The sequence below is a fragment of the Chloroflexota bacterium genome (assembly GCA_014360905.1).
GTDB lineage: Bacteria > Chloroflexota > Anaerolineae > UBA2200 > UBA2200 > JACIWX01.
Genome location: JACIWW010000013.1, coordinates 1 through 57671, shown reverse-complemented (window position 1 = coordinate 57671; position 57671 = coordinate 1). Strand labels below are relative to the sequence as shown.

Here is a 57671-nt window from a genome sequence, read left to right as displayed (position 1 = left end):
GCACATATTCCTCAGACATCCAAATTTCAGCCAGCGATTGTCCATTGACATTGCCTAGCACGTAGCGACTGACCTCTTTCTTTCTGCCGTCAATGGCAATATAACTGTAGTTGTGCGAGAGGGCATAGCAGGGAGAGACGCCGCCATCCCATCCCACCACCAGCGCACGGTCTCCAACGAAGCGGCAGCGCCGTTCTGCACCCCAGTACATGCGGGGCAATGCAATGGTCCCCCACATCAACCAGTCCCCAGCGCGGAGCAACCAACCCCCGCTGTCAAGCGGCGGTTGCGGTTCATAGCCATACAGCATCTGATCACGCATTTCTTCAGTGTAAGGCAGGACATTGGTGACTAGGACACGGGCTGCATGGAGCCGCGATGCCAGCCCTGCCAGGTCAGGCAATTCTGCCACATTGCTCTTCAGGACAACAAATTCAATGCCCAAGGTTGGCATCAACGAGCCAAGCCGCGTCTTTTCTTCGTTCAGAGCGCGGATATTTTCCAAGACCTGGGAAAGCATTGCCCCGCGCACGTCAGCATAAGTCTCTGGCTTCACGCCATCCACCGATACCACCAGGCGATCCACACCCAGGCGCACTAGTTCACGGGACATCGCCTTGTCGAGAAGAAGACCATTGGAACCAATCGTCACTGCTACGTTGCGTTCGCGCACAACTTGGATCATTTCCAGGATATGGGGATGGATGAGCGGCTCGCCAAAGCCGGTGAACACAACACGGGTCAAGTTAGGCAGTTCTGTCATGCTTTTAAGGATGCACCTGAACGTGTCCATGCTCATATCTGCTTCTGGGTCTCCCCAGACGTTGCGGATGCAGGTGCGGCAATGGAGATTGCATCCTGTAGTGGGTTCGATATAGAGCTTGCGCACGTCTGGCAAGCAAGCATGAAGAATCAGGTCGCCTTCGCGTTCGTCCAGCCAGTATTCCATATCAGCAGGGAAGTGGCGCTGCTTCAGGAATTCGTCGGGCAGGACGAGGCAACCCTTGCTATCTGCTTTTACCTTGGGCATGTCACGTCCTTTGAGAAAGACCTTTGGGGTCTCTACAGACCCCAAAGGTCTGACCAGAGATTACATTTCGCCGAAGACAGAATCGAGAGCGCTGTCGGGCACATCAAAGACTTGGTTGTGCGGCGGCAGCGGTTCGTACTTCATGAACTCAGGCATGCGGTCTGCTTCTTTGCCGATGCCTGCCGCTTCGTTGAAGGCGCGCTCCTTCTTCAGGATCTCCGCGCCGAGTTTGGCCGCATCCTCCGACTTCCAGTTGGTGCCCAGCACGCCGTTGCACTCCTCCATCATGCCCTCGAAGCCGCTGGCGATGTCCAAGATGGCAAAGGCGATGAACAGGCAGTGCCCGGTGGAGTCAATGAAGGCGGTGGTGGCCTGGAAGGCGCGGCTCAGCGCTGCCTTGCCCTCTGGGCTGAGCGGGTCTGCCTTGCCGCCGACGCTCAGGATCTCGGGGGCGATGGTATAGCCGGAGGTATGGTCAGCGCCCATGGTGCTGGTGGCGTAGGTGATGCCAATGCCCTTGACGGCGCGCGGCTCGTAAGCGGGCATGTTCTGTCCCTTGACCGCGGGCACACGCGTTACACCGAACACCTTGCCCGTCGTTACGGCGCCGTTGCCCAGCACGCGTCCCAGAGGCGTGCCCTTGCCGATCTCATGCATCAGTTCAATAGCGCGTTTCCCATCGCCAAACTCTGCCAATCCTGCCTCCATGGCCACGGCAATGGTTCCGCCCATCTCGATGGTGTCCAAGCCATAGTCGTTGCAGAGGCGGATCAGTTCGCCGGTATCGTCCAGGCTGTCAATACCGCAGTTGGCACCAAAGGCCCAGATGGATTCATACTCCTGGCAGGAAACGTGCTCTGTGCCATCTGGCTTGTGCCAGGTGTTGGAGCACTGGATGATGCAGCCAGGGCTGCAGGCATGGTTGTAGAGTTCCTTGCCCAGGCGCTGCTTGTTCCCCTCGAAGAGCGCTTCGCCCGCGATCTTGGCAGCACCCTCAAAGCGCCCGCTGGAGAAGTTGCGCGTGGGCAAGCCGCCAGCTTCGTTCAGAATGTTGATCAGGATGGCAGTGCCATAGGTGTTCAGTCCACCCTTGGGCTTGGTGATGGCATGCTCGCGCAGCGCATCGGTCAGCTTGGCGCGACCCTGATCGAACAATGCCTTGTCCACAATATTCACGCCAGGAGCGCCTGTATCATCAGCGACGATGAACTTGAGCCCCTTGCTGCCCATCACCGCGCCCAGGCCACCGCGTCCCGCATAGCGGCTAGGACGCTTCGCCAGGTCATTGAAGACGACGCCAGCGCCAGCACAGCCATACTCGCCCGCCACGCCGCAGCCGGCAATGGACGCCTTCGGACCAAAGCGCTCGTACAACTGCGGGAAGACCTCGTAGAGCCCTTTGCCTGTGTACTCATCGGCGGGCAGGAACTCTACCTTGGGCTTGCCCGCGTCGGCATCCCAGGTCAGATGGGCCATCCAGTACTTGCCCTTCTCCTTAGGCTGTCCTTCCACCACCAGCGCTTTGATGCCCATGCGCGCCAAGGCTGGTGCCCATGAGGAGCCGGCATTGGTCTCCTTGATGCCGCCGGTGAGCGGCGATTTGCCACCGGCAGAGATGCGTGCCGAGGTTGGAGCGGCGGTACCGGTTACAATACCAGGAGCAAAAACGAGTTTGTTGTTGGGGCCTAGAGGGTGACACAATGGAGGGACTTCGTCGTGTACGATGGTAGAAGTCATGCCGCGGCCACCAAGGTGTTGGTAAGCCTGCGGGACTTCGTCCAGACGATAGGTGCGGTCATTCATGTTCAACCTTAGAATCCACATGCTCTTTCCTCCTCTTTGAGATTTTTGAGGCAGAAACATCTGCCTATTTTAAGACAAAAGGCAACAGTCGCCGCAAGTGGCTACTGTTGCCTCCTTTGCAAACACGGCAGGCGCCGGGATTGCTCCCCACACCCTATCGCCCATCCCTCCCAGGGGGAGAAAATGGGTCGGAGGACTTTGATACAATTATCATAGCCAATTCTATACAAAAGTCAAAACAGAGGGTGAGGGTGTTGAAAAAGTCCCCTTGGTCATGCTCAACGACGTGAAGGATCTTGGAAAACGCTGCATCGCCCCAAGAACATGCTGGATACGGTGTTGCCCCAGTTGCTGATCGGCTAGGTTCAGAATAGCGCAGACGGGAGCAATGTTTGTGCATATCGTAACCTATGATATACTTATCCATGCTGCACCTCTTCATTCTGCTTGGCGTATGGTATCTCCATTCAGAGCACCGAGGCGCTGCGCTTTCATCAATAATCTTGCTACGGGGATAGCAATTCAACATGAGCAAAAGGCACTGTGGCATGAAGAACAATTACAAGGGGACAAGCGTTTTGGAGTTGCCGCGGGGGCAATTGCAGTTGCCTGTCTTCCTGCCAGATGCCACGCATGGTGTAGTCCGTTCATTGGATGCTAACGACTTGCTGCAATGTGGGGTGCAAGCGCTCCAAATGAATGTCTTCCACCTGATGCAAAGGCCGGGCTCCTCCACGATCAAAGCACTGGGCGGATTGCACAACATGTTCGGCTGGCCAAAGCCCATCGTCACAGATTCGGGTGGTTTTCAGGTTTATTCGCTCATCCACCAAAACCCCAAGTATGGCAGCCTAACCGAACGCGGCATGCTCTTCCGTCCAGAGGGAGCCTCGCGCCGCTTTTACCTCACGCCCGAGAAGAGCATCCAACTACAGGTAGACTATGGTGCTGACCTCGTCATCTGCCTCGACGATTGCACGGATGTGAATCAGCCCTTGTCCATACAGCAAGCATCGGTGGAAAGAACAATCAAGTGGGCCAAACGGTGCAAAGCGGAGTTCGAGCGCCAGATGGAACTACGAGGCTTGGAGAAGGGAGCGCGTCCGCTCCTTTTTGCCGTCGTCCAAGGCGGTGGCTACCGCGATCTGCGCAAGCGCTGCGCCGAAGAGTTGCTCGCAATAGGATTCGACGGATTCGGGCTGGGTGGATGGCCACTGGACAGCGCAGGCAACTTGCTGGAAGAAATCATCGCATATACCCGCGAACTGATCCCAGCCAACTTCCCGATGCACGCCCTGGGCGTGGGCCAGCCAGCCAACATCGTAACCTGCGCCAGGATAGGCTATAACCTGTTTGACAGCACCATGCCCACTAAGGATGCGCGACATGGCCGGCTATATCTGTTCACCAGCGAGCCAAAATCCAGCACGCTAGCAGACGATTGGTACACGCATCTGTATATCCAGGACGCGAAGAACATGAAGGCTAACCAGCCCATTTCCCCCTACTGCGATTGCCTCTGCTGCTCCCACTACTCCCGTGCTTATTTGCACCATTTGTTCAAAGTGAATGACAGTTTGTTCCATAGATTGGCCACGATGCACAACCTGCGCTTTGTGATGCAGCTCATGGCACGCCTGAGAGAGATGAACATGGGATGAGACACGATGCGAATGCGCTGGACAGCGTTGTGCAGGCTGTCCTGCTCAGTCCCAAATACCGCAATGTGTGCCCAGACGTGATTCGCAACATCGCCTCACGAGAACTGGTGATGCGGCGAAACTGGAAGGAAGCATTGAAAGCCACCAAGAACAAGCTGCATCAGGTTGGTGGAGCGTACTTTGACGCCGGCACTCGCTATGTACGCTGGCTGGATGAACTGAAAGAGGCAGCGGAAAGGGCGGACGGCGCCGCTTTGCGCCGCGTATGCACGAACATCATGGGGCATCACTCCTCCACCAGAGAGCGCCTGAGCATCCTCGATGAGTTCTATGCGCGTACTCTCTCTGGCCTCCCTCCTATCCGTGTTGTGCTCGATATTGCCTGTGGGCTCAATCCACTGGCAATACCATGGATGGACTTTAGCGAGGACATCCAATACTATGCCTATGACATGTACACGGACCTCGCGGCTTTTCTGAACGAGTTCCTGGTGATTATAGGAGTGCGGGGTCAAGCATATGCCTGCGACATCGCCCATTCTCCCCCTGTGGAGCAAGCTGATCTCGCCCTCATCTTAAAAAGCCTGCCTTGTCTGGAACAACTGGACAAATCGGCCAGTGTGAGGCTTCTGGATGCAGTACAGTCCAATTACCTGCTGATCTCATTCCCAGTGCGCAGCCTTGGCGGAAGGGAAAAGGGAATGGTGCAGAATTATGAGGAAAGGTTCTGGGAATTAATAGCAGGCAGACCTTGGTCAGTGCAGAGATTTGCATTCGCCACGGAATTGGCCTTCTTGGTGCACAAGCGTTAAAAAGTTGTCTGGACAAAAACACCTGAGGCACTACGAAAAGGAGGGGACACATGCAAACAACTATATTGCCTGGCATGGAGGAGATGCTGAGGGGGTTTGTGCAGCCCTGGTATCAGGCTCTGGCTGATCCTGGCGCCGCGCAACAAGCGGTATTGCAGCGCCTGCTGCAAGGCTATGCACGCACGGGCTATGGCCAACAGCACCAGGCCAGCATGGTCACCACCCTTGAGGAATACCGCAAAGCCTTCCCCATTGTCACCTATGAGGATATCAAGCCTTTGATTGAGCGTACCATGGCCGGCGAAACTGACCTATTGCTCTACGAGCCTCCAGTCGGCTGGGCCATCACGCGCGGGACAACAAAGGGCGAATCCAAGTTCATCCCCATGACTCGCACTGATTTGAAGATGCGCGTTAGTGCTGGCCGCGCTCTCATCAACTATGTGTTGCTCACGAAGCAACTGGACATCTTTCGAGGTGTAAACCTCAACCTCAATTTTCCCTCCGTGGTCGGAAAGGTGCGCATGGGGGATCGCGAAGTCGAATATGGTTATAGTTCAGGAATTTATGTCAAGCATGTTTCCCAGAGCACGCCGCTGCGCTCCCTCCCCACTCAGGACGAGATTGATGCACTGGGAGGTGGGAAAACCATTCGCGATTGGGAGCGGCGCTTCGAGTTGGCTTATGAGCGTTGTAAGGATGAAAACGTAACCGTCGTGGGTGGTGTAGCACCGACGGCGATCACCTTTGGACGCTATCTACGCAAAGCGCACAAGGTCTATCCGAAGGATTTGTGGCGCGTACAAGTCATGACTCTAGGCAGCGTGCCAGGCATCAACACCCGCTACGCGCCTGCACTGCGGGCAATGTATGGCCCAGCAGCCATTCTGGAGATCTATGGAGCGACAGAGGGCATGTTTGGGCAACAACGCGACGAACGCCGCGCATGGGTCCCCAATTACGATCTGTTCCTCTTTGAGGTCGAGACCAAGCGCGGGCTGATCATGCTCCACGAGATGCATCCCGGCGAAACGGGCAGCCTCGTAGTCTCCACGCCCATCCTGCCGCGCTATAGGATTGGCGATCTCATTCTCGCTTTCGATGCACCGTACTTCCGCTGCATTGGCCGCGACGAGCCACTCACCCGGTTGCGCTACTTCTGGAATCAGATCATGAGCCTGGACCTGGGTCCACCATGAGCAAGGGCTTTTCGCCAGGTGCAGACGACCGCCAATCCACACCTGCACTGTGCGGCGTTTCGTCTCTACGAACTGAACAAGCCCCTGGATTACCAGCGACCTCTCAACAAACCACCAAGGAGGATAGCCAGTCCGATTCCAATCAGGATAATCGGCAAAGTCAGGTTAAAACCGGTTATGCCCCCTAACCCAATTGCGGTCAAGACAATACCGCCTATCAGCGTGCCCAAGACCGGACGGCGATAAGCAGGAATCAATAGCCGAACGACCGCTTTTAGCAGGAGCATCAACCCCGCGACAAGGAAAACGAGATTCCACACCCCGCCAAACTGCTCCCAGGTGATGAATCCCTGCGATTCAGCCAGGAGGATCACTCCAACAACGATCAAGAACAAAGCCCAGAGAACGCCACTAATTGGGTCTCGCCCCCATCCCTGTCCCTTCTCTTCCTTTTCTTCGCGCTTCTCTTCCTCTTTTTCTTCCTTCTCATCGTACCTGCGTTCACGGCGGCCCTCCCACTGCGGTCCGCCTTCCATTTCCTCGTAGGACATGGCTCACCTCCTCTGGGATTGTGTCTATGGACAGATTCTTGACTGCTATTATACAGTACACGAGTGAACGATGCAAATGGTGGATACGCACTCCCATGCAGTATAATATCGCTCAAGGAAACAGGAGGTTAGAGAATATGCGCCTGTCACAATTATTTGGGCGAACGCTGCGCGAGGTTCCTGCCGAGGCGGAATGCATCAGCCACCAACTCTCGTTGCGAGCAGGGCTGATCCGCCCCTTGGCAGCCGGCATCTACAGTTACCTGCCACTTGGCTGGCGTGTGCTGCGCAAGATCGAACGCATCATGCGCGAAGAGATGGATGCCATTGGCGGGCAAGAAGTGCACATGCCCGTGGTCAACCCGGCCGAAATCTGGCGCGCCACAGGGCGCTATGATGCGCCAGCACCAGGGCCCGCTCTGGTACGCTTCCGCGACCGCGCCAACCACGATCTGGTGCTGGCCATGACTCACGAGGAAGTTGTGGCAGACTTGCTGCGGCGGGAAATCGTTTCCTACCGCCAGCTTCCCTTCATAATTTACCACATTCAGACCAAATTCCGCGACGAGCCGCGGGCACGTGGAGGTCTGATCCGCGCTCGAGAGTTCACCATGAAGGACGCATACAGTTGCCATCCGGACCGGAACAGCCTGGATGAGTTCTACCCACGGATGTATCAGGCTTATGTCAACATATTCCGCCGCTGCGGAGTGCGAGCCATCCCTATTGTTGCAGATACGGGAGTGATGGGCGGCCCCGAATCCCATGAATTCATGGTGCCCTGTGCCTCAGGCGAAGATACCCTGATCCGTTGTGCCCATTGTGGGTATGCCGCCAACGTAGAGAAAGCAACTTTTGCCAAGCCCGTTGGTATCTCAGAAGTGGAACGCCCTATCGAGGAAATCGCCACACCGGGTTGCAAGACAATTGCCGATGTGGCAGCCTTTGTTGGTGTGCCCACTCAGCAGACGCTCAAGGCACTGTTCTACACTACAGAGCGCGGCGAAATCGTGCTTGCCCTTATCCGTGGCGACCTGCAAGTGAACGTAGTCAAGCTCGCCAATGCCTTAGCGGGCGCCGAGTTGCATCCTTCCACTGAAGCGGAATTGCAGGCCGCTGGACTTGTTCCAGGTTACGCCTCGCCTGTCGGACTGGCGGGGTTTCGCGTCATTGCTGATGATTCGATTACCCTAGGCAACAATTTTGTCGCCGGTGCGAATAAGGAAGGGTATCATCTGAAGAATGTGAACTACCCGCGCGACTTTGCTGTTAGCACCATCACGGACATCGCCATGGCCCAGGCAGGAGACCAATGCCCACAGTGCGGCAGCGCCTTGCAAGCGATGCAGGGAATCGAGTTAGGACACCTTTTCAAGCTGGGCACTCGCTACAGCGAAGCACTAGGTGCAACCTACCTGGCCAAAGATGGACAACAACGTCCTATCGTCATGGGCTCGTACGGGATTGGTACGGGGAGATTGATGGCTGCAATTATTGAGGAAAACCACGATGACCACGGCATCATTTGGCCCGCTTCCGTCGCCCCTTATCTGTTCCACTTGTTATCTCTAGGTGCGACCCAGCCAGAGGTCCATTCTGCTGCAGAACAACTGTACCGTCATCTGCTAGAAGCCGGCTACGAGGTGCTCTACGATGACCGAGACGAGAGCGCCGGGGTCAAGTTCAACGACGCTGACCTGATTGGCATCCCCTGGCGTATTACTGTGAGTCGTAAAACACTGGCTCAAGAGAGCGTAGAACTCAAGGCACGTAGCGAAAGCGCCTCCCGCCTAGTGCCCTTGGCTGAATTGGATGCCCTGCTGGCTAGCCTGACCTCAGGGATTGATGCGCTCCCTCTGCGTTAGTGGCAGGCTTTGATTGGTGGGTTGCGTCAATCAGGAAACGCTTACCATGATGCGCAGGAAAGATTCTTCGCGCAAAGACCTATTGCACTACCCTGTATTTGCACAAAATGAATATTATTGTTATAATGTAAGACTGTAAAAAGCACCGCTGAAAAGTGGGTTGTCCCCACTTTTCTTCTTACATGCTGTCTGTTAAGCGGACTAGTTCGAGTTTTCGGGCATTGCTCGCGGGAGGTTTTTGGTTTTGAAGAACGATTTTCTCATTGCAATAACTCAAGTATGTGCAGAGCGGCACCTGCCCAAAGAGGTGGTCCTAGAAGCCATTGAGCAGGCGCTTGTCCTTGCCTACAAACGCAACTTTGGGCCTGCACAAAACATTGATGTCAAGATCGATCCGAATACAGGGAAAGCACGCGTCTTCGCCGCGAAGGAAATCGTGGAAAAGGTGAAGGACCCACGCACTCAAATCACACTGCAGGAGGCACGGCAGATTGATGCTATGGCCAAACTGGGCAGTACCATACAGATTGAGATGACGCCCAAGAATTTTGGGCGCATCGCTGCCCAAACGGCCAAACAGGTTATTCTGCAGCGCATTCGCGAAGCGGAGCGGGAAACCTTGTACGCGGATTGGTCAGACCGTCTGGGCGAGGATGTGCTCGGCACAGTGCGCAATATTGATGCTGCTGGGAATGTCATCCTGTCTCTGGGCAGAACAGAAGCAATTCTGCCCAAAAGCGAGCAGATCCCAACCGAGCAATATACACCAAACCAGAGGCTACGCGCCTATGTCTATGAAGTAGAGAAGACAAACCGTGGGCCGCGCATCAAAGTTTCACGCACCCATCAGAAATTGCTGCGACGCTTGCTCGAGAACGAAGTTCCGGAGATCTATCAGGGCACTGTCGAGATCAAAGGCATCGCTCGAGAACCCGGTTCGCGCTCAAAAGTAGCGGTAGCGGCCACCCAGCCAGGCATTGACCCGGTTGGCTCCTGCGTTGGCATGCGGGGCGTACGCATTCAGAACATTGTGAACGAACTAAATGGAGAGAAAATCGACGTCGTGGCCTGGTCTCCAGAGGAGACGGAATTCATCGCCAATGCGCTCAGCCCAGCCAAGGTGGAGCATGTGTGGTTGGATCGCGAGACCAAGACCGCCACAGTGGTTGTACCCGATAGCCAGCTTTCGCTTGCCATCGGCAAAGAGGGGCAAAATGCCCGCCTGGCAGCCAAGTTGACCAACTGGCGCATTGACATCAAGAGTTCTTCGGAAGCAGCGGAGGAGATCGAACGACGCGCTAAGGAGGCAGCAGAGGCTGCGGCCAGAGAACGAGAATTGGCAGCAAAACGCGAGGCTGCCGCAGCGCTTCTGGCACAGGCAGAGTTAAGCCTGGCCCAAGAAGAACAAGGCATTGCCGAGGTGATTGGCGAGGCGGAAGGAGCCCTATTTGCTACAGAGCCAAGTGTAGATCAGGGGGCCTTGGCTACCGAACCAGCCCCCAGTGAAGAAATGGCCACGATTCCTGCTCAGGCGACTTTGGTACAGGAAGCAACCCCTCCAGCAGAGGCTACTGTCGAGGCAGAAGAAGCGGCCACTGGGCAGGAGGTTGAGTCTGAAGCCGAAGAATCACCTGCCATCAAATGGGAAGCCGAAAGCGAGTATGAAGAAGAGGAGTATGAGCCGAAAGAGGGAAAACGGCACAAGGGCAAAGCCAAGAAGAAGGGACGTCTACAACAACGCAGGGTCAGCCGCCGTGTTGACTGGCAAGATGAAATAGAGGAGTGGTAAGGCGAGTTTGCTCTTCACTGTCGCGAGCACTAGGAAAACGGCTTGGTAGAAACAGAAAAGCATGGCACCCAAACATATTCCTTTGCGAACCTGTGTGCAATGTCAACAGGTGCGCCCAAAACGAGAACTGATCCGTATTGTCCGTACCCCTCAGGGAACCATCGAGATAGATGAGAGGGGAAAAGCTGCTGGTCGCGGGGCATATCTGTGCCGCAACAAGGCTTGCTGGGAAGGTGCTATCTCGCGTCAGCGATTGGATTATGCACTGAAGACAACGCTGAGCCCTGCAGACAAAGAGCGGCTTCTGGCCTATAGCCAGAATTTGCCTAGTAGCGACACAGAATAGCGAGTTCTAGGAAGGGAGAACGGGACAGCCGGCACGGTTGATATGGTAGGAACGTACAGATGCATATGAAGACTGCATTTGGCAGGAAATCCATGCAGGGGCGAAACGGTACCCTGGGTGAGATAAAGGACGAGGGAGTACTCATGGCCGATTGATCTTTATGCGCCATTTCCTCTAGTCTTCCCTCGCTTATTCTCCCCACTTTCCCCCAGCAGGGATGGTACGTTTTCACCCTGCAGGTCATATTTTGCCTGATAAAAAGCAACCGAGGCTGAACTCCTTTCCCGCAGACTAGAAAGGCCTGCGCATTGCCATGCACGCCCGAACGACAATAGTACAAGAGGAAAGGGGGTAGGTTATGCCCAAACAGAAAACCACCCATACCAGTTCAATAGATGCAGAAACCAAAGAGCCTGCATCCGACGTTAATCCGCCAGCGGACAAGACCGCTCGGGAAAAGCCCGCCCAACTTCCCAAAGCCAAGGGCGCGGCGGAATCGGATGCCAGCAAAGCCAAAACGGCTGAAGCCGGACCTCGCCAGGCTCAAAAAGGAGCGAAGATTGCGAGAGATGGCCGCGTAAAGGTCGCTAAGGCTGGTAAGGTTAAACCTACCAGACATGCGAAAGCGCCTCCACGCGGTAGCGCAGAAGGCAAGGTGCCGGGTGCTGCCCAGCCTGCTGCGAAGCGAGTTCCTGCAAAAACGAAAAAGCCTGCTGTGCCGCAACCGTCTATGAAAGCAGCAGTTTCAGCAGAGGCTACAGAGACAGAGCCTCCCAAAATTCTCGAAGCTGTGGCTGTGGCCGAGCCCGAAGCACCGCCGACATCAAATGTGGTCACGCTCCCCTTATCTATCACCGTACGTGACCTGGCCGCGTTGTTGAAAGCTAGCCCTATCACGATCATCCGCGAGTTAATGAAGAGCGGCGTGATGGCCAATATCAATCAGGAAATTGATTTCGACACAGCCGCAATTGTGGCTTCAGACCTGGGCTTTGAGGTCAAGGAGGAGCGTCCGCCAGAGCCGGTCGAGGAATTGCCCCAAGAGCCCGTACGCAAACGTCGCGAGTATACTGCCGAAGAACTGGCCAAATTAGCACCACGGCCGCCCGTGGTGACGATCATGGGGCATGTCGATCACGGCAAGACCTCTCTATTGGACGTGATTCGCCAAACCAATGTTGTGGCCAGCGAAGTCGGTGGAATTACCCAGCACATTGGCGCTTATCAGGTGGAGGTGCAAGGGAAAAAGATCACGTTCCTAGACACCCCTGGCCACGAAGCCTTTACTGCTATGCGCGCCCGTGGGGCCATGGTGACGGACATTGCGGTGCTGGTCGTTGCTGCTGACGATGGCGTACAACCTCAGACGATCGAGGCCATTAACCACGCTCGTGCGGCCCAGGTACCCATCATCGTCGCGCTGAACAAGATAGATAAGCCCAATGCCAATCCTGAGGTAGTAAAGAGGCAGCTTTCAGAGATAGGACTCCTCGTGGAGGATTATGGCGGAGATGTTATTTGCGTGCCCGTCTCGGCCAAGCAGAAGATCGGACTGGAGACATTGCTCGAGATGATCCTCTTGGTCGCGGAAATGGCCGACTTGAAAGCGAACCCCGAAGCTCTTGCCTCTGGCACGGTCATCGAGGGGCGCTTGGACAAAACCAAAGGACCTTTAGCCACTTTGCTGGTGCAGGAAGGCACATTGCACCTTGGCGATTCCTTGGTCATTGGTGATCTCGCGGGCAAGGTCCGCGCCATGTTCGATGATAAAGGCCAACGCATCGAAAGCGCTCCGCCTGCTATGCCAGTAGTTGTCTTGGGACTGAGCGATGTGCCCGCTGCGGGAGAGCCCTTTAGAGTGGTCAAGGATGAACACGAAGCGCGAGCTCTTGCCGCTGCTGAAGCCTTGCGTCGCCAGCAAGCGGCTGAACAGCAGAAACGGCGCGGGATCAGCCTCGATGAATTCTTTGCCAAAGCACAGGCTGGACAAGCGAAAGAACTCAACTTGATTCTCAAGGCAGATGTACAAGGCTCCATCGAGCCTATTGTCAACTCTGTGGAGAAACTCGGCGATGAGAAACTCAGGGTCAAGTTATTGCACACTGGACTTGGCAACATCAACGAATCCGATATCATGCTCGCAGTTGCTTCGCAAGCCATTGTCATTGGCTTCAACGTGCAAGTGGATGCCGCTGCCAGCCGCATGGCTGAGTCTGAAGGGGTAGATATACGCCTCTACAATATCATTTACCACCTTGTGGACGATATCGATCGTGCTCTGAAGGGCTTGCTCGAGCCCAGTTATAAGGACGTGACCATCGGCCATGCCGAGGTACGGGCTGTCTTTCGTATCGGACACAAAAAGCAAGTAGCTGGGTGTCAGGTTATGGACGGCATAGCCGCACGCAATGCCCTGGTCCGCGTCCGCCGCGCCGATAAGGTCATCTTCGAGGGCCAAGTAGCCTCTCTGCGTCGCTTCAAGGAAGATGTGCGCGAAGTCAACACAGGCCTGGAATGCGGCGTAGGGGTAGAAGGCTTTGATGACTTTGCCGTAGGCGATATATTAGAATTCTATAGAAAGGAACAGGTAGGAGGCACAGTGGCATGAAAAGGCAATGCATGCGCTTGCCTAAGCAGGGACTGTGCCTCCCATTGTGAGATATGCCCACACGACGTCAAGAACGAGTCAGCAGTCGCATCCAAGAAGAAATCAGCGAACTGCTGCAACAAAGAGTGCGGGATCCACGTTTGACATACGTGACGGTCACAAAAGTTGAGATCACCGCCGATCTAAAACTGGCCACGATATTCGTCAGCGCGCTGGGCGATCAAAAGTCGCGCGACGATGCCCTGGCAGGGTTGCAGCACGCTTCGCGTTACATTCGCCGGGAATTAGCGCAACGTCTTCAAATGCGCTTTGCGCCGGAACTGCGTTTCATGTTGGATGATACCTGGGAACATGTTGCGCGCGTAGAGTCCCTCTTGGAGCAGTTGCAGAACACACCACCGAGCAATGAAGTAGACGCATCGGCCCAAGAGCGGGAGTGAACTTTGCAAGGAGCAGTAGCGGAGCATGAATAGCGCGAAGCGCTACCTTCAGGCAGCCCAATCGGTCTATATCGCTTGCCATATCATCCCAGATGGGGATGCCATCGGTTCCCTGCTGGGGCTTGGACTGGGATTGCGGCACCTGGGAAAATCGTGCATTATGGCTTGCGCCGATCCGGTGCCCGCCAAATTCGATTTTCTTCCTTCCTGGCGCGAAATTACTGCCCAGCCTCCCACAAACGAAGAAGTCATTGTCACGATAGATTCCAGTGACATCGAGCGCCTGGGCTCGCTGTACGATGAGCGCGTTTTCGGCAGCCGACCGGTGATCAACATTGATCACCACGTGACAAACACGCGTTTCGGCACAGTCAACCTGGTACAACTGCTGCCTTCTACTGCGGAGATCGTGTATGGGTTGCTCAAGCAACTGAAAGTGCCGCTGGACAAAGACATTTCTACGGCGCTTCTTGTCGGGCTGATTACGGACACGCAGTGCTTCCGTACGAGCAACGTCAGTGCCAAGCAATTGCGCACGGCTATTGCTTTGACCCAGGCAGGGGCATCGCTCAGCGAAATCACTGAGCTCGTCTTTAACCGAGAACCGATCTCGACTATTTGCCTGTGGGGCCAAGCACTGGCCCATGTACAGCGGCGTGGGCGCATCTTGTGGACAGAGATAGATCAGCACATGATGCGCAAGTGCGGTGCATCACCTAACGAGGGCAATGGCTTAGTCAGTTTCCTGGCTAGCACGATGGGAGTTGATGTAGCCATTGTCTTTCGCGAGAAGGATGATGGGCGCATCGAGGTGTCCATGCGTGCTGGGCCTGGCTGGGACATCTCCGACGTGGCGTTCCGACTGGGAGGTGGCGGGCATCCGCGCGCGGCGGGATGCACGATCGCGGGAAAGATGGTCAAAGTACGCGAACTTATCTTGAATGAGATCGAGACTGCCTTGCAGAAGCAGGCACAAGACAAAAGAGAGCAGTCAGCAGGAAACAGTTAGCAGCAAAATCCTGCATCCTGTACCATGAACAGCATGCCCAATCAAGAGTTATGCGGTATATTGAACATCAACAAGCCTAGTGGCATGACGTCCCACGACGTTGTCGCGCGTGTGCGCAAAATCACCGGGCAGAAGAAGGTGGGGCATGCAGGCACACTGGATCCATTAGCGACTGGCGTCCTACTGGTCTGCCTGGGCCAGGCAACTCGAGTAGCCGAGTATTTGGCAACCAGCGATAAGATTTATCGCGCCCGGGTGCGTCTGGGCATTAGCACGGATACCTATGATGCCGAGGGCCAGGTTACCGGTCAATCGGAGGTAGCAGTTACTCGCGAGCAGGTCGAACAAGGGCTGACTGCATTCGTAGGGTCGGTGGAACAGACGCCGCCCATGTACTCCGCTATTAAGCGTGACGGCATCCCACTATACCGGCTTGCCAGACGCGGGCAAGACATTGCCAGAGCCAAACGGAAGGTGCAGATATGGGACATCCAATTACTGGCGTGGGAGCCACCAGAGTTAGAGATTCGGGTGCACTCTAGCAAGGGCACTTATATACGCTCTCTGGTGCATGACTTGGGGCAGCGTCTTCATTGTGGCGCACACCTGGTGAGCCTAACTCGCATCGCCAGCGGCCAGTTTCGCATTGAGCAAGCGATCACGCTTGAGGAATTGGAGCAGGCTTGGGCCATGGGCACTGTGGACAATTTGCTTTACCCGCTCGATACGGCCTTGCAGGGCTTTCCAGCCACTGTGGTGGATCGGGCCACGGAGAACAAGATTATTTCAGGGCAGCGGGTGCAGTTATCCGAGGCACCACAGGGAGCGCTGTGCCGTGCTTATGCGGCCAATGGACGCCTGCTGGCTCTGCTCCGACTAGATGAGAAAGGACTGTGGCAACCACATAAGGTGTTTGTCCAACGGATAAGCGATGAGGATCATTCGTGACCTAAGGCAAACAAACATAGAAGGTGAAACTGCTCTCGCTATTGGAGCCTTTGATGGGCTGCATGTGGGACACCAGGAACTGCTCAGACAGCTCATACGCAGAGCTCAGCGCACGCAGCGGCTCAGTGGAGTGGTCACTTTCGACCCACTCCCTAAGGCAGTCCTGGCTCCTGCCAGCAATGCGATTTGTTTGACCACCATCGAGGACAAGATCGAGCTCCTGGAAGAGCAGGGGGTGGATTTGTTGGTTATCCTGCCCTTCACGCCGGAATTGGCCCGTACATCGGCCCGGGATTTTGTACAACGTCTATGCGACCATCTGCATATGAGGGAGTTGTGGGTTGGATGGAACTTTGCTTTGGGCTATGGACGTGAAGGCAATGTGCGTGTGCTAAAGAAACTAGGCAAAGAACTGGGTTTTCGCGTACATGTGATTGCACCTGTGATAAATGGCGATATTGCTATTAGCAGCACCCAGATTCGCAACCTATTGAGCGCAGGAGAGGTAACGGAAGCAGCCAAGATGCTTGGGCGTTACTATCAATTGAGAACCCATGTCGTTTCGGAAATAGAACAGGATGAGAAACTAGGACTGACCAGCACGCGCTTGCAGTTTGCGCCACATTGCGCACTGCCGGCCAGCGGCGTCTATGCGGCTTATGCGCTGATCCAGGGCAGACCTTATTCAGCCGTAGTAGACATCGGCTCAGAGCCAACTGCCGAAAGCCAAACGCCGGAGGTCAGAATGCACCTGTTGGGCTTTGACGGAGAACTGCAGGGAGAGGAAATACGCATCCAATTCGTGGAACGATTGTCTCAGTAGTGCTCTTCTTCAGATGCGCGTACAATGCGCATGCAAATGGAGAAGCATATCGCCAGAGCACGGGAGATCCTGTCATGATGTGCAAACAACCTCAGCCTTCTTCCAGACGGCGTTATGAACAATTGGATCACACGGCCGATTTGGCTCTACGCATTTACGGCCAGGACTTGCGCGACTTGTTTGCCAATGCTGCTTATGCTATGTTCAGCCAGTTGGCCGACATAGAGCATATCGGGGCTGCCACAAGCCGTCTGGTCGTAGCAGAGGGCGTTGATTACGAGTCCTTGCTGGTCAATTGGCTGAATGAATTGCTCTATCTACACGATACACAGCACGAAGTGTATGCTACTTTTGATATCCACGAACTCGGGCCCTACCACCTCGAAGCAACCGTACACGGTGACCAGAATCAAGACATCCACACCATCATCAAGGGAGCTACCTATCACGATTTGGCTATCATCCAGACAGCGGAAGGATACGAAGCCACCATCGTTTTTGATGTATAATACGCTTGGCAATTGAGTATAGGAATCCTTGTGGCCGGGGTGGCACAGCATACCACCTCAACTGTTAGCCAACAAAGGAGGTATGACATGGTAAGCAAGAAAGATCTAAAACGTATCGAAGAATACTTGTGGGAGATCCCAGCGGATTTCCGCAGCGATATGCGTGTGCCTGCGCGCATCTATGCGGACAACGACTTACTGGAGGCAGCGCTGCAGGACCGCTCGGTCGAACAGCTCATTAACACGGCTTGCCTGCCCGGCGTAGTGAAATACACCCTAGCCATGCCGGACATTCACCAAGGTTATGGCCCACCCATTGGCGGTGTGGCAGCGATGAACGTGAAGGATGGCGTCGTCTCGCCGGGGGCAGTAGGTTATGACATCAACTGTGGCGTGCGCTTGCTGCGCACCAATTTGGAGGCTGCGCGGGTCAAGCCATTGATGGCCGAGATCATGGATGCCCTGTATCACGGAGTGCCTAGCGGCGTAGGGCGTGGCGGGGATATCCGCCTATCTGGCAAGGATATGGATGATGTGCTGGAGAAGGGCGCTGGCTGGGCCGTGCAAAAGGGCTACGGCACCAAAGAGGATCTAGAGCACACGGAGGAGCGCGGTGCATTGGCCGGAGCCCGGGCGAGTGCGGTCAGCCGCAAAGCGAAAGACCGAGGCGGCGATCAACTCGGGACGTTGGGTTCGGGCAATCACTTTGTCGAGGTTGGTGAGGTCGTAGAGGTATACGATGAATCAGTGGCCGAAAAGTTCGGAGTGTTCCCTGGCCAACTCGTCGTGTGGATCCATTCTGGGTCGCGTGGGTTGGGGCATCAGGTCTGCGATGACTACATCAATAAACTGCAGAGCGCACTGAACAAATATGGCATCCGTCTGCCCGATAGAGAATTGGTCTGTGCTCCGATCGACTCACCAGAGGGGCAAGAGTACATGGCAGCAATGGCCTGCGCCGCGAATTACGCCTGGGCCAACCGCCAACTGCTCATGCACCGCGTGTGCACGATCCTGGATCGGGTGCTGGCTCCCCATTTCAAGGGACGCAGTTTCGAACTGATCTATGACATAGCGCACAACATTGCGAAAATCGAAGAGTTCACCATCAACGGACGTACCGTCAAAGTGGTCGTGCACCGCAAAGGGGCGACCCGTTCCTTCGGCCCTGGGAATCCCGCCCTGCCAGCAGATTACCGCGACGTAGGTCAGCCGGTCCTGGTACCGGGCGATATGGGGACTGCTTCGTATCTCTTAGTAGGTACCGCTGAGGCTGCAGACAAATCGTTCTCCTCGACCTGCCACGGAGCGGGGCGAGTGCTCAGCCGCCATGCCTCGACGAGACAAGTGCGTGGTGAAGAGGTACAGCAGCGTCTGGCACAGCAGGGCATCACCGTTCGCGGACCATGGAAAGGACTGGCAGAGGAAGCGCCTGAAGCCTATAAGGACATTGACCGCGTAGTCCACGTCGTGCACGAGGCAGGACTAGCACGCAAAGTAGCCAAGATGGTGCCACTGGGCGTGATGAAGGGCTAGACGCTGATCGTTACCCAGTTTGCTGGAGACAACCCGAACGCCAGGCAATAGCAGTTTAGCGGGTGGGAATCGCAGATTGACTTGGCGCCCGCTTTGTGCTATACTGCAACAAGAAGGCATCAAGGCAGGCAATATGGATGACGGTGCAGTATTAGTACTCAACCAGGATTATGAGCCCCTGAACGTCTGCAATCTGCGACGGGCGATGCTGATGATCCTGGGCGGAAAAGCGGAGATTTTGGAAAATGGGCGCGGATTCATCCATTCGGTAAACGGCGCCTGGCCAGTACCATCGGTGATCCGCTTGGAGTACCAGGTGCGGCGTCCCTTGCCACGCGTGCGTCTATGTCGCAAAGAGGTCTTTCGCCGCGACAATTACACTTGCCAGTACTGTGGGCGGCAAACGCACAATCTGACCATGGATCATGTCGTGCCACGCCACCGCGGTGGCCAGCACGTTTGGGAGAACCTGGTTAGTGCGTGCCCAACCTGCAACCGCCGCAAGGGCGGCAAAACGTTGGAGCAAGCGCGTATGCGCTTGCTACGCCAGCCTTTCGAACCACGCCCTACCGGTAGGTACCTCTTCCAGGTTTATCTGGAGCAAAACCACGAATGGGAAAAGTTTTTGCAGGGATGGTGGGAGTAGGAATCGTCCTCCGAGGATAAATCAAAGGGGATTGCCACTGCGGGCAATCCCCTTTTTGTTGCTCGATTCCCAGCGCATGTGAGACGGATAAGGGGAAATCGTTACTGTGCACTGGACTGGCAGCGCAGCCATTCCATGATCTTGCCATAGCCTAGCTCAATCAAATCCGCTAACTCTGCTGCTGTGCGACGGTATTCGAGCAGCGAGCCGCCATAGGGATCCTGTATGTCGTAAGGTTCGCCAGCCATCTCGCTGAGCAGGCGGACCTTGCCAACACTGTTTGCAAAGTCGCGGTTGATAATCTCTGCGTGGCGTTTGGTCATTACCAGGATTATATCTGCCTCATCCACATCTGCTTGTGTCAGGTTGCGCCCCCGATGGGCACTGATGTCCAACCCATGCTCGCCCATCACTTGCAAGGCATAGGCGCTGGCCGGTTGCCCCTCAAGAGCCCAGATACCTGCCGAGCGCACACGTACACATCCGTCCATTCGTTCCTGGACCAGTTTATCGTAGAAAAATCCAGCCGCCATGGGCGAACGGCACACATTGCCAGTACAGACAAAAAGGACTGTTTTCTTTGCAGACATGGCAAGCATATTCCTCCACGATGTCTGGGGCGAAGATAGGGGTCGGCTGCTCCGACCCCTATCCCTGTGCTAGGCAAGTTCCGGTTGCAGCAGTCCATAGTTGCCGTCCTTACGACGGTAGAGGACATTCATCGAGCCGGTGTTGGGGTTATAGAAGACGAAAAAGTCGTGCCCCAGCAACTCCATCTGTTCGATTGCTTCTTCTTCATCCATAGGTGTCACGATGAAGCGCTTGGTACGTACAATACGGGCGGGAAGTTCTTCAGCTCCCTCTGTGGATTGCGCAGCAGCGGCGCGGGCGCGCTCGCGCATGCGCATGGGACGTTCTTTGTAGCGTTTAATCTGACGCTGCAACTTGTCGCGGACTGCGTCAATAGCGGCAAGCATGTCGGCGCTTCTTTCCTCGGCACGGAGGATGGTGCTGTTGCTGCGGAGAGTAACCTGAACAACCTGGCGATCCTGGCTGCTCTTGGCCTTTTCTACGGAGAGTTCGACGCGAGCTTCATCAATCGTGGGGAGATAGCGGTCTAGTTTGCCAATCTTTTTCTGCACGTACTTTTTGAGGGCTTCGCTGACCTCCATGTTCTTACCCTTGATAATCAGCTGCATCATACTTGGCTCCTTTCTTGGTTTGGTGTGTACAAACAAATGGACAGGAAAAGTGCTGGGTCATGGAGCGCTAGCGGTAACGTGCACAAAGAAAGCACTCGGTCAATCATTCTATCTCTATTTTACTCGCTTTTTGCAGAATTGTCAATACAGCCCTGGAAGCAATCTCGTGAATGATGAGTGATAAGGTGATGAGTGTAGCCGGGGGATGAATTCCCCGGCTGAACGTGAGAAGCCCCCTGACAGGAGCTTGTTATCCGACATGCTTGGCGTGGACAACAGCCCACGCCAGGAGACGGCGGACTGTTGTCCGCCTAGAGCGTGGCTGGGAGAGCAGCAGGTTTGTAGTGCGCACTTCAGTGCGCATGAGCGCTAAAGTGCTCCACTTGCATCACCTGGTAACGATCTATTGGCACAAGCACACTTTGCGTATTTGCTCTCTATAATTATTCTATGTTACAATTGATGAGAAATTCTGAAATCCCTGAGAATTCGAAAGTCTGTTGGAGGCATGTGTCCCATCTTACTATTACTGTCGTTGTGCCCACTCATTATGGGAGCGATGACTTACGGCGCTGTCTGACCAACGTGATGCAGGCCAGCCCACCGCCGGATGAATTGATCGTTGTGCTCGATGGCAGCAACGAAGCAGCCAGAGAGATCGCACTGTCTTTCGGCGCCCGTATAGCCGAAACCCTCAAACAAGGCGGACCGGCGGGAGCACGCAATTTTGGTGCGCGTCTGGCGCAGAGCGACCTTCTCTTCTTTGTGGATGCTGACGTCATGATCCCTTCAGATGCCATTGCCCAGGTGAGGGATGCCTTTCAGCATGAGCCTGAACTGGCCGCCGTTTTCGGCTCCTACGATGACGCTCCAGCGCAGCCCAACTTTCTTTCCCAGTACAAAAATCTACTTCATCATTATGTGCATCAGACGGCACAGGAAGAAGCCTCCACCTTCTGGGCGGGCTGCGGGGCGATCCGTCGTGATGTCTTCCTGGCGATGGGTGGCTTCGATGAGCGTTACTCTCCAGTACCGTGGTCGAGGCAGCTCAGGGGCTCCACTACCGGGATTTTATCCTGGTTGGACTGATTTTGAACTGCCCCAATCCATTCCCTGATAACTGGATCTATGTCCACAGCCCAGAAGTTCAGGTGGGGCGCATCCAGAATTTCCGCAATTGGAGCCCAGCGATGGTGCCCGATGCTGGGAAGACAAGCCTAGGGCTGGAATATTTCTGCAACGAGGGAGACGCCCTCTGGCGCACGCCCGACCGCGAACTCGTTGCCCTGGCTACCCGTGAACTGAACAGCATCGGATTGGCAGAGGCAGCGGATGTTGAGGATGGAGTTGTGTTCCGTCAGACCAAAGCCTACCCTGTATATGACCAGGATTATCGCACTAACTTGGGAATCATCCGCGGCTTTTTGTCCACGTTGGACAATCTGCAGACGATCGGACGCAATGGCTTGCATCGGTACAATAATATGGATCACTCCATGCTCACAGGCATGCTGGCTGCGAGGAATCTGCTGGGAGAGCACCACGACTTGTGGAGGGTGAACATCGAGCAGTCCTATTACGAGCAGTGGTAAATAGCAAAAGGGAATTAGTGGAGTATAGGTCGTGACAGAGTACGAGATCTGCCCTTACGAGCCCGAGTTCGCGGAGCAGGTTGCCCAATTGCCAGCGATATCTCTTAGGCTCTGACATCAAGATCAATCTCGCTTATATCCGATGAAAGTACCATGACAACCCTTATACAGAAGTCCCTTTGGGCACGGTCGCACTGTACCAAGGGGAAGTGGTCGGTTTCAGAGGGGTGTATGTTAGCAAGTTCGCGATCCCTGGATACAATGACAATAAGGAGTGTTAAACGGAGCGGATGCCTGCGTCCATCTTGTACATCGGCAAAAGGGTTTGTACACCGCCATGAACGCGCGGCGATGAAAATGTACGCTCAGCGATATCCTCTACACCTTTCTACTACTGTCAATAAGAATTCCCTGCCAGTCGCGTTGAAAACAGGCTATGCCCCTCTAGCAACCAGGATCTATGCCACGAGATGTACTCTTGCTGGTCTCATTCGATACATAGTGGCAGGACGGAGGAGACTCCCTTTGGAAGCGAGTCGCATTCGCACCGGCAGGTGGGGCGATATCCTGATTTCGCATGAGCCTTGGTCCGAGGAGATGTCGCGCCTGGTTGCGGTGCAAAGATATGAGTGTCCTAAGATGCAACCGGTACAGGATGAGTCCTTCTTCCGCTGGCGTTTCAACAACCCGCGCGGCAAATACGTGTTCCATTACCTGCTGCAAGGCGAACGGAATCCTACTGAGGAAGGAAAAACTTGAACAAATACGGAAATCGGGCAAGTGACAAAGCCACGAGCATATCAGGGCTCGAGAGCGACTATGCGCGTACCACTGCCTTAGGAACCTTTCAGCTCAGCGCAGCCGAGGTTCTGGGGCTGGTACTAGGTTTTGGTATTTCCGTCATCCTCACCCGCCGGCTCGGGCCCGCGTTGTATGGGCTGTACAGCGTAGCCGTGACAGTGGTCTTGTGGATCGAGCTTGGCATCCACTACATGTTTCACCAAGCCACGATCAAATTCCTGGCCGAGGCCTCGGATTGGCAGAAAACCGCCTCGGCTTTGGTTCAGGCCGGGCTACTCGTTGGACTTGCGGCTGCTGCGCTTTTGGCTATGAGCGCACCTATTTTAGCAGCGTGGCTCAAGGCTCAGGAACTGGTCCTTTACCTGCGCCTCCTGGCGCTGGATATCCCGTTGTATGCCCTGGCCAGTGGGCACAAATCAACGCTCATAGGACGCAGTGCCTTTGCGAAGGGAGCATTGCCGGGGATCTGGTATTGGTCGGCGCGGTTGCTGCTGGTCATCATGTTCACTGGACTTGGGCTATCTGCGCCAGGAGCGCTCTTGGCCATTGTGGGTAGTTCAGCGGTACAATTTATTGTGACACGCTTTTTCATCCGTCCGGCACTGCTGAAGCGTGCATCTTTCCCCCTACGCCCCATTTTGGGCTATGCCTTGCCCTTGTTCCTGCATGGCACTAGCCTGCGTGTGCTCACTCGCCTGGACCTGCTGCTCGTGCAGGGTCTGGGTGGAACAGCAGCGGTAGCGGGCTATTATGGAGCGGCGCAGAACTTGGCTATCGTCACCTTGGGTACCCTTGCCTCCTCCCTGTCCTCACCGCTGCTGTCAACCGTCACCAAACTGAGACAGGCGGGGCAAGAGGATGCTGCGCGGGAGATGACCGCGCAGGCGTTGCGTCTTTTGCTCTGTCTGCTGCCCTTCGCCGCCTTGGTGGCTGGGGCTTCCACTGAGATCGTGCAGTTGGCATACGGGGATTTTTTCTCCCCTGCTGCTCCGCTGCTATCGTGGCTCATCTTTGGCGGAGTGGCGCTGCTCATCCTTTCAGTATGCAGTGCCTTGCTTGTCGCAGCAGGCAAGCCAGGGGTTACCCTGATACTGACCAGCCCGCTTCTGCCACTGGCAGTGGCTGGGCACTGCCTGCTAATTCCACGCTATGGAAGCATTGGCGCGGCAGCGGTAACCACCGTAGTCCTCGGATTGGCTGCACTGGGGGGCGTGCTCGGCGCATGCCGTTTTTGGGAGGTTCATCCCCCATTGGGCAGTGCGGTGCGCAGCAGCGCTATCTCCGTGTTAGCCTACATCGTGGCTGCCTTTTGGTCCACACCCGGCTTCCTACTGGTGGGGAAGTTGCTAGTGATTGGCGCGGCCATCTTGCTGGCCTTTCTGCTCCTGGGAGGGTTTAGCGCAAGAGAATTCGCCCTGCTGCGCTCCCTGTTTACTTCCCCTCGGCAATGAGGCGGTTTTCAGCATAGAGCACACGGAAAGCACCAGGATCTGCCTTTGTCAATACAAGGAAATCACGATGAACAACGCTATACATGCCATGTACGATGACCTCAGCACTGATTACGACCGCTTCGTGAACTGGACGGTGCGGCTGGCAATGGAGATGCCCTTCATCGAGCAGGAACTGCGCCGGGTGGAGGCACACCGCGTACTGGATGTCGCGTGCGGCACCGGGATGCACGGCATTGCGCTGTCCCAGCGAGGCTATGACGTGGTGGGGGCTGACGTTAGCCCCAGGATGATCGCGCAAGCCCAGGCGAACGCTGCCGCTGCAGACGTGGCAGCGCGCTTTGTCGTTGCCGGTTTTGGTGAGTTACGCACGAAGGTTGGCAGCGGGTTCGATGCCCTCCTCTGCCTGGGCAACTCCCTTCCGCACCTTTTGACTGCTGGTGCACTGGAGACGACGCTTGTTGACTTTGCCTCCTGTCTGCGTTTCGGAGGATTGCTCCTCATCCAGAATCGCAATTTCGACCGCGTGCTGGCACGACGCGAACGGTGGCAGGAGCCGCAAGCGCATCGCGAAGGAGAGCAGGAGTGGCTCTTCCTGCGCTTTTACGATTTCGAGCCCGATGGCACGCTCACGTTCAACCTGGTGACGCTACGCCGAAAAGGGGCGGGGAAATGGGAACAGCGGCTCGCTGCCACGCGGCTCTGGCCGCAGCGGCGGGACGAACTGGTCGCTGCCCTGCAGAGCACTGGCTTTTCTAAGATCACTTGCTGGGGAGACATGCAAGGTCACCCCTTTGACCCAGAAAGCAGCAGCAATCTGGTCATTGAAGGGCGACGGGAATAGCGCTGGGAGAACTGCTGGGAATTTAGGGTACTGTGGAGCTTGGCTTGCCCAAGTCACGAGATAAAAGCAAAGGTCAGAACGAGACAACTTGACCTCGCATCTTCCTGGCTTTATAATTGAACCGGCTTACATGTTACCTTGCTGCGTTGTAATTCCCTGGGGAGAAATAAGCGATGAGAAGAGACGAGATCTTGCGTATCTTGGCGAGGTTTCAGGATTTAAGGCGGGATGAATTCGGCATTGTGCGCATCGGTGTGTTTGGCTCTGTGTCCGGGGATGAGATGTTGGATACCAGCGATGTGGATGTTGTGGTGGAAATTGCTCGGCCAGATTTGCTGACCCTGGTTGCCATTAAGCAGGAACTAGAGGAACTACTGCACCTACCAGTGGATGTGGTGCGGTACCGGGAGCAAATGAATCCTCTCCTCAAGAGACGAATCAAACAGGGAGCAATCTATGTATGATGTCGAGGATGCGAGATGTGTTGACCCATCACTATTTTGATCTCGATGCAGAAGTTGTGTATTCGGTTTGCACACATCACATTGGAGTACTGGAGCAGACCATTGAGGTTATGCTCGCAGATTTGGTAAAGGGCTGACCTTGCTAATGAGCGGCTGGAGCCGATACGCTTGGCTCCGCGTGCGGCTGAAGCATTGCCGCTATGCCGCTCAGCCACGATGAATATCGAAGGCAACCCATGAATCCGTTGCCGCGGTTGATCTACCACATGAACAGGCTCCTCTGGCGCATTACAAAGCCCCCCACCGTGGGAGTAAGGCTGATTTTGGTGCAAGATAAGGCTGTGTTGCTGGTGAAGCACACGTATCAGCGCCAATGGTATTTGCCCGGTGGTGGGGTCAAGAAAGGCGAAACGGTAGAAGAGGCGACAAGACGCGAAGCCGCGGAAGAACTCGGCGCTGAACTGGGCATTTTACGCTTGGTTGGCGTGTACACGAACTTTTACGAGCACAAGAATGACCACATCGTCGTGCTTTCTTGCGCTGATTTTGTCCTCAAAGGCAAGACAAACCGCGAGATAGCGTGCTTCGCCTTCTTCCCACTGGATGACTTGCCGAACGATGTATCCCCTGGTACTCTGCGTAGAATACAAGAGTACGTGGGTGGCACCGACACACCAGCCCTTGGATTATGGTAACGTTCTGCCTGGTGCTTATCCTGTGTGAACAGCTCGACCCCACGCAGCCGACAGGCGCTTCTCGCGCGCGGCGGTTGACAAGCGGGGACGCTTATTGTAAAATTGACTGCGAGAGTTTCCGCTGTGGCAGAAAGCATGGAAAAGAAATAGCCGCCCAACAACGGCTTTCACCGAACTGGCTCTGCCTCACCGGCCGGTGAAAGCCAATCGCAATTGGTACACTGTACTCCGCAATCGTTACAAAGAGAGTGAGGTAGCGAAATGACCAATACCAAGGGAGTCGAAAATGAGGTGATGCGAACCGGGCTCTACTGGCCGGGCAAGCGCACGGAGGTGGAGCGCATTGCCCTGCCGTTCCAGGTGGTAGAGACGGTCAATGTCTCCCGCGCCACGCGGGAAGAGGCGCCGCTTTTCGCGGCTATCCAGGGCGACGAAGCCGAGGGCTGGCGCAACAAACTCATCTGGGGCGACAACAAGTACATCATGGCCTCGCTGCTTGACCAGGGCTTTACCGGCAAGATCAACCTCATCTACATTGACCCGCCCTTTGCCACCGGCGCGGATTTCAGCGTCAATATCAGGGTAGGGGATGAAGAGTGGACCAAAGAGGCGTCCGTGATAGAGGAGAAAGCCTACCGAGACACCTGGGGCAAGGGGCTGGATTCGTACCTGCAAATGATGTATGACCGGCTGGTGCTGATGCGGGAGTTGTTGGCAGAGGATGGGAGTATTTGGGTGCATCTTGGATGGCATGTTGGGCATTACGTGAAAGCTATTTTAGATGAGATATTCGGATATCATAATTTTCGTAACGAGATTGTTGTCAAGCGTATTAGGAAAAACGTTCGAGAACGAGAGCGAGTCAAGAGCCTGAATTACGGCCATGATGTCTTATATTTCTACTCGAAAACCGAGGCACATTCCCTTCTTCCTCCCATGGTCGGGGCTAAGCGACCTGAGCGGTGGCATTCATTTGAGGCTGCTGGCGTTAGGACTGGAATGGATTATGAGCTATTTGGGTTTAAACCGAATCCAGGCAACCACTGGCGTTGGACCAAAGAACGCGCAGAACAAGCCATCCGTGAAGGATGCCTTCGGCCGAACCCCCGCACAGGAAAACCGGAATACCTAGTTGAAGCCAGTGAAGAGGAACTGGTTGATACACTTTGGATTGATCTACCTGCCTACTCCTTTTCTCAAGGATTTGAAACGGAAAAGAGCGAAGCCCTTTTGGAGCGCATCATCAAAGCCTCCTCCAATGAAGGCGACCTTGTAGCCGACTTCTTCTGCGTGCGGAAGGAGACGCGGGTGTTGACCCCCCAAAATCCCCCCGTTGACGGGGGGATGGCTGCACCCTCCACGATGTCGGAGATGCCTACTCCCTCCCCAGTTTCGGAGGTTTCTACATCCTCCCCGATGTCGTCGGCTTTAACCCCCTCCCCGATGTCGGGGAGGGGTGGGGTGGGGAAGGGGCTCTCCTCCATTCCCATCGAAGACCTCAAACCAGGTGACTGGGTCATCGCCCATGACGGCCAGCCTCACCGTGTGCTGCGCACCATCCGCAAATGGCACAAGGGCATAATGGTCGGCATCAAGCACAACCTGAGCCCCCAAATCCTATGGGTGACCGCTGACCATCGGGTGCTGTGCCAAAAACGCACTCTATCCTATGGCGCCCAACGTACTTGGAAACACATCCCAGATGGACATTTTTCTCGCGCACGTGCCTTGCGCAAGGATATGACCGCCGCGGAACGCATGCTGTGGCTGGCTCTGCGAGGCGAGCAACTCGGTGTCAAGTTTCGCCGTCAGCATCCCATTGGCCCCTACGTGACGGACTTTTATTCCTGGGAAGCCGGCCTTGTCGTGGAGGTGGATGGCGATTCCCACTTCACCCCGGAAGGCCAGGAAGCTGACGCCACGCGCACGGCATACCTCGAAGCCCTTGGCTTAAACGTTGTGCGCGTGACCAACGACGATGTCTTCCACCGCCGCGAGTCTGTTTTAGAGCACATCTTTGAAGCCACCCAGGAAGCGATGCCATCGGAGGATCATTACAGTCAATGGCGTCGTGCAGCTACGCTGAAGGTAGGGGATACTGTCTTCTTTGGCCCCCATTTACAGCCTGTGGAAATTACGGCCATTGAGCATGCAGAAACAGAGGAAGAAGTCTTCGATCTGGAAGTCGAAGGAGCCCATTCTTTCCTGACCGAAGTCTGTGCCATCCACAACTGCGGCTCCGGCACTACTCTCGCCGTTGCTGAAAAACTGGGCCGCCGCTGGATCGGGGCGGACCTTTCGAGATTCGCCATTCAGGTCACACGCAAGCGCCTTTTGGACATCCCCGACTGCAAGCCATTTGAAATCCTGAACCTGGGCAAGTATGAGCGCCAATACTGGCAGGCGCACGTCAACGGCCAAGGCGTCAAACAAGACGAGGTCTTGACCCGCTACCTGGACTTCATCGTGCAGTTGTACCGCGGCGAGCGCGTTACAGGTTTTGCACACCTTCACGGACGCAAGGCAGGGCGGATGGTGCACGTGGGGGCGGTGGACGCGCCTGTCACGCTTTCAGAGATCAATGACGCCCTGGACGAGTGCGCAGCCAACAGGTTCCGGGGTCTGGACGTGTTGGGGTGGGAATGGGAGATGGGGTTGCATGACCTGGTAACAGTAGAAGCGCGAAAGCGGGGTGTGGACCTGCGCCTCCTCACCATACCCAGGGAGGTCATGGATCCGAGAGCGGTGCAGGCGGGAGACATCCAGTTCTACGAGTTGGCCTATCTCGATGTCGCCCTGGAGCGCAGGGGCTCCGAGGTTCAAGTGGTGCTCAAGAATTTCATCATCCCCAACGAGGATCTGGTGCCCGCTGAGGTGCGGGAGAAGATCAAGCGCTGGTCAGACTATGTGGATTTCTGGGCGGTGGATTGGGACTACCAAGGCGACACCTTCCATAACCAATGGCAATCTTATCGGACGCGCCAACACCCCGCCCTGCGCCTGGAGAGCGACTGGCATACCTACGACAGGCCAGGCAAATACCAGGTGATGGTGAAGGTCATTGACATCTTTGGCAACGACACCACGAAATTGTTGCAGGTGGATGTGAGATGAAATTGCTACCAGCATACTCCATACCCAGACAGCGGCGGCCAAGCCTGGCTGAGTTCGTGCCCAGGATTAGGGAGGCGGTGGATGGCTGGCGGGAGCAAGGCTACCCAGGGGTTACAGATACCACGCGCAGATTGCTCACCTTCTGGTTCTTCGAGGACCATCAGGTGAACAAGAGATGGTTTGGCTACTACTTCTGCCAACGTGAGGCCATCGAGACCCTGATTTACCTCTACGAGGTGGCCAAAGCTCATAGATTCATTGACCTCATGCAGCAATTTGGGCGGCGGCCTCTGGTCTATGACCCCTCTACCGATCGCTACCCTCGTTACGTTTTCAAGATGGCTACCGGTTCAGGAAAGACCAGGGTCATGAGCCTGGCAGTGGTGTGGTCCTACTTCAACGCCCTATTCGAACCCCATTTGCGACTGCCCAAGACCTTCTTGATCATCGCTCCCAACGTCATCGTCTTTGAGCGGTTGAAGGGAGATTTTGAAGATGGCAAGATATTCCGCCAGGGCCCGCTGATACCGCCAGAGTGGATGAGCGATTGGCAAATGACGGTTATCCTGCGCGATGATCCCACGCCCTCCACCACGCGAGGCACACTGTACCTGACTAATGTCCAGCGGCTCTACGAGCGAGGCGAGGAGCCACCTGATACGCCGGTCGAGGCACTCCTGGGGCCAAAGCCCAAAAAGGAAACCCTGACCAGCGAGGAATTCCTAGACCGCATAGTGAGCCACGGCGAACTGATGATCATGAACGATGAAGGCCACCACCTGCACGTGGACGATATGGTGTGGAATCAACGCATCATCGCCATGCATGAGAGGTTACAAGCGGTTGGCAGCGCATTGACTGCCCAGTTGGATTTCACCGCCACGCCACGAACGCAGAAGGGAAGACTCTTCCCCGAGATCGTTGTTGACTACCCAGTCATGCAGGCGATTGAGGATGGGATTGTAAAGCGTCCCATACTTGGGGAAATAGGTGGCGATGTAGAGATACCCAGTGCCAAGGCATCAGTGCGGTGGCGTCAGCGAATTGACGCGGGGGTGGCAAAGTGGAAAGAATTTTGGGATGAACTTGACAAAAGCGGCCACAAGCCGGTGCTGTTCATCATGACCGAGGATACCAAGTCCGCTGATGATATAGCGGCAGACCTGGAGTCCCGATACCCACACTTGTTCGGCGGCAAAGTATTGAACATCCACACCAACAGAACAGGTGAGATACTGGAGACCAAGGCCAATCTGAAATTGATCGAACGACTGCGCAAGGCGGCGCGAGAGGTGGACAGCAAGGACAATCCCTACCGAGCCATCGTCTCCGTGCTCATGCTGCGGGAGGGCTGGGACGTGAGGAATGTGGTCGTCATCGTTCCCCTGCGACCCTACACGGCCAAGGCCAATATCCTACCAGAACAGACGCTGGGACGGGGCTTGCGGCTAATGGGAGGCGCGGGATCAGGCTGGGATGAGAAGGTAATCGTCATCGAGCATGAGGCATTTCGCGACTTCTGGGACAAGGAGTTGGCTGAGGAAGGTCTGGAGATCGAGAGGCGGCGGCTTGAGGATGTAACCAAGGACGTAGTTACCATCCTGGTAGATAAATCGAAACTGCAGTTCGACCTGGAGATACCGCAGCTTTCGCCTGCACTCACGCGCTCTGCCACGCGGCTTTCGGACCTGACGATAGAAATGCTTCCAGCCAGGGTGCTTCCCAAACCTGTGAAAGGCAGGATGCCAGAAGAGGTAGTACATTATGTCGGACGCGATATGTTGACTAAGATAGTGCTGGAGGAGCAGGATCTCAAGATACCTTTCCCCGACCGTCCGGACAGCGTCATCGCCTACTTCACAGACCGCGTCTTGCACTACGCCCATCTGCGACAGGCAGGGCGTTTCGCTGAGGTAGCTCCTCTAGTAGAACGATACCTGACCGAGCGCTTTTTCAGTGAGCCTGTTGACCTCTCTGATCCTGCGGTCATCAAGCGGCTCAGTGAGCCTGACGCGCGAACGTACGTCATCCAGGCTTTTGTTGATGCCATCAATCGCCTCACGATAGAGCCCGTCACCGTGCGCATCGCTCAACCGGCACGGAAAGTGTCCTCAACGCCGGCCTTCCCTTGGAGTCGCAAGACCTACCCTGGTTTCAAAACGGTCTTTAACCTGGTGGCTTGTGACGTGGACTATGAAGCTGAGTTTGCCGCTTTTCTGGATCGAGCCGAAGATGTGGCCGCATACGCCAAGAACGTGGAAGCCATGCATTTTTTCATTGAGTACATTTCGTCGCAAGGTGGCATGAGATACTACTATCCAGACTTTATTGTCCGGACCACCGACGGTGACATGTTTCTAGTGGAAACGAAGGGCATAGAGGACATCGAGGTGCCCATCAAGGATGATCGCGCCCGCAAGTGGTGCCACGACGTAGCAGATCTCACGGGACAACCCTGGTACTATGTGAAGATACCCTGGAGAATCTTTCAGGAAACCACAGCCACCACATTCGATGGACTGTACCGGCACGCGCTCGCATCTTGTGTCTGAGTGCGATAACGAAGCTATTGTCTACCGCACACTAGGTTGTGTGCGGGGGAAGGAGGTAACCACTTTCTCTATCGCGATGGCAGCTAGAAACTGCATCACATCGCGGATGAGCAGTCTGCTGCATTAGAAAGGTTCAGCTCAATGCAGAGACGTATTTCTATCGCTATATTCGTGATGGGGTTTAGCGGATTGGTTGCCGAGGTGCTCCTTTTGAGGGAGCTCCTGATCGTTTTCTCGGGCAACGAACTGGGCATCGGCATTATCCTCGGCAACTGGCTTGTTCTCGAGGCTTTTGGATGCATCTTTCCCGGCAGGATGGTCGAGAAATGCAAAAACAGGCTCGAGATATTTGCCGTGATTAGCATCCTCTTTTCCTTCTCTTTGCTCATAGCCGTCTTCCTGACACGCATCCTAAGAAATATGCTTGGCATTTCCGTTGGCGAGAGCGTCGGATTGTTGCCACTCTTCTATTCCTCGTTTCTCATCCTTTTGCCGGTGAGCATGCTTCACGGCGCATTGTTTACCTTCAGTTGCCGGATCTATTCCATCTTCTCAGGGCAGGATGCACCCTCTGCCGGCAGGGTTTATGTCTACGAGACCGTGGGCACCATCGTCGGCGGGTTCGCATGCACCTATCTCCTCGTCCCGCATTTTCACGCTTTTCAGGCCGCCATTGGGCTCGCCATGCTGAACTTGGTCGTATGCCTTGCTTTGCTTGCTCCCTACTGGAAAACCGGACTGCTCCCAAAAACGATGCTGGTCACCTTGAGCATGCTTGTCATCTTGTCCGGATATGCGTTGTTCACCAGCCACGCGGACAAACTTCATCAGCGTTCCATTCAAGCGCAATGGAAGAACCTCCGTGTCGTGCATTACCAGAACTCCCAATACGGCAATATCTGTGTGGTCGAAAACCAGGGGCAGTATATTTACTTCTCGGATGGGCTGCCCACTCTCCTAACGCCTATTCCAGATATGCCATCCGTTGAAGAATTTGTCCACCTGCCGCTCCTCGCCCATCCCGCACCGGCCAAAGTGCTGATCGTGAGCGGTGGGGCGGGCGGAGTAATCAACGAGGCGTTGAAACACCCCTCAATCGAAGCGATCGAATACGCGGAACTTGACCCGCTGCTTCTCTCCCTACTAAGAAAATTCCCCACACCGCTGACGGAATCCGAACTGAACGATGAAAGGGTGAAGATACACTACGTGGACGGGCGTCTGTTGCTTAGGACAATGCCGCATACATACGATCTAATCTTCATAGGGATTACGGAGCCTTCGAGTTTACAGGTAAACCGGCTCTTTACCAAAGAGTTCTTTTCCCTTGTGCAAAAGCGGCTGAATAAAGGGGGCATCCTCGTCCTCGGGGCACCCGGTTCTTTGACTTTCTTGAACGAGGAACTGAAAAACCTGAATAGCTGCATTTTCCATACGCTGAGCAGCGTCTTTGTTCACGTACGGGTGATTCCGGGCGATGGCAGGAACGTCTTCCTGGCATCTGATTCCCCGCAGATTTTCGCTATGGACAAGACGCTCATGGTCAGAAGGTTGACCGAGCGGGGCATCTCTGCACATGTGATGGTGCCCTGGTATATCGAGAACAAATTGCATCCCGGTTGGCAAGACTGGTTCATGCAATTTCTCGAAGGGAGCAGTCGGAAGATCAATTACGATTTCCAGCCTCTGGGGCTATTCTACAGCATCTCCTATTGGAACGCCCTATTTGCGCCTGCATTTGGTTGGCTTTTCAAACAATTCGATCGGATCAACTTGGAGATGATTTTCCTTCTGTTTGTTCTTTTTCTGCTCACCCACCGCTTTCTGCGCACGAGGAACACCAGATTCCTGCCGACAGGCATCCCTTTCGCCATTGTCACAACCGGTTTTGCCGGAATGGTATTTGACCTTATCGTGATATTCACGTTTCAATCCATCTATGGATATGTGTTTTCATGGATCGGGCTTCTTACGGCATCCTTCATGGCAGGGGCGGCTTGCGGAGCCTCGCTCCTAACAGCGGGGCTGGCACGAGTACAGAATGATCTCAAACTCTTCTTGGGAATTGAACTGGCCATCATCGGTTTTTCACTGGGATTACCCCTTGCTTTTTCTGCTGCCAATGCACTCACGGGAAATCAGTTCGCATTGACTTTTCTCTGTATAATAATGTATTTGATCCTCTCATTCATCTCTGGATTCCTTATTGGTTCCCAGTTTCCTCTGGCGAACAAGCTGTACCTGAGGAACAACGCAGATTTGAGCAGGACCGCCGGGTTGCTCTATGCTTCTGACCTGCTGGGCGGATGGTTGGGAGGAATGGCGGGGGCTGTTGTGCTTCTGCCTGTTCTTGGTGTTACGGGGACCTGTATCACGGTGGGGTTGCTCAAACTGGCAAGTTACATTGTCATCAGCGCACGACCCCCCATCAATGTCTGAAGGGAGGTAAACGAGATGGACGGTTTACTTCTCAAAAGATATACGCGGAGAGAATTCCTAGTCAACGCTGCCAAATTCTGTGTCCAGGTTGGGCTGTCTTCGCTCCTCCTGGGCTGCGCGAAGACGGAACCCCCGAGCAACGAGACACAGATCCCAGTGCAAGAACCTAGTAAAACTCCTGCTGGTTTCGAACCGGCGTATCTGAAACTGCACCGAACTGGTGAACTGAAAAAGCGGGCGGAAAAGCTCTGGGCGATAATGGAACAGTGCCAACTCTGTCCGAGAAGATGCGGGATAAATCGTCTCAAGGGAGCGATCGGATTCTGTCATGCTCCTGGCACTGCGCTGATTATTTCGGGGTATCATGCGCACTATGGTGAAGAAAGGCCACTGGTTGGCAGAGGCGGTTCGGGGACGATCTTCCTGTCTCACTGCAATTTGCGATGTGTCTTTTGCCAAAACTGGCCGATCAGTCACATGGGCAGAGGCTCTGAAACAAGCATTGATGAATTTGCCGAGATGATGCTGCAGTTGCAGGCAAATGGTTGTCACAATATCAACCTGGTTACCCCAACGCATTATTCTCCCCACATCCTCAAAGCGCTGGATGTGGCTGCAGGCAGAGGGCTGCGGCTCCCCATTGTTCACAACACCAGCGGCTGGGAACTCCTTGAAACGCTCAAGTTTTTCGATGGCGTCGTGGATATTTACCTGCCCGATTTCAAATACTGGGATAGTGAGATGTCGGCAAAGTATTCTGCTGGGGCAGCGAGTTATCCTGAGATTACCAAGAAGGCAATCCTCGAGATGAACCGCCAGGTTGGCGTGGCCAAACCCACGGAGGAGGGCATCATGCAAAGGGGGCTGATGATCCGGCACTTGGTTATGCCCAATGACATCGGCGGTTCGGAAAAAATCATGGAGTGGATCGCAGAGAATCTGCCCAAAGACACCTATGTTAACATCATGGCGCAATACAATCCATCTTATAAAGCGTTCGATTATCCGGAGTTATCCAGGCGCATAACCATCGAAGAATATCGTAAAGTTGTCCAAAGGGCACTAGATTTGGGGCTGACCAATCTCGATATCCAAGGCTATTGGTGGCTGTAAGATAAAGGCTTTTGAGCCTGATCACGGCGTGCAGCCGACAGGCGCTTCTCGCGCGGCAGTTGACAAGCGGGGACGCTTATTGTAAAATGGATTGCGAGAGTTTCCGCAAGAGGCCGAGCGTGAGCGTGTTGGGCAGCCAGCCTTGTAGGGCGTAGAGGAGATTTATCCGAGCCAGTGTTTGTGCTTACTATAAAACAGGGTACAATCGCCTAAAGAATGGTGCAAATGAAATCAATCACCGAGTGACCGATCACGCACGGGGTGAGATGGCTCGTCGTCAAATCAAGGAAGAAGATGTAGCCCGAGTTCTGGCTGCTCCTGAGCAAACGGAGACTATCCGCGAGGGTCGAGAGGTGTTTCAATCCCGGCTTCAATTGGGCGAACCGCCTAGACTCTATTTGCTCCGTGTTTTTGTGGATATTGATCGCACCCCTCCTGAAGTTGTCACCGTGTATCGCACCAGCAAGATTGCAAAGTATTGGAGGACGAAATGAAGGTGATTTATGACCGTGAGACGGATACACTTACGATTATCCTTGCTGAGACCCCTGTGGCAGAAAGCGATGAAGATAAGCCTGGTGTTATTCTAGACTATGACGCTTCTGGCAACCTGGTATCGTTAGAGATACTCGATGCGTCTCGTCGTGTCACTTTACCGAGCCGGATTGAGTATCAAGTTGCTCCAACATCAACATAATGTACCGGCTAGGGTGTGCATCATCGTAAGTAAATTACTATGAAAACAACATGGTTGCCTAAGCAGTGCCTGCAACTGGCACTCCCTCTATCGCGCTACGCTGAGGCTGAAATGAGGACCTTGAGACGAAGTGAAAGGTTGATTCACTATGCCGGTGGTTATGAGTTTCAGAAATTTCCCTTGTAGTTAGCTCTCATTCCTCATGCTCGTCTTGTAAAACTCGCGTATAAAGCACACTGCTTACACGAAAGCCGGCTACGTCGCGTAGTGCATCTAAATGAGGCTTTACCTCTCTTATGAAGCCCTTATGTTTGGCTTCGATCAGCACACCAATCAATCCCATGCAGCGTAATCCGAGGTGATGTGCAACTTCTCGACCGAGATGCTCGTCCATCAATAACAACTCGGATCCTATCTCCAATGCCAGAGCAATAGCCTCGGCTTCTCCCGAGCCCAATTCCTGCTGCAGAGCCTGAACAAGTTGTCTGTTAACGGCGGCTCGCGTTTTAATCCACGCAGCAGCTTTGACCTCGTTTGCCCCGGGCTGCTCAGCTCCTGCAACAACAATTTCATGCCAGACTGCTTCTGGTATAACGAGCTCATCGTATAGATTACGGATCAGGTCCAATTGGCCAATCCGCGCCAGGTTAATCAATGGGGAGGCATTGCTGACGACGGTCACAGCCGACCAAGCTCCTTCAATACCGCCAAATCCGCTTCATAGTCTTCGAGATGATAGTGAACTGAGATTTCCCTGCTCCCAAGCAACTGTTGGAACGCCCAAGTGGTCATTTCGGCCATTTCACAGGCCTTGCCGAAGGACAACTTGCCCTGTTGAAATAGATGCACGGCTAGTTCTCGCTTCAACTCCTGCGGCGTCATGCGGGTGGCATGGATCACTTCACGTGGTATCTCAATAGACACCGTGGAAGGCATTGTTCAACCTCCTTTTTCATGCACATCTCATGTCCATTATAGTATAGCGCGTCTATTCTGTCCAATTCCATTCGTTTATTCGTTCCGCATCCGTTGCCCTCGCCTCTGCTATATGCGCAGTTCCACTACATCCTTATCGTGCAGCACATAGTCGCGCTGCACCATCTGTCCGGGGAACTCGGCGCTGCCCCATACCCGAGCTGTGCTCAGTTTCTCGACAAAGTCCTTGTGCACCTTCCCGGCGAGGTCTTGCACCGTGCTCCCCTTCTTCAGAATAAAGGGAGCGCTGAAATCGGGGTCCTTGCCGGGCGGCTTGGCATAAACGCGAACAATGCCCAACTGTTCGAAGACAGCCTTTTTCAGACGCTCCAGGTTGCGTCCAGTTACCGCAGAAACGGGTAGGCTGGGCCATTCCTCGTCTAGAAGCTGGCAGAACACGTCGTAAAGTTCGTCGGATTGCTCGTCATCTGCCTTGTTGGCCAGCACCAGGAGCGGTTTGAAAGTCAGCCGTTCATCCTCGCTGTGCTGATCCCTCCAATGGTGCGGCGCAATGCGATTCTCGCGCAGGATGGCAATCGCTTCCTCAAGCTGACCCATAGGATCAGTCTGCACATCCACCACCAGTAGGATGAGGTCCGACCTACGGATGAGGTCGATTAACTCTGGCTCGACATAGTCCCTATCCAGTGGCGGCGTATCCACCAATTGGATTTGGATGTCTTCCACCGGCATCATGCCGGGCGTGGGTTCCCAGGTAGTGTAGGGGTAGTCCGCAACCTCCGGGGAAGCGTTGGTCAGCGCAGCGACCAGGGCTGATTTGCCCACGTTGGCCGGCCCCACCACCACGACCTGCCCTGCTCCCTCCCTCTCGATGCGGAAGACAGACTCGCGTCGGCTGACGCCCTTTTTGGAGCGGGCTTCAGCGCGCAGTTGGGAAAGGCGCCGACGCAGGTCAGCACGCAGGTGATCCGTGCCCTTGTGCTTGGGGACGGTGCTGATGAGTTCTTCGAGCAGGGCCACCTTCTCCGCAGGCGACTTGGCGGCGCGGAAGCGTTTTTCGACTTCAAAATACTCAGGCGGAAGGTTTGTCGGCATGGCCACTCAATCGCTGACACTTTCATCTCCAGCACTGCGCTCTACAGCAACACACAGCGCTACCAGAGTGTTGTCCTGATTATAGTGTAATGCTAACTCTCATCCGGGTCAAACAGCAGGAAAGGCGGCTAGAAAAGCCGCCCTTCTCACTCATCACTCACGAGATTCTTCGGGCGCAAGGCGCCTTCGCAATGACATGCGCGTTGCTGGGCGTGGGAGCCCAGCCTGCTATACCTTTTGCTCTGCGGTAAGAAGAATTATCAGGTGATGGGCTCGACCGGCTGCCTCAGCACTGTGCGCAACTTCTCTGGAGCCGCTCTCCGGGGATCACCCAGGTAAATCTCGTGGTGCTTGCCGCGATAGCGGTAGCCATGCTCCTGGGCAAAAGCCTTCATCTTTTCGATGGTCGCCGGCTCTGTGGAATAAGGCCCCACGTGCATGGTCTGGATGCACAACCCCTCGTGGAAGCGCTCCAAACGGAGTTGGCTCAGCGCAGGACTATCCCGCTTCTTCTTGAGTTGCCGCAGCGCTTCCTGGAACATCTCTGCTGTGATGTGCTCGGGCTGCATGATCATCAGCGTCCATTGCCAGTTTTCCGGCTTATTGATGTCAAATTCACCCGAGGCAGTCCACCACAGCCCTTCCAGCGCCATCACTCCATAGTCAATGGGGTCGTCCTTGCGCTGTTTAGACATGAACTTGAGCGTGAAGGATATGCCGTACAAAGCGCCGATGGCTTCCTGAAATTCCTGCGACATCTGCGGCGTCTCGCCGGGCTGCATCTTGCCGTCTATCATGGCGAACAGAAACGCCGGCACATCCACGACTTCCACCGTCTTCGCCGAGGACGCGTAGAGACGCTGCCACTGTTTTCTCAGGTCAATTTTCCGCATGATTAGCCTTTCTTTCTGTATTTACAACCTACTGTCTTACGGTATACGCCGGCCCTTCGAAGAAGGGGCAGGCACAGTGAAAGCCCAGCCGTTCATAAAGCCCAATGGCTATCACATTGTCCTGGTTGACATTGAGGACAATGTCGGTTATGCCCTGCTGCAACAACTCGGCTACGACGGTGCTGGTGAGCATGGTGCCGAAACCACGCTTACGATAGTCCGGGTGGGTAAAGACGTTGCCCACTGCCGCCACGTGGTAGGTGGGGCTGACCAGATGCGTTCCCGCGGCGGCAACCAGACGCCCCTCCGCAAAGATGCCATAGAAGACGCCTTGTTCCAGTTGCATAGGAGTGAAGGCATCGCCTCCACCATAAGCGTACAATGCAACGAGTTCATCCAAATTGTGCAGTCCAAGCCGCACACAGTCACCCTTCACGGGTTGGAAGCGCGTGGGCTGTAATATCATGCGCCACATGGGAATACGCTCCTCCCAAGCGTAAAAGCAATCTAACACGGCCAGATGCTCTGCACGGCAAGTGAGGTAAGCTCTCTGAGGATACAGCAACCCCTGGAAAATGGCTTGCAAGCCATTGGAATCGCCCATCAGCACGAAAGCCGGCAATGTCAGCCCGCGAAAATATAGTGCCAGGGACTGCAACCTCCCGTCCTTCTGCGCTCCGACCCATGTACATTGCTCGAAAAACCCTGGCTCCAGGTCACCGATGGCATACGCCGCGTAGAGGCGATCCGTCTCCAGATAGGCGAGGAGCTCGGATTTGTCAGTGAGTTCTCTAGTTGTCCACATCAGCCATCGAGCAAATCACTTATCAAACCTCTACGCCCAGGAAAGCACGGATCACAAAGCCAATGAGAAAACTCAAGAGGGTCACGGCCAGGCTCAGCGCGGTCATCTCCAAGAAGCGCCTGCGGAATGGGACATCCTTGGCCACGGAGATGTAGTAGTTGAAAAACGCGATGATCGCCACGGCCGTCAGCAACGCGCAAGCCAGACAGAGATAGGGATTCTGGAGGATCAGGTACGGCAAAATCAGGATCAGGACAGTTGCGATGTAAGCAGTGCCAGTGTAGAAAGAAGCTCTAAGAGGGTTTTTCTCGCCCTCCTCCGATTTAGTGGAAAGGTATTCCGACGCCGCCATGGACATGGCAGCAGCAATACCCGTAACCGAGCCAGTCAGTGCCACCAGTTTCGTGTCCCTCAGCGCCAGGGTCAAGCCAGCCAGGGCGCCGGTCAGTTCGACCAGCGCATCGTTCAGACCCAGGACAATGGAACCGACATAGCGCAGCCGCTCTTCATCCAGAAGTTGGATGAGCGCCTGCTCGTGTTCGTCTTCCTCGTGGGCGATATCTTCGGCTTCGGGAATGATGCCATAGAGGCGCTCGTAATTCGCCTGGGCGGATTCTTCGCCCTGCTCCATGAGCTTGATGCCAAAGGTGAGCCCAAAGATGCGGCTGATCCAATAGTACCACAAGATGTTTCGTCTGTTTGGCTTGACATCCTGTTGTGTGTAGGCACGCCATTGTTGATAGTGCCGCAACTCGTCGGCAGCAATCTTTTCCAGGATACGCCGGTTCTCGGGCGATGGTGCTTCCCGCGCTAAGCGCGCATAGATATGGTGCTCGGTGATCTCGGTACCTTGGTAGACGAGCAGCTCACGCCGAATGTCATCGCTGACTTGCATGGCTATCCTTCTGGGCAACCTTCATGATGCGCTAGCTCACAGCCACAGACCTCGGCGACCGCCTCGATCTCCACCCGCGCTCCCATAGGCAGTGCCGCCACCTGCACTGTAGTACGGGCGGGGGGATTGGTGGCGAAGAACTGCGCGTAGACTTCGTTCATCTGTGCGAACTCTTTCATGTCCGCCAAAAAGACCGTAGTCTTGACCACGTGGGCTAGGCAAGAGCCGCCAGCCTCTAGGACAGCCTGGACGTTCTGGAGTGCCTGGCGGGTTTGACTGGCGATGTCTGGGCCGGCGAACTCCTTTGTGCCAGGAACCAGCCCTACCTGTCCGGCGGTGAAAACCAGGTTTCCTACGCGTATTCCCTGCGAATAAGGTCCGATGGCAGCCGGCGCCTTGTCTGTGACGATAATTTCCTTGTCCATGTGGAGCCTCCTTGCAAAATATCATGTTCAACTGCTGGCTACATTATAAGCAATTTTGAGATGCAGACAAGAGGCAAAGTGCAGGCTCATTTGCATCTGTCATCGAGATGGGGTATACTATTGGTACCATGTACCTCAAACGCCTTGAACTACGCGGTTTCAAGACCTTTGCCTCTTATACTGACTTTGTCTTCGATACGGGCATTACTGCCATCGTTGGCCCAAACGGCAGCGGCAAATCCAACATTGCTGATGCCGTGCGCTGGGTGCTTGGTGAGCAAAGTTACACTGCTTTGCGTGGCAAACGCACCGAAGATATGATTTTTGCTGGCACCAGCCGTCGTCCCCAACTGGGCATGGCCGAAGCGATCATGACCTTCGACAACACGAGCCACTGGCTGCCTATTGATTTCAGCGAGGTGACCATTTGCCGCCGCGCTTACCGTTCTGGGGAAAACCAGTACTTGATCAACGGCAGCCGCGTGCGCCTGCGCGACGTGCTCGAATTGCTGGGCAAAGCCGGCCTTGGCCGCCAGGGCTTTGTGGTCATTGGCCAGGGACTGGTTGATGCTGCGCTCAGCTTGCGCCCAGAAGAACGGCGCATCCTTTTCGAAGAAGCAGCCGGCATTCACATTTACCAAGAGAAGCGCAACGATGCATTGAGCAAACTGGCTGAGACGCAACAGAACACCCTACGTCTCAACGACATCCTCAACGAAATCGCCCCGCGTATGCGCGAATTGGAACGCCAGGCAAAGCGTGCCGAGGAACGCGAACTGCTCAGCCGTGACCTGGAGAAACTGCTGCGCATTTGGTATGGGTACCAATGGCAGCGCTTGCGGGCCAGGCTGACCGAAGCGGAGGCAGCCGTGCAACGTCGCCTGGAAGACCTGAATATGGGACGTGCTCGCTTGCACGAACTGGAAGCGCTCATCGCCAGCAGCCAAGCGCATCAAAGCGAGCTACGCCGACAGCTTAGCATTTGGCACAAAGCCAGTGCCGAACTGCATAGCCAAGCCGAGGCAACTGGGCGGGAATTGGCTGTGAGCCGTGAGCGGATGAATCTCCTGCAAAGGCGTCAGAACGAATTGCAGGCGGAGCTAACGCAATGGCAGGCGCGACGAGTGGCGCTACAGGAGAACATTGCCATCGTGCAGGCGGAATGGCAACGGCTGCAAGAAGCATTGCCTAAGCAAGCAGCGCAGTTGCAGGAAATGCGGACACAATGGCAACAGGCCGAACGCGCGCGGGTAGAACTGGAGCAGGATGTAGAATCCGTGCGCGATAAGGTGTATCGTCTGGCTACAGCCCTGGCTGATGCCCGCAATCGCTGGCGCGGGTTGCAGGAAAACCACGCACGCATGTGCGTTGCACGGGAGAAGCAACAGCGCGAATTAGTCGCGCTAGAAGAGCAATTGGCGGCCTTGCAAGGGGAAGCAGAGCAGATACAGCGTCAGGAAGAGGATATCCTCCAATTGCTGGAAGCGGCTACATCGCGACGGAGCCAAGTGCAGGAGCGATTGGCGAACGTGGAAACAGAACTCCAGCAACGCCGTGAGGCGCTGGCCGAAGCCACCAGGCAACGTCAGCGTGTGGAAGACCGCTACGAGATGCTACAGGGGCTGCGGCAGAGCATGGCTGGCTTCGCTCCAGGCGTTAGGGCTTTGCTAGGAGCCAAGTCTAGGTTATCTGGCATCATTGGCCCGGTTGCTGAGCTGGTGCGTGTTCCCGAAAACCTGGAACGTGCCATCGAGGCTGCGCTTGGTTCGTATGCTCAGGCGCTGGTGGTCGAAAGCTGGGAAGTTGCCGGCAGTGCCATTGCTGAGCTACGCCGGCAATCAGCCGGATGGGCCACGTTCCTGCCATTGGATTCGTTGAGCGCACCGCAAACGAAGAAAGCGCCAGAGGGCGAAGGTGTGCTGGGATTGGCCAAAAACCTAGTCGAATACGACCCACGCTACGAAACCGTGTTCCAGTTGCTGCTGGGTCAGGTCATCGTGGTGCAAGATCTGCACACGGCGCGGCGCATTCGTCCCCACCTGCAGCCCGGACAGCGCCTGGTCACCCTTTCCGGAGAGATCGTGCAATCCAGCGGGGTGATCAGCGGGGGCTCTCCAAACAAACGGGGCAGTTTGCTCGCCCAAGAACGGGAATGGCGTGAACTGCCTGCGCAACTCGCTACCTTGCAGGCAGAGGAACAAAGCATCCAAGCAAGGCTGCAGGAAAGCGAACAACAATACGAACTGACCAAGCAAGAGCTTGCGGCAATTGGGGGAGAATGCACGCGCTTATCGCAGAGGCGAGAGGAAATGGAGCATGCCCTGCTTGCCGTGCGGCAGAAACAAGAACGCCTCCAAGGTGAAAGCGAGTGGCGGCATGCGCTGGATGAACAGCAACAGCAGGAACTAGCAGGGCTGGATGAGAGAGTAGCAGCATTGCAGCGCGAAACCGAAGAACGCGCCCAAGAGCATGACCAGGGCAAAGCAGAACTGGACAACTTGCTGTCCAAGCTGGACGAAGCACGAAGGGAAGAAGAAGCCAAACGACAGGCAATGGCTGAAGGTGAAACGGCGCTGGCGGTGGCTCAACGCCAGATGAAAGGGCAGGAAGAACTGCTGGCCACGCAAAAAGCGAACCTGGAACGCTTGGAGGCGGAAATCTCAGCCAAGTCCGAGCAATTCACGCAACTCGAACAAGAATCCGGCATGCTCTATGCCAAAGTACAGGTACTGCAACATGAAGCGGACCAACTGTCGGAGAAAATCACGGAACTGGCAGGGCAGATAGATCCGGCTGAAGCAGAGGTATTGGCTCTTGAGAGCCAGATGCTGAGCTTGCAGAAAGAGTTAACCCACGCCAGGCAGCGCTTGCTCGAATTGGATGCGCTCTATAGCCAGCAGGTACTGGAGAAAGAGCGCCTGGCAGACGAGGTGGAAGCACTGGAGCGCCGCATTGAGGAAGACCTGGGTGACATCGAATACCCTAGCGAACGGGTGAAACAGTTGCGCTTGGAATTTCTAGAGCAGGACCGGCCAGCGCTTGTCCCACCAGAGACGTTGCCAGAGAACCTCGATATGGAGATCCGGGAAGTGAAAGCGCGGTTGCGCCGCATGGGCAGTGTGAACCCAAACGCTCCGCGGGAATACCAGGAAATCCGGCAACGCTACGAATTTCTCAACACGCAGATTGCTGACCTGCAGCAATCCGCTGCTTCCCTGCAACGAGTGATCAAAGAGCTGGACGAAGCAATGCAAAAGGAGTTTCTGTCCATTTTCTCAACAGTTTCCGAGGAATTTCCGCGCTATTTTGAACTCCTCTTCGGCGGGGGACAGGCCAAGTTAGTGCTGACCGATGCAGAAAACCTGGCGACGACTGGTGTAGAGATCTTTGCGCGGCCACCAGGTCGGCGTCAGCAGTCACTAGCTCTGCTCTCCGGCGGCGAACGAGCTTTGACCGCTACAGCGCTGCTCTTCGCCGTGTTAAAAGCCAGGCCGCTGCCCTTCTGCTTGCTGGACGAGGTGGATGCCATGCTTGACGAAGCCAATGTCGGGCGCTTTCGCTCGCTGCTCGAAGAGTTCTCCCAGCAGACGCAATTCATCGTTATCACGCACAACCGCCGCACCATCGAAGCAGCCAATACAATCTACGGCATCTCCATGAGTGAGGAAGGCGTGTCCAAGGTCATTTCCCTGCAGTTGGACAAGGTCAAGGGCTAGCAGCAGACGCATCATTCACCGTTTACCCTTGCTTCAAAGGAGTTGCTATGACGAACGTGCACCTCATTGCTACAGGCGGTACCATAGCCATGGCCCATGATGAAAAGGCTGGCGGCGCAGTGCTGTCTTTGAGCGGGGCTGATTTCCTCCGCCAACTCATTTGTCAAGCCGGGCCGGACTTGCCCCAAGTCACTGCCGAAGAGTATGGCCCTCTCCCCAGCAGCCACTTTACGGTCGAACACTTGTGGGGCTTGCGCGAACGAGTGGCGCAGGTCATCCAAGACCCCGCAGTGCATGGTGTGGTGCTGACACATGGCACGGACACCTTGGAGGAAACCGCTTATCTTTTGGATCTCACCATACCAGGAGACAAGCCTGTAGTGCTCACGGGAGCGATGCGCCTGGCTTCCGATCCTGGTTATGATGGGATCGCCAACCTCCTGGCTGCCGTACGGGTGGCAGCTAGCCCCGAGGCGCGAGGTCTGGGCACGCTGGTAGTGCTGAACGACGAGATCCACGCCGCCCGCGATGTGACCAAGACGCATTCTCAGAGCACCAATACCTTTCAATCCCCTCTCTGGGGGCCACTGGGCCGCGTGGAAGGGGAACGCATTGTCATCACGCGACGCATTGAGCGGCAAGTCGTCCCCTGCACGCGATTGGAGCCGCGCGTTTACCTGCTCAAGCTGGCGGTGGGCATGGATGCCGGGCTATTGCGGCAAGCTGTTGCCCTGGGTGCACGCGGAATAGTTATCGAATCCTTCGGTGGTGGCCGGGTGCCACCTTGGTGGTTGGATGCGATCCAAGAAGCCATTGCCAAAGGAGTAGCCGTGATGATCGTCACCCGCTGTACGTCTGGCCCCGTATATGACCACTACTCGTACACGGGCGCTTATCACGACCTGCAACGCACCGGTTGCCTCTTCGCCGATAACCTCAACGGTCCAAAGGCACGTCTATACCTCATGGCTACCCTGGGTGCATCGGAATAGGCCGGGTAAGAAAACCCAGCCTACCTCTTACTGGTGGGGCGGCTTTTCTAGCCGCCCCCTTCCGCTCGGCGTGGGCAACAGCCCACGCCAGAAGACGGCGGACTGTTGTCCGCCTGGAGCGAAAAGCATATACCCGTAGGGCGGCTTTTCTAGCTAATAGGTGGTTGAAAAAGAGCGAAGGGCACGCGCCCTTACTGCTCTCGGCGTGCCCTTCGCCCGATTCTCCTCGTCACCCCGGGATAGGGGGGCTTCAGTGTAGCGGAGGCTTCGGGTATTATGGCCAGGTGGCGAGGAGCGCTGCTCACGATGCCATTACCGCGCCATCGTCAGCAGCAATGGATGGGGCTTTCACATACCAGCAAGCTCGATTCCCCAGCCTCACAATCTACTTCTTTTCCATCATACAGGTTATAGATGAATTCAAGGTGAAAACGCCCCTCCGCACAGATGACAATTCTTTCATCCTCCGCGGTCCGGTAGAAAACTGCTCCCTGCCAGTTTGTGCTGAGCAAGCGAACGTCGTATACTCTATCTTATGGAGCAGATCATCACATTGCATGTTGAACACGGTGGCCAGCGTGTGGACCGCTACATCGCTGAGGCAGTACCTGACCTCTCCCGTTCGTTTGTGCAAAAATTGCTGGATGAGGGACGCATCACCATCGCCGGACAGGTGCCCAAGGCTAGCTACAAAGTGGCGACCGGCGATGTCATCACCGTGTGCGTGCCGCCGCCCGAGCCCATCGAACTACAGCCAGAAGATCTTCCCTTGACCATTGTCTACGAAGATGCCGACATTGTCGTCGTGGACAAACCCGCGGGCATGGTCGTGCACCCAGCTCATAGCCATCGCAGTGGCACGCTGGTAAACGCGCTGCTGGCGCACTGCCCTGATTTGGGAGGCATTGGCGGGGAGCTACGTCCCGGCATCGTGCACCGCCTGGACAAGGACACTTCTGGCTTGCTGGTGGTGGCCAAGAACGATGCAGCGTACCGCCATTTGCAGCACCAGTTCAAGCAACGCCTGGTGCACAAGACCTATCTGGCACTGACGGAGGGCATACTGGAGGCAGCACATGGCGTGATCGAGGCGCCAATTGGACGCGATCCCCAACAGCGCAAACGCATGGCAGTGCTGCCACGCGGAGGGCGTGAAGCGCGTACCGAGTACCGAGCGCTGGAGTACTTTGCCCAACACACCCTGGTCGAGGCCGAACCCATCACCGGACGCACCCACCAAATCCGCATTCATTTTGCTTTCATTGGCCATCCTGTTGCTGGCGACCGCGTGTACGGCTTCCGCAAGCAGAGACTGCCACTTCCACGCCAGTTCCTCCACGCGGCTCGCCTTGCCTTCACGCTGCCTGCTTCCGGCCAGCCAATTGAGTTTTCCTCTCCGCTACCAGATGACCTGGCAGCAGTGCTGGACATCCTACGCCAGGAAAAGGCAAAGATCTGAAACGGGAAATTTTGATATTGGGGACGGACAATGTACAATGGTATTTGCAAAACGACGGCGGCGTGGGAGCCGCCATCGTGGAGTTTCGGGATCAGCCCCCACTTGCCCTGCAAAAAGGAGGTGTTTATCATGGGCAAACCTTCCGGTGATTTGGTTGTTTTCGAAGGCGCGAAGATCGACCGCCGCCGTGTCAAGCTGCAGAGCGAGCCTGAGACCGGACGCGTGTATGGGGTGCATGGCTTCCTGTCCGGTCCGCTCAAAGGAGCACCTGAAGAGGCTGCCTCCCAATTCCTCGATGCCAACTACCGCCTTTTCGAGCCAAAGCCCAGCGCCATAAGGGAACTACAGGTGGAAAAAGTCTCGCGCAGTCCAGCGGGCTACCATGTAGTGTTCCAGCAGGTACATCAGGGCATTCCCGTTGAGGAAGCGACTGTCTCGGTGCACCTAACTCCAGACAAGCGCGTCCACGCTGCCTATGGACGCTTGGCTTCGCAAGTGGCGAAGCTGGATGTGAAGGAGATGCTCGAGAACGGCATAGACCGCGAGGAGGCGATTCGCATTGCCTTGCAGCATATTGGTGCGAGCGATGACCTAACTAGACCAGCGCGAGCAGAACAGGTCATCCTGCTCGAAAGAGAACCTCATTTAGCCTGGAAAGTGCAGTTTGCCACCCAGAAACAGGCTCAGGAATGGACTGTGTGGGTGGATGCAGTCAATGGTGCAGTATTACGGCAGCGCGAAATCTCAATGGAATAGGAGGCTACCTCATGAAACTGTTACCTAGTCTCTCCGTACCACTGGATCACGTCGAGGTGCAAGAACATAGCCGGATGAAAGGGCTTATCGCTGTGGTGGGCGGTTTTCTCACCCCGCCAGCAGGCAAGGTCAAGCCAAGCAAAGTAGCCTTGGAGTTCACACGCGTCAATGGCGAACTGGTTGCGGGGCCTTACAAACTGGATGGCAAACCCCAGCCAGAACCCGAGGAGCAAGCCGTCATCCGACCCAGGCTGGTGAAGCGTAGCCCGGTTGGCTATCACGTGCAACTGCAGCAGATGTACCAGGGCATCCCCATCTACGGTGGTCAAGCCACGGTGCACATGACTGAGGAACGGAGTGTCTATTTCTACGTCAGCGACCTGCACCCCAAGGAGCCGGAGGTGGAATCGGGCAAGGCGGGCGAGATCTCCTCCGAGGAGGCTCTGGAAGCTGTGGCTGCCGTACTTCCTTGGCGAAACAGGGAAGAATGCAGTCCGCACTGCGAGAAGATCTACTACCCCGATGGGGACTCGCTGCATCTGGCCTGGTGCATTGACCTGTGCCTGCGTGCACGTGAACCCATCCAAACGGAACTAGATCGCTCTTCCGATTGGCGTGCCATCGTGGACGCTTACACTGGAGAACTGCTGGTACTACGTGACCTAGCGATGTACGATGCGGCGTGGGGTCACGTTTTCTATCCCAATCCGGTGGTGGCGCTGCGCCAGGAAAATTTGTCTCACGATGCCCAGATCCCCGATCAAGTCTACCGCAAAGTGATGCTGGCCGGCGTGGATGACAGTGGCTTCCTACGCGGTCCCTACGCAGACACAGGCAAGACGCTCAACCGAGCCTACGAACCGAGCAAGCAGTTCTTCTACAAGCGCGGCGATTCGCGTTTTCTGGAGGTGATGGCTTACTGTTTCATCAGCCGAGTAATGAACCTGCTGCGCGGACAAGGTTGGCCCAACCTCTTCTCCCAGCCTTTGCAGATCAACGCCCAAGCCCCATTGGGTGACAACTCCAAATTCCTGCCCACGAGTTGGGAAATACGCTTTGGCACTGGCAAGGTCATGGATGCCGAAGACGCCAGCATTATCGTACACGAACTGGGCCATGCCATTCAGGAAGCCCAGGTCCCCAGATGGGCAGATTGTGACAAGAACCTGCCTGTGCGCGCCATGGGCGAAGGATTTGGGGATTGGTTGGCCACCCTGTACTTTGCCGAAGAACGGCGCAATTTCCACCCCACCTACGTAGGCGATTGGGATGCCCGCGGCTACACAACGCCAAGAGCCTTTCTGCGGCGGGTGGACACGAACAAGACCATGGCCAACTGGCAGTGTGACGAGCACGCCGACGGCGAGATCTGGTCGGCCACACTGTGGGACCTGTACCTGAGGCTAGGTGGCGATAGCAGCCAGGCTCAGACACGCAAGGCGGCGAGCGCAACTGCGCTCAAACTTGTCCTCACCAGCCACCAATATCTGAGCGATGGATTGCGCCACACATTGAACTTCAAGCACGGGCTGGAGGCGCTGTTAACTGCTGACCGTTTCACCAGCGCCGACGTGACCCGCCCCGGGCCGCACGACCAACTGATCCGCGACGTCTTCGCCGCACGGGGGATTACGGTGTAGTAGCGAAATTTGGGAAGATAAAGATGGCAATAGCGGTTTCCGCCCAATTCGATAAGACAGCAGATTGCATCCTTTTTCAAGGACACTGCCTTGATTTGCTGTCCCAGATTCCCGATGAGTTTGCAAAGCTGGTAGTTACCTCGCCACCTTACAACCTGGGCAAGCCATACGAGAGTCAGCGGGCATTGGACGAATACTTGGCACAACAGCGTCAAGGCCCATCGCACAAAGATCAGCAAAGAGAAAGCTATGAGAGGAAGGGAACTCTATGCCCCACGGAGATGAACCGACAATTCCGACAGGAATTTGAATCTAGGGGGTATTGTGAGATAGTGGAAAAAGGAGACATCGGGCGCTACGTCTTCATGCCCAGCGACCCCAGGGCCGATGTGCCGAGATTGCTCAGACATCCTCGCCGCATGGGGCGATGCTAAAGCGAACAAGCCATGATCGAAACGCAGAACCTCACCCGGAAGTTCGGCGACCTCGTCGCTGTGGAAAATCTGAGCCTGCAGGTTTCCTCAGGAGAAGTCTTTGGCTTCCTAGGCCCCAATGGAGCAGGAAAAACCACCACGGTGCGCATGCTCACCTGCCTCATCGCCCCCACCAGCGGCACAGCCATCGTGAACGGTTACCGCGTGGGCAAAGAGGATAGGCACATCCGCTGCACAGTGGGACTGCTCACCGAGACTCCAGGCCTGTACGATGGGTTGAGCGTGGAGCAAAACTTGCGCATCTACGCCAGCCTGTACGAAGTGGCCGACCCCGCAGGACAGGTGGAAAAGTACCTGCGCATGCTCGACCTGTGGGAACGCCGCCACGACCCAGCGGCAATCCTCTCCAAAGGCATGAAGCAGAAACTGGCCATCGCACGTGCCTTGCTTCATGAGCCGCAAGTGCTCTTCTTGGACGAGCCCACCGCCTCCCTCGACCCCGAGTCAGCCCATATGGTGCGCGAATTCATTGCCGGATTGCGCAAAGAAGGACGGACGATTTTCTTGTGCACCCACAATCTGGACGAAGCGGACCGCCTGTGCGATCGCATTGCCGTCTTCAAGACGCGCCTACTGGCCCTGGATACGCCGGCCAACCTGCGCTCGCGCGTATTCGGACGCAAGGTGGTCTTTCACTTGCGGCAGGCTGATGGAGAAATGGCTGAAGCAGTGCGGAAAATGCCGTTCGTCAAGCATGTGCAGCACATAGACAATAAGTTGCTAGTAGCGCTCGATGACCCCGAGACACACAATCCAGAAATTGTCCGCCTGCTGGTGGGGCTGGGTGCGGATGTGCAATTCGTTGGCGAGCTACGCCGCTCGTTGGAAGATGTGTATCTGCAATTAGTGAAAGGCGCCTGATGAATCACCACAAAAAGACGCCCAAAAATCTCTTGCATTTCTTGGTGTCAGGTGGTAAGTAGGATAGGGGGACTGTGGAGAAAGTTAGAACGATCATAGGCAAAGAGTGGGCAGAGGTATTCAAGAGCCGCTTTGTCTTGTTCACGGTGATTTTCATGCCACTGTTTTTCACGGTGTTGGCTTTGGTTTTGCTTTTCCTGACACGCAGTGCGGGCACTGGCGACGTCAGCGGACCGACATCCGATGCCCTCCTGCGCGCTTGCCCCGAGGGGCTTACCGCCGAAGAATGCCTACAAGTTTACTTCGTCAGCCAGTTCATGCTACTGTTCATGATGACACCGCTCATCGTTCCGGTCAATATCGCAGCCTACTCCATTGCTGGAGAAAAGACGACGCGCAGCCTCGAACCGTTGCTGGCTACACCCATCACGACGATTGAATTGCTTATGGGCAAGAACCTGGCGGCAGCTATACCAGCAGTTCTGGCCACGTGGGGCGGCTTTCTGCTCTACGCTCTCGGGGCGAACCTACTCATTGACAACCCCAAGGTGCTCGCCGCTCTGTTCGATCCCGAGTGGTGGCTGGCTATTGCAGTAGTGGGGCCGCTGTTGTCCATCCTATCGGTTAACTTCAGCCTGATGGTCTCCTCGCGCGTCAACGATCCCCGCGCAGCGGAGCAATTGTCAGCTGTGGTGATCCTACCCCTCCTGCTCGTCTTCTTCGGTCAGTTGGCGGGCTGGATCGTGTTCAACCTTCAGTTGGTGCTGATCTCCGCTCTCGTTCTAGTGGCTGTGGATGTGCTGATGGTTTTCGTGGCGATACGGCTGTTCCAACGCGAGACCATCCTCACACGCTGGCGCTGAGCGAGGCACACCCATGAGGAAGGTGCTCCAACTGCTGCTGATTTGCGCGCTGGCCGTGCTTCTGCCAATGGCAAAAGCGGCGCAGGCAGAACAGCCACAACTCATCCTGCGCCTTCAGCGCGATTTCGGCTATGGCGGCTTTGGCGAGATCGAGGGTAGTTTTAGCCTCTCGGCCAGCGGGCCATCGGATTTGGAACGCGTCATCTTTTACCTGGATGATACGTCCATCGCAGAAGTCACCCAACCACCCTTCCAGTGGAAGTTCCACACAAGCAACTTTCCACCGGGCATGCACACGATGAGCGCCGTTGGCTATACCCGCGATGGACAGGAATGGCACTCCAACGTGCTGCGGGCCAAGTTCTTGACCTCTGCAGAGGCGCAACGAGCCATGGTGAGGCTGTTGATCCCACTGCTAGGCGCTATCTTGGGCATGATGGCTTTATCCGCTGCCGCTACGTACTTGCTCTCCGGTGGTAGGAGGCGAGCCAAACCCTCAGGCATCCCGAGAAGTTACGGCTTGCTCGGTGGTGCGATCTGCCCCAAGTGCCGGCGTCCCTATGCCCGTCATTGGTGGGCGCTGAACATGGGCTTGTTCACCAAACTGGACCGCTGCCCGCACTGCGGGAAATGGGCCTTGGTGAGGATTGCGTCCAAAGAGGAACTGGCGGCTGCTGAGGCGACGTCACTGGAGCAGGTCGCTGCCGATAAGCCATATCCCAGCCTCAGCGAGGAAGAGCGGTTGCGCCGTGAACTGGAAGAGTCGCGCTTTTTCGATGAGTAACTTGCTCTTTCGCTCCAGGCGGATCACAGCAGAGCGCTAAAGCGCTCACTACAAACCTAACGAATGACAGCAGAGCGCTAAAGCGCTCACTACAAACCTAACGAATGACAGCAGAGCGCTAAAGCGCTCACTACAAACCTAACGAATGGCGGCTAGCAAAGCCACCCTACGACTACTACACCTGAATGACCAGCCAATTTGACAAAAAATGCATTCCATGCCATACTAATTCAAAAGGCTGTGATGGAAACGAGTAAGTGGAGGTAGCCGCCCAGAGAGCCTGGCTTAAGGTGGGAGCCGGGCGCGGTGAGCCCACCGAAAATCCTTCCGGAGCTGCCAACCGAAAGCGCTTCTGCTGCGAGTAGACTTGGACGGCATCACCGGCCGTTATCACGGCGGGGGTATGAGCACGTACCCCATCGAGCGGGCATACCACGCCAATCAGGGTGGTACCGCGGGAGTTGAGGTTAGGAACTCTCGTCCCTGTCGGGGCGAGAGTTTTTGTATGGAATACGCAACACGGGAAAAACGTTAATACGGAAAAACGTAAAGCGTAACGTAATGGCATTGGGTTTGTGGCAAAGGAGGAACGATGTTCAAAGAAGTACCCAGCAAGGTAGATTTTCAAGCGATGGAAGAGCGTATCTTGCGTTTCTGGGAAGAGCGTGATACCTTCCGCCAGAGCCTGAAGCTGCGCGAGAATGCGCCACGCTTCGTGTTTTACGAAGGGCCGCCGACGGCGAACGGACTGCCTGGCATCCACCATGCGCTGGGACGTGTGTACAAGGACACCATCCCCCGCTATCAGACCATGAAGGGCAAGTACGTGCTGCGCAAAGGGGGCTGGGACACGCACGGGTTGCCTGTGGAGATCGAGATAGAGAAAGAACTGGGCATTGTCGGGCGTGGTAAGCGCGCCATCGAGGAATACGGCGTGGCCGAGTTCAATGCGAAATGCAAAGAGAGCGTCTTTCGTTATGTAAAAGAATGGAAGGCTCTCAGCGACCGCATTGGCTTCTGGATTGACATGGATGACCCTTACGTTACTCTCAAAAGCGAGTACATCGAATCAGTGTGGTGGATCCTGAAGCAAATCTGGGACAAGGGCCTGCTGTACAAGGGGTACAAGAGCGTGCCCTATTGCCCGCGTTGCGAGACGCCCCTTTCCGATCACGAGGTAGCGCAGGGCTATGAGGAAGTCGAAGACCCATCCATCTACGTGAAATTCCCACTGCGCGACGAGCCGGGAGTGTACTTCCTGGCCTGGACGACCACGCCGTGGACGCTGCCAGGCAATGCCGCTCTGGCCGTTCATCCCGACGTGGAATACGTGTTGGTCGAGCAGAACGGCGAAAGGTACATCCTGGCTAGAAAGTTGCTGGAAGCAGCGCTGCAGGGCGAGTACACGGTGCTGAAGAGCCTCCATGCCCGGGAATTGGTCGGCAGACATTATCAACCCCTGTACACCTTCCTGCCCGTGGACCAGGACTATTGTTATGTCATCTCAGCCGACTTTGTGAACACCGAGGAAGGAACAGGCATCGTGCACATCGCTCCTGCCTTCGGCGCAGAAGACCTGGAAGTGGGTCGCGAGTACAATCTACCCGTGCTGCAAACGGTGGACTTGCACGGCAACCTCATTGACGCAGTTACGCCATGGCGTGGGATGTTTGTCAAAGAAGCCGATCCATTGATCATCCGCGATCTGCAGGAGCGCGGACTGATGTACCATGTCGGGAGTTACAAGCACGTCTATCCCTTCTGCTGGCGTTGTGGTACTCCCTTATTGTATTACGGTAAACCGACTTGGTTCATTGGCACGCGACAGGTCAAAGACCGCTTGATAGCCAACAACCAGCTCATCAACTGGTACCCATCTCATATTCGCGATGGGCGCTTTGGCAACTGGCTGGAGAACAACGTGGATTGGGCGCTGGGGCGCGATCGTTACTGGGGCACTCCACTGCCGGTGTGGGTTTGCGAGAACTGCGGCGAAGCAGAGTGCTTTGGCAGCGTGGAGGAACTGCGGCAGAGGGCCATGAGCAGCAAGCGCGTGGGGCTGGACCGTTCTAGTTTCGACCTGCCGGAACTCGATCTACATCGCCCCTTCATAGACGAGGTTGCGGTAACGTGCAAGTGCGGAGGAACCATGCGCCGTGTGCCGGAGGTCATTGACTGCTGGTTCGATTCTGGCGCTATGCCCGTCGCACAGTGGCATTATCCCTTCGAGAATCAGGAACTGTTTGCAGAGCAATTCCCCGCCGATTTCATCTGCGAGGGCATTGACCAGACACGCGGTTGGTTCTATTCCTTACACGCTATCTCCACCCTGCTCTTCGATCGGCCATGCTTCCTCAACTGCCTCTGCTTCGGCCACGTGCTCGACGCCGAGGGGCAGAAGATGAGCAAGTCCAAAGGCAACGTGGTGGATCCATGGGATGTCATCAACGCCTATGGCGCTGACGCCATGCGCTGGAGCTTTTACACTGCCTCGCCGCCAGATTATCCACGGCGCTTTTCGCTGGATTTGGTGGCCGACAGCATGCGCAAGTTCACATTAACCCTGTGGAATACCTACTCGTTTTTCGTCACCTATGCCAACATTGACCGCTTTGACCCACAATCACCAGCCCCACCGGTGGCGGAACGCAGCGAATTGGACCGCTGGGTGCTGTCCGAACTGCACAACCTGATCCGTGTGGTGGACGATGGATTGGCACACTACGACATGACCAGCAGCGCACGAGCAATCCAGTTCTTTGTCGAGGACCTGAGCAATTGGTACGTGCGGCGTTCGCGCCGTCGCTTCTGGAAGAGCGAAGCCGATCAGGACAAGGCTGCGGCGCACCATACCCTATACGAGTGCCTGGTGACCTTGAGCAAGTTGCTCGCTCCTTTCCAGCCCTTTATATCCGAGGAACTCTATCAAAACCTGGTGCGCTCCTGGGATGCCGGCGCACCCGAGAGCGTGCACCTATGCGACTACCCCCAGGCAAACGAGCCCCTGATTGATGCGCTGCTCATGTCCGAGATGCGCACCACGTTGCGCGTAGTAGCCTTGGGGCATGCCGCGCGTAACAAAGTAGGCATCAAAGTACGACAGCCGCTGGCAATGGTGAACATCAAGCCACGCACAGCGGAAGAGGTGAAAGGATTGCAACGGATGGCCGATCTGATTGGCGACGAACTGAACGTGCATCAGGTGCGCATCACTCAGGATGAGCGCGACCTGGTGGAGTATCGCATCAGTGTAGTGCCCAGCCAGGTAGGCAAGAAGTACAAAGGCCTGTTCCCGGCGATCAAGGAAGCACTGACACACATGGATGCTGCAGAGGTGGCTGCCAAGTTGCGCGCTGGAGAGGCCCTGACGATGAGGGTACAGGGAGAGGAAGTAACCCTGACATCGGAAGATGTAGAGGTGCAGATCACGGCTCCTGCTGGCTACGTGTTGGCGGAGGAAGCCGGCTATGTGGTGTCCTTGGACACGACCATCAGCGAGGAACTGCGGTTGGAGGGACTAGCTCGCGAGATCGTGCGCCGCATCCAAACGATGCGCAAAGACGCTGGCTTCCGCATCGAGGACACCATCACGACGTACTATCAGGCCGATGAGAGCCTGGCGCCGGTCTTTGCAGCGTGGGGTGAGTACATCCGCCAAGAGACGCTGTCCGTGCGCCTACTGCGCAGCGTGCCGCCGCCCGATGCCTTCGTCCAAACGCACGATTTGGATGGGGCAACGGTGACGCTGGGCGTGCGTCAGCAGAAGTAAGCACGGGCTAGGTAGTCAGTTGGAGGATTGGAAACCAAAATCTTCCCATTTTTCACCAAAAATCTACCTAATAGTTACCGAATTTTAACTTAAATGGTGTATCATCTACGCCTGGGCAGGTTTCATAGCGCATCGCACTCCCTCCGTAGCCATCGCTACACACTCAACGAACTTGCCAACAACGAAGCCCAAACCTGTCCCAGGTTAAAAAGGCGGTCTCAACCCCCGAGACCGCCTTTTTCTTTCTGATCTTACCGCAGAGGGCACGAAACCGCCGAGAGGTGCGGGGAGCCATCAACGAATGAGAGAATGTCCCCCGCTTCTTGGTGCCAGGGATTGAAATCCCTGGCTAAAAGTGACAAGCCCCTTCAGGGGCTTCTCATATTCAGCCGGGTAATTCATTCCCCAGCGTGGAAAAGGCGGCTAGAAAAGCCGCCCTTCGTTCTCTTTCCTGCTCCAGGCGGACAACAGTCCGCAGTCTCATGGCGCGGAGAAGGCGGCTACAAATCCCCTTTCATCGGTATGCGCTCTCTGGCAAGCCTCCTACGTGATGGACCTGAAATTTGACAATTGTGGCATCATGTGCTAGAATGGAATAGAACATTTGTTCTAATAGGAGGTGTGGCATGGAGCGCAAGTTGCTGGAGTTTCAAGCCAATCAAATCGAACTGGTCCTCGCCAGCCATCGCATCCCCTCGCGCGTCGTGGGCGGCACCGTCACCCCACACACGATCCGCTTCCAACTGGCC

The 57671-nt window shown here is 55.6% G+C and carries 51 protein-coding genes and 1 riboswitch (1 of these 52 running past the window's edge); of the genes, 39 read left to right on the top strand and 12 right to left on the bottom strand.

What is annotated here, in order from left to right; translation table 11 throughout:
- Together H5T67_07160 and H5T67_07155 are read right to left on the bottom strand one after the other, a co-directional pair.
- Positions 1–1030, bottom strand: partial view of a tungsten cofactor oxidoreductase radical SAM maturase gene (locus tag H5T67_07160; protein ID MBC7245099.1) — the 5' portion only. Its footprint begins 158 nt before the window's first position; the window shows 1030 of its 1188 coding nt (coding positions 1–1030); its start codon is at positions 1028–1030; its stop codon lies off the left edge, out of view.
- A 60-nt stretch (positions 1031–1090) separates the two neighbouring features.
- Entirely contained in the window at positions 1091–2854 is a 1764-nt protein-coding gene (locus tag H5T67_07155; protein ID MBC7245098.1) for an aldehyde ferredoxin oxidoreductase, read from the bottom strand.
- 74 nt (positions 2855–2928) lie between these two features.
- Positions 2929–3039: riboswitch (molybdenum cofactor riboswitch) on the bottom strand.
- 342 nt (positions 3040–3381) lie between these two features.
- Between H5T67_07155 and tgt the strand changes: the two genes are divergently transcribed.
- Genes tgt through H5T67_07140 form a run of 3 tightly spaced genes read left to right on the top strand, consistent with a single transcriptional unit; the run spans position 3382 to position 6505 of the window.
- Positions 3382–4494, top strand: coding sequence for a tRNA guanosine(34) transglycosylase Tgt (tgt, locus tag H5T67_07150; GenBank protein ID MBC7245097.1), 1113 nt, complete (start codon positions 3382–3384; stop codon positions 4492–4494).
- Positions 4491–5306: a 16S rRNA methyltransferase gene (locus H5T67_07145; protein ID MBC7245096.1), complete on the top strand. Its 816-nt coding sequence runs from the start codon at positions 4491–4493 to the stop codon at positions 5304–5306. Before tgt ends, H5T67_07145 begins: the two co-directional genes overlap by 4 nt.
- 50 nt (positions 5307–5356) lie before the next feature.
- Positions 5357–6505: a GH3 auxin-responsive promoter family protein gene (locus H5T67_07140; GenBank protein MBC7245095.1), complete on the top strand. Its 1149-nt coding sequence runs from the start codon at positions 5357–5359 to the stop codon at positions 6503–6505.
- A gap of 89 nt (positions 6506–6594) precedes the next feature.
- Here the strand turns inward: H5T67_07140 and H5T67_07135 are convergent, their stop codons facing one another.
- A complete protein-coding gene (locus H5T67_07135) occupies positions 6595–7056 on the bottom strand; it encodes a hypothetical protein (GenBank protein MBC7245094.1) in 462 nt (153 codons plus the stop codon).
- Between the two features lie 137 nt (positions 7057–7193).
- Between H5T67_07135 and H5T67_07130 the strand changes: the two genes are divergently transcribed.
- The 11 genes from H5T67_07130 to H5T67_07080 all read left to right on the top strand — a co-directional run bounded on the left by H5T67_07130 (position 7194) and on the right by H5T67_07080 (position 19575).
- Positions 7194–8921, top strand: a complete 1728-nt coding sequence (locus tag H5T67_07130) for a proline--tRNA ligase (GenBank protein MBC7245093.1) — start codon at positions 7194–7196, stop codon at positions 8919–8921.
- 244 nt (positions 8922–9165) lie between these two features.
- On the top strand, positions 9166–10710 hold the full coding sequence (nusA, locus tag H5T67_07125) for a transcription termination/antitermination protein NusA (GenBank protein ID MBC7245092.1): 1545 nt from the start codon (positions 9166–9168) through the stop codon (positions 10708–10710).
- 61 nt (positions 10711–10771) lie between these two features.
- Positions 10772–11056: a YlxR family protein gene (locus tag H5T67_07120; protein MBC7245091.1), complete on the top strand. Its 285-nt coding sequence runs from the start codon at positions 10772–10774 to the stop codon at positions 11054–11056.
- Positions 11057–11414: 358 nt separating this feature from the next.
- The gene (gene infB / locus H5T67_07115; protein MBC7245090.1) at positions 11415–13664 is read left to right on the top strand and encodes a translation initiation factor IF-2; all 2250 of its coding nucleotides are present in this window, start codon (positions 11415–11417) and stop codon (positions 13662–13664) included.
- Positions 13665–13717: 53 nt separating this feature from the next.
- Complete coding sequence (gene rbfA / locus H5T67_07110; protein MBC7245089.1) at positions 13718–14104, top strand: 30S ribosome-binding factor RbfA; 387 nt, start codon at positions 13718–13720, stop codon at positions 14102–14104.
- A gap of 25 nt (positions 14105–14129) precedes the next feature.
- A complete protein-coding gene (locus H5T67_07105; GenBank protein MBC7245088.1) occupies positions 14130–15113 on the top strand; it encodes a bifunctional oligoribonuclease/PAP phosphatase NrnA in 984 nt (327 codons plus the stop codon).
- A 60-nt stretch (positions 15114–15173) separates the two neighbouring features.
- Complete coding sequence (truB, locus tag H5T67_07100; GenBank protein ID MBC7245087.1) at positions 15174–16061, top strand: tRNA pseudouridine(55) synthase TruB; 888 nt, start codon at positions 15174–15176, stop codon at positions 16059–16061.
- Positions 16045–16884: a bifunctional riboflavin kinase/FMN adenylyltransferase gene (locus H5T67_07095; GenBank protein MBC7245086.1), complete on the top strand. Its 840-nt coding sequence runs from the start codon at positions 16045–16047 to the stop codon at positions 16882–16884. The genes truB and H5T67_07095 overlap by 17 nt, the downstream gene beginning before the upstream one ends.
- Before the next feature lie 74 nt (positions 16885–16958).
- On the top strand, positions 16959–17393 hold the full coding sequence (locus H5T67_07090; protein ID MBC7245085.1) for an archease: 435 nt from the start codon (positions 16959–16961) through the stop codon (positions 17391–17393).
- 87 nt (positions 17394–17480) lie between these two features.
- Positions 17481–18929, top strand: a complete 1449-nt coding sequence (locus H5T67_07085) for an RtcB family protein (protein ID MBC7245084.1) — start codon at positions 17481–17483, stop codon at positions 18927–18929.
- Positions 18930–19062: 133 nt separating this feature from the next.
- Positions 19063–19575 carry an HNH endonuclease gene (locus tag H5T67_07080; protein ID MBC7245083.1) on the top strand — a complete coding sequence of 171 codons (513 nt, stop codon included), beginning with the start codon at positions 19063–19065 and terminating at the stop codon, positions 19573–19575.
- 101 nt (positions 19576–19676) lie between these two features.
- Here H5T67_07080 and H5T67_07075 read toward each other — a convergent pair whose 3' ends face one another.
- Positions 19677–20165: a low molecular weight protein arginine phosphatase gene (locus tag H5T67_07075; GenBank protein ID MBC7245082.1), complete on the bottom strand. Its 489-nt coding sequence runs from the start codon at positions 20163–20165 to the stop codon at positions 19677–19679.
- A 69-nt stretch (positions 20166–20234) separates the two neighbouring features.
- Positions 20235–20774: a ribosome-associated translation inhibitor RaiA gene (gene raiA, locus H5T67_07070; GenBank protein ID MBC7245081.1), complete on the bottom strand. Its 540-nt coding sequence runs from the start codon at positions 20772–20774 to the stop codon at positions 20235–20237.
- A 513-nt stretch (positions 20775–21287) separates the two neighbouring features.
- On the opposite strand from raiA, the gene H5T67_07065 reads away from it, so the two are divergent.
- The 14 genes from H5T67_07065 (at position 21288) to H5T67_07000 (ending at position 36539) form a co-directional block, all read left to right on the top strand.
- Positions 21288–21866, top strand: a complete 579-nt coding sequence (locus tag H5T67_07065) for a glycosyltransferase family 2 protein (protein MBC7245080.1) — start codon at positions 21288–21290, stop codon at positions 21864–21866.
- 2 nt (positions 21867–21868) lie between these two features.
- Positions 21869–22369, top strand: a complete 501-nt coding sequence (locus H5T67_07060) for a hypothetical protein (GenBank protein MBC7245079.1) — start codon at positions 21869–21871, stop codon at positions 22367–22369.
- Between the two features lie 525 nt (positions 22370–22894).
- Positions 22895–23128 (top strand): hypothetical protein, encoded by a 234-nt coding sequence (locus H5T67_07055; GenBank protein ID MBC7245078.1) that lies wholly within the window; start codon positions 22895–22897, stop codon positions 23126–23128.
- The gene (locus tag H5T67_07050; protein MBC7245077.1) at positions 23125–24621 is read left to right on the top strand and encodes an oligosaccharide flippase family protein; all 1497 of its coding nucleotides are present in this window, start codon (positions 23125–23127) and stop codon (positions 24619–24621) included. Before H5T67_07055 ends, H5T67_07050 begins: the two co-directional genes overlap by 4 nt.
- Positions 24622–24688: 67 nt before the next feature.
- Positions 24689–25465 carry a class I SAM-dependent methyltransferase gene (locus H5T67_07045; protein ID MBC7245076.1) on the top strand — a complete coding sequence of 259 codons (777 nt, stop codon included), beginning with the start codon at positions 24689–24691 and terminating at the stop codon, positions 25463–25465.
- Between the two features lie 173 nt (positions 25466–25638).
- Positions 25639–25929: a nucleotidyltransferase domain-containing protein gene (locus tag H5T67_07040; GenBank protein ID MBC7245075.1), complete on the top strand. Its 291-nt coding sequence runs from the start codon at positions 25639–25641 to the stop codon at positions 25927–25929.
- Positions 25926–26066: a DUF86 domain-containing protein gene (locus tag H5T67_07035; protein MBC7245074.1), complete on the top strand. Its 141-nt coding sequence runs from the start codon at positions 25926–25928 to the stop codon at positions 26064–26066. Before H5T67_07040 ends, H5T67_07035 begins: the two co-directional genes overlap by 4 nt.
- A 99-nt stretch (positions 26067–26165) precedes the next feature.
- Positions 26166–26624 carry an NUDIX domain-containing protein gene (locus H5T67_07030; GenBank protein ID MBC7245073.1) on the top strand — a complete coding sequence of 153 codons (459 nt, stop codon included), beginning with the start codon at positions 26166–26168 and terminating at the stop codon, positions 26622–26624.
- 261 nt (positions 26625–26885) lie between these two features.
- Positions 26886–29738, top strand: a complete 2853-nt coding sequence (locus H5T67_07025; GenBank protein ID MBC7245072.1) for a DUF559 domain-containing protein — start codon at positions 26886–26888, stop codon at positions 29736–29738.
- Complete coding sequence (locus H5T67_07020; protein ID MBC7245071.1) at positions 29735–32290, top strand: DEAD/DEAH box helicase family protein; 2556 nt, start codon at positions 29735–29737, stop codon at positions 32288–32290. Before H5T67_07025 ends, H5T67_07020 begins: the two co-directional genes overlap by 4 nt.
- Before the next feature lie 141 nt (positions 32291–32431).
- Entirely contained in the window at positions 32432–34729 is a 2298-nt protein-coding gene (locus tag H5T67_07015) for a fused MFS/spermidine synthase (GenBank protein MBC7245070.1), read from the top strand.
- A gap of 15 nt (positions 34730–34744) precedes the next feature.
- The gene (locus tag H5T67_07010) at positions 34745–35842 is read left to right on the top strand and encodes a radical SAM protein (protein MBC7245069.1); all 1098 of its coding nucleotides are present in this window, start codon (positions 34745–34747) and stop codon (positions 35840–35842) included.
- 266 nt (positions 35843–36108) lie between these two features.
- Positions 36109–36336, top strand: coding sequence for a DUF4258 domain-containing protein (locus H5T67_07005; protein ID MBC7245068.1), 228 nt, complete (start codon positions 36109–36111; stop codon positions 36334–36336).
- Positions 36333–36539: a DUF2283 domain-containing protein gene (locus H5T67_07000; GenBank protein ID MBC7245067.1), complete on the top strand. Its 207-nt coding sequence runs from the start codon at positions 36333–36335 to the stop codon at positions 36537–36539. The genes H5T67_07005 and H5T67_07000 overlap by 4 nt, the downstream gene beginning before the upstream one ends.
- A gap of 193 nt (positions 36540–36732) precedes the next feature.
- Here the strand turns inward: H5T67_07000 and H5T67_06995 are convergent, their stop codons facing one another.
- The 7 genes from H5T67_06995 to H5T67_06965 all read right to left on the bottom strand — a co-directional run bounded on the left by H5T67_06995 (position 36733) and on the right by H5T67_06965 (position 41588).
- Complete coding sequence (locus H5T67_06995; GenBank protein ID MBC7245066.1) at positions 36733–37221, bottom strand: DUF3368 domain-containing protein; 489 nt, start codon at positions 37219–37221, stop codon at positions 36733–36735.
- The gene (locus tag H5T67_06990; protein ID MBC7245065.1) at positions 37218–37463 is read right to left on the bottom strand and encodes a UPF0175 family protein; all 246 of its coding nucleotides are present in this window, start codon (positions 37461–37463) and stop codon (positions 37218–37220) included. The genes H5T67_06995 and H5T67_06990 overlap by 4 nt, the downstream gene beginning before the upstream one ends.
- A gap of 120 nt (positions 37464–37583) precedes the next feature.
- Complete coding sequence (locus H5T67_06985) at positions 37584–38570, bottom strand: 50S ribosome-binding GTPase (protein ID MBC7245064.1); 987 nt, start codon at positions 38568–38570, stop codon at positions 37584–37586.
- A gap of 260 nt (positions 38571–38830) precedes the next feature.
- A complete protein-coding gene (locus H5T67_06980; GenBank protein MBC7245063.1) occupies positions 38831–39463 on the bottom strand; it encodes a GyrI-like domain-containing protein in 633 nt (210 codons plus the stop codon).
- Between the two features lie 28 nt (positions 39464–39491).
- The gene (locus H5T67_06975; GenBank protein MBC7245062.1) at positions 39492–40268 is read right to left on the bottom strand and encodes a GNAT family N-acetyltransferase; all 777 of its coding nucleotides are present in this window, start codon (positions 40266–40268) and stop codon (positions 39492–39494) included.
- Positions 40269–40290: 22 nt separating this feature from the next.
- Entirely contained in the window at positions 40291–41163 is an 873-nt protein-coding gene (locus tag H5T67_06970; protein MBC7245061.1) for a VIT1/CCC1 transporter family protein, read from the bottom strand.
- 2 nt (positions 41164–41165) lie between these two features.
- On the bottom strand, positions 41166–41588 hold the full coding sequence (locus H5T67_06965; GenBank protein ID MBC7245060.1) for a RidA family protein: 423 nt from the start codon (positions 41586–41588) through the stop codon (positions 41166–41168).
- Between the two features lie 128 nt (positions 41589–41716).
- Here H5T67_06965 and smc point away from each other — a divergent pair, with 128 nt between their 5' ends.
- The 11 genes from smc to H5T67_06910 form a co-directional block, all read left to right on the top strand.
- Positions 41717–45304 (top strand): chromosome segregation protein SMC, encoded by a 3588-nt coding sequence (gene smc, locus H5T67_06960; GenBank protein ID MBC7245059.1) that lies wholly within the window; start codon positions 41717–41719, stop codon positions 45302–45304.
- Positions 45305–45351: 47 nt separating this feature from the next.
- Positions 45352–46296 (top strand): asparaginase, encoded by a 945-nt coding sequence (locus tag H5T67_06955; protein MBC7245058.1) that lies wholly within the window; start codon positions 45352–45354, stop codon positions 46294–46296.
- 535 nt (positions 46297–46831) lie between these two features.
- The gene (locus H5T67_06950; GenBank protein ID MBC7245057.1) at positions 46832–47755 is read left to right on the top strand and encodes an RluA family pseudouridine synthase; all 924 of its coding nucleotides are present in this window, start codon (positions 46832–46834) and stop codon (positions 47753–47755) included.
- Positions 47756–47884: 129 nt separating this feature from the next.
- Entirely contained in the window at positions 47885–48511 is a 627-nt protein-coding gene (locus H5T67_06945; protein ID MBC7245056.1) for a PepSY domain-containing protein, read from the top strand.
- Positions 48512–48522: 11 nt separating this feature from the next.
- The gene (locus tag H5T67_06940) at positions 48523–50151 is read left to right on the top strand and encodes a M36 family metallopeptidase (protein ID MBC7245055.1); all 1629 of its coding nucleotides are present in this window, start codon (positions 48523–48525) and stop codon (positions 50149–50151) included.
- Between the two features lie 23 nt (positions 50152–50174).
- Positions 50175–50585, top strand: coding sequence for a hypothetical protein (locus H5T67_06935; GenBank protein MBC7245054.1), 411 nt, complete (start codon positions 50175–50177; stop codon positions 50583–50585).
- Between the two features lie 12 nt (positions 50586–50597).
- Entirely contained in the window at positions 50598–51506 is a 909-nt protein-coding gene (locus H5T67_06930) for an ABC transporter ATP-binding protein (GenBank protein MBC7245053.1), read from the top strand.
- Positions 51507–51580: 74 nt separating this feature from the next.
- The gene (locus H5T67_06925; GenBank protein ID MBC7245052.1) at positions 51581–52369 is read left to right on the top strand and encodes an ABC transporter permease subunit; all 789 of its coding nucleotides are present in this window, start codon (positions 51581–51583) and stop codon (positions 52367–52369) included.
- A 13-nt stretch (positions 52370–52382) separates the two neighbouring features.
- Positions 52383–53153, top strand: coding sequence for an Ig-like domain-containing protein (locus H5T67_06920; protein ID MBC7245051.1), 771 nt, complete (start codon positions 52383–52385; stop codon positions 53151–53153).
- 592 nt (positions 53154–53745) lie between these two features.
- Positions 53746–56922: an isoleucine--tRNA ligase gene (locus H5T67_06915; protein ID MBC7245050.1), complete on the top strand. Its 3177-nt coding sequence runs from the start codon at positions 53746–53748 to the stop codon at positions 56920–56922.
- Positions 56923–57548: 626 nt separating this feature from the next.
- Positions 57549–57671, top strand: a 123-nt coding sequence (locus H5T67_06910; GenBank protein ID MBC7245049.1) for a DNA translocase FtsK, incomplete at its 3' end; no start/stop codon positions are given.

What these genes read in the sequence shown, in the direction of transcription:
- H5T67_06955 (MBC7245058.1), top strand. Translation starts at nt 45,352, where the DNA reads ATGACGAACGTGCACCTCATTGCTACAGGCGGTACCATAGCCATGGCC.
- tgt (MBC7245097.1), top strand. Translation starts at nt 3,382, where the DNA reads ATGAAGAACAATTACAAGGGGACAAGCGTTTTGGAGTTGCCGCGGGGG.
- H5T67_07140 (MBC7245095.1), top strand. Translation starts at nt 5,357, where the DNA reads ATGCAAACAACTATATTGCCTGGCATGGAGGAGATGCTGAGGGGGTTT.
- H5T67_07135 (MBC7245094.1), bottom strand. Translation starts at nt 7,056, where the DNA reads ATGTCCTACGAGGAAATGGAAGGCGGACCGCAGTGGGAGGGCCGCCGT.
- H5T67_06980 (MBC7245063.1), bottom strand. Translation starts at nt 39,463, where the DNA reads ATGCGGAAAATTGACCTGAGAAAACAGTGGCAGCGTCTCTACGCGTCC.
- H5T67_07035 (MBC7245074.1), top strand. Translation starts at nt 25,926, where the DNA reads ATGATGTCGAGGATGCGAGATGTGTTGACCCATCACTATTTTGATCTC.
- H5T67_06965 (MBC7245060.1), bottom strand. Translation starts at nt 41,588, where the DNA reads ATGGACAAGGAAATTATCGTCACAGACAAGGCGCCGGCTGCCATCGGA.
- rbfA (MBC7245089.1), top strand. Translation starts at nt 13,718, where the DNA reads ATGCCCACACGACGTCAAGAACGAGTCAGCAGTCGCATCCAAGAAGAA.
- H5T67_06975 (MBC7245062.1), bottom strand. Translation starts at nt 40,268, where the DNA reads ATGTGGACAACTAGAGAACTCACTGACAAATCCGAGCTCCTCGCCTAT.
- smc (MBC7245059.1), top strand. Translation starts at nt 41,717, where the DNA reads ATGTACCTCAAACGCCTTGAACTACGCGGTTTCAAGACCTTTGCCTCT.
- H5T67_06940 (MBC7245055.1), top strand. Translation starts at nt 48,523, where the DNA reads ATGAAACTGTTACCTAGTCTCTCCGTACCACTGGATCACGTCGAGGTG.
- H5T67_07155 (MBC7245098.1), bottom strand. Translation starts at nt 2,854, where the DNA reads ATGTGGATTCTAAGGTTGAACATGAATGACCGCACCTATCGTCTGGAC.
- H5T67_07045 (MBC7245076.1), top strand. Translation starts at nt 24,689, where the DNA reads ATGAACAACGCTATACATGCCATGTACGATGACCTCAGCACTGATTAC.
- infB (MBC7245090.1), top strand. Translation starts at nt 11,415, where the DNA reads ATGCCCAAACAGAAAACCACCCATACCAGTTCAATAGATGCAGAAACC.
- H5T67_07085 (MBC7245084.1), top strand. Translation starts at nt 17,481, where the DNA reads ATGGTAAGCAAGAAAGATCTAAAACGTATCGAAGAATACTTGTGGGAG.
- H5T67_07030 (MBC7245073.1), top strand. Translation starts at nt 26,166, where the DNA reads ATGAATCCGTTGCCGCGGTTGATCTACCACATGAACAGGCTCCTCTGG.
- H5T67_06935 (MBC7245054.1), top strand. Translation starts at nt 50,175, where the DNA reads ATGGCAATAGCGGTTTCCGCCCAATTCGATAAGACAGCAGATTGCATC.
- H5T67_06985 (MBC7245064.1), bottom strand. Translation starts at nt 38,570, where the DNA reads ATGCCGACAAACCTTCCGCCTGAGTATTTTGAAGTCGAAAAACGCTTC.
- H5T67_07005 (MBC7245068.1), top strand. Translation starts at nt 36,109, where the DNA reads ATGGCTCGTCGTCAAATCAAGGAAGAAGATGTAGCCCGAGTTCTGGCT.
- H5T67_07090 (MBC7245085.1), top strand. Translation starts at nt 16,959, where the DNA reads ATGATGTGCAAACAACCTCAGCCTTCTTCCAGACGGCGTTATGAACAA.
- H5T67_06950 (MBC7245057.1), top strand. Translation starts at nt 46,832, where the DNA reads ATGGAGCAGATCATCACATTGCATGTTGAACACGGTGGCCAGCGTGTG.
- H5T67_07145 (MBC7245096.1), top strand. Translation starts at nt 4,491, where the DNA reads ATGAGACACGATGCGAATGCGCTGGACAGCGTTGTGCAGGCTGTCCTG.
- H5T67_07025 (MBC7245072.1), top strand. Translation starts at nt 26,886, where the DNA reads ATGACCAATACCAAGGGAGTCGAAAATGAGGTGATGCGAACCGGGCTC.
- H5T67_07020 (MBC7245071.1), top strand. Translation starts at nt 29,735, where the DNA reads ATGAAATTGCTACCAGCATACTCCATACCCAGACAGCGGCGGCCAAGC.
- H5T67_07010 (MBC7245069.1), top strand. Translation starts at nt 34,745, where the DNA reads ATGGACGGTTTACTTCTCAAAAGATATACGCGGAGAGAATTCCTAGTC.
- H5T67_06945 (MBC7245056.1), top strand. Translation starts at nt 47,885, where the DNA reads ATGGGCAAACCTTCCGGTGATTTGGTTGTTTTCGAAGGCGCGAAGATC.
- H5T67_07000 (MBC7245067.1), top strand. Translation starts at nt 36,333, where the DNA reads ATGAAGGTGATTTATGACCGTGAGACGGATACACTTACGATTATCCTT.
- H5T67_07120 (MBC7245091.1), top strand. Translation starts at nt 10,772, where the DNA reads ATGGCACCCAAACATATTCCTTTGCGAACCTGTGTGCAATGTCAACAG.
- H5T67_07040 (MBC7245075.1), top strand. Translation starts at nt 25,639, where the DNA reads ATGAGAAGAGACGAGATCTTGCGTATCTTGGCGAGGTTTCAGGATTTA.
- H5T67_07075 (MBC7245082.1), bottom strand. Translation starts at nt 20,165, where the DNA reads ATGTCTGCAAAGAAAACAGTCCTTTTTGTCTGTACTGGCAATGTGTGC.
- H5T67_07105 (MBC7245088.1), top strand. Translation starts at nt 14,130, where the DNA reads ATGAATAGCGCGAAGCGCTACCTTCAGGCAGCCCAATCGGTCTATATC.
- H5T67_07130 (MBC7245093.1), top strand. Translation starts at nt 7,194, where the DNA reads ATGCGCCTGTCACAATTATTTGGGCGAACGCTGCGCGAGGTTCCTGCC.
- H5T67_07015 (MBC7245070.1), top strand. Translation starts at nt 32,432, where the DNA reads ATGCAGAGACGTATTTCTATCGCTATATTCGTGATGGGGTTTAGCGGA.
- H5T67_06970 (MBC7245061.1), bottom strand. Translation starts at nt 41,163, where the DNA reads ATGCAAGTCAGCGATGACATTCGGCGTGAGCTGCTCGTCTACCAAGGT.
- H5T67_07080 (MBC7245083.1), top strand. Translation starts at nt 19,063, where the DNA reads ATGGATGACGGTGCAGTATTAGTACTCAACCAGGATTATGAGCCCCTG.
- H5T67_06930 (MBC7245053.1), top strand. Translation starts at nt 50,598, where the DNA reads ATGATCGAAACGCAGAACCTCACCCGGAAGTTCGGCGACCTCGTCGCT.
- H5T67_06915 (MBC7245050.1), top strand. Translation starts at nt 53,746, where the DNA reads ATGTTCAAAGAAGTACCCAGCAAGGTAGATTTTCAAGCGATGGAAGAG.
- raiA (MBC7245081.1), bottom strand. Translation starts at nt 20,774, where the DNA reads ATGCAGCTGATTATCAAGGGTAAGAACATGGAGGTCAGCGAAGCCCTC.
- H5T67_06920 (MBC7245051.1), top strand. Translation starts at nt 52,383, where the DNA reads ATGAGGAAGGTGCTCCAACTGCTGCTGATTTGCGCGCTGGCCGTGCTT.
- H5T67_07095 (MBC7245086.1), top strand. Translation starts at nt 16,045, where the DNA reads ATGAGGATCATTCGTGACCTAAGGCAAACAAACATAGAAGGTGAAACT.